Source organism: Clostridium fungisolvens (assembly GCF_014193895.1).
Taxonomy (GTDB): Bacteria; Bacillota; Clostridia; order Clostridiales; family Clostridiaceae; genus Clostridium_AR; species Clostridium_AR fungisolvens.
The window spans coordinates 4,267,683-4,325,353 of sequence record NZ_BLZR01000001.1; the positions used below are offsets into that span (position 1 = coordinate 4,267,683).

54 protein-coding genes, 8 tRNA genes, 2 riboswitches and 1 other annotated feature (1 of these 65 only partly in view) are annotated in these 57,671 nt (G+C 30.9%); of the genes, 11 read left to right on the plus strand and 51 right to left on the minus strand.

The window, feature by feature from the left end; all coding sequences use genetic code 11:
* Positions 1-201: 201 nt before the first annotated feature.
* Positions 202-915, minus strand: a complete 714-nt coding sequence (locus bsdtw1_RS18805) for a DUF3298 and DUF4163 domain-containing protein (RefSeq protein WP_183279063.1) — start codon at positions 913-915, stop codon at positions 202-204.
* A gap of 302 nt (positions 916-1,217) precedes the next feature.
* On the opposite strand from bsdtw1_RS18805, the gene bsdtw1_RS18810 reads away from it, so the two are divergent.
* Entirely contained in the window at positions 1,218-2,138 is a 921-nt protein-coding gene (locus bsdtw1_RS18810) for a polysaccharide deacetylase family protein (RefSeq protein WP_183279064.1), read from the plus strand.
* 166 nt (positions 2,139-2,304) lie between these two features.
* Positions 2,305-3,225: a polysaccharide deacetylase family protein gene (locus bsdtw1_RS18815; RefSeq protein WP_183279065.1), complete on the plus strand. Its 921-nt coding sequence runs from the start codon at positions 2,305-2,307 to the stop codon at positions 3,223-3,225.
* 97 nt (positions 3,226-3,322) lie between these two features.
* On the opposite strand, the gene rluF is transcribed toward bsdtw1_RS18815, so the two are convergent.
* Genes rluF through bsdtw1_RS18830 form a run of 3 tightly spaced genes read right to left on the minus strand, consistent with a single transcriptional unit; the run spans position 3,323 to position 5,795 of the window.
* Positions 3,323-4,102, minus strand: coding sequence for a 23S rRNA pseudouridine(2604) synthase RluF (gene rluF, locus bsdtw1_RS18820; RefSeq protein WP_183279066.1), 780 nt, complete (start codon positions 4,100-4,102; stop codon positions 3,323-3,325).
* A gap of 26 nt (positions 4,103-4,128) precedes the next feature.
* A complete protein-coding gene (locus tag bsdtw1_RS18825; protein ID WP_183279067.1) occupies positions 4,129-5,151 on the minus strand; it encodes an anti-sigma factor domain-containing protein in 1,023 nt (340 codons plus the stop codon).
* A 32-nt stretch (positions 5,152-5,183) separates the two neighbouring features.
* Positions 5,184-5,795: a class D sortase gene (locus tag bsdtw1_RS18830; protein ID WP_183279068.1), complete on the minus strand. Its 612-nt coding sequence runs from the start codon at positions 5,793-5,795 to the stop codon at positions 5,184-5,186.
* Positions 5,796-5,979: 184 nt separating this feature from the next.
* Here bsdtw1_RS18830 and bsdtw1_RS18835 point away from each other — a divergent pair, with 184 nt between their 5' ends.
* Both bsdtw1_RS18835 and ispF read left to right on the plus strand, forming a co-directional pair.
* Positions 5,980-6,156, plus strand: coding sequence for a hypothetical protein (locus tag bsdtw1_RS18835; RefSeq protein ID WP_183279069.1), 177 nt, complete (start codon positions 5,980-5,982; stop codon positions 6,154-6,156).
* Between the two features lie 252 nt (positions 6,157-6,408).
* Complete coding sequence (gene ispF, locus bsdtw1_RS18840) at positions 6,409-6,876, plus strand: 2-C-methyl-D-erythritol 2,4-cyclodiphosphate synthase (protein ID WP_183279070.1); 468 nt, start codon at positions 6,409-6,411, stop codon at positions 6,874-6,876.
* A 64-nt stretch (positions 6,877-6,940) separates the two neighbouring features.
* Here the strand turns inward: ispF and bsdtw1_RS18845 are convergent, their stop codons facing one another.
* From bsdtw1_RS18845 to bsdtw1_RS18890, 10 genes are all read right to left on the minus strand, one after another.
* Positions 6,941-7,318 carry a response regulator gene (locus tag bsdtw1_RS18845; RefSeq protein ID WP_183279071.1) on the minus strand — a complete coding sequence of 126 codons (378 nt, stop codon included), beginning with the start codon at positions 7,316-7,318 and terminating at the stop codon, positions 6,941-6,943.
* 1 nt (position 7,319) lies between these two features.
* Positions 7,320-8,354: a sensor histidine kinase gene (locus bsdtw1_RS18850; protein WP_183279072.1), complete on the minus strand. Its 1,035-nt coding sequence runs from the start codon at positions 8,352-8,354 to the stop codon at positions 7,320-7,322.
* 217 nt (positions 8,355-8,571) lie between these two features.
* The gene (locus bsdtw1_RS18855) at positions 8,572-13,569 is read right to left on the minus strand and encodes an alpha-amylase family glycosyl hydrolase (protein WP_183279073.1); all 4,998 of its coding nucleotides are present in this window, start codon (positions 13,567-13,569) and stop codon (positions 8,572-8,574) included.
* Positions 13,570-13,827: 258 nt separating this feature from the next.
* Entirely contained in the window at positions 13,828-14,181 is a 354-nt protein-coding gene (locus tag bsdtw1_RS18860) for a hypothetical protein (protein ID WP_183279074.1), read from the minus strand.
* A 536-nt stretch (positions 14,182-14,717) separates the two neighbouring features.
* Positions 14,718-14,793, minus strand: a tRNA-Lys gene (locus tag bsdtw1_RS18865).
* Between the two features lie 5 nt (positions 14,794-14,798).
* Positions 14,799-14,872: transfer RNA gene (locus tag bsdtw1_RS18870), tRNA-Gly, on the minus strand.
* Between the two features lie 65 nt (positions 14,873-14,937).
* Positions 14,938-15,012, minus strand: a tRNA-Gln gene (locus bsdtw1_RS18875).
* A 300-nt stretch (positions 15,013-15,312) separates the two neighbouring features.
* Positions 15,313-15,387, minus strand: a tRNA-Gln gene (locus tag bsdtw1_RS18880).
* A 5-nt stretch (positions 15,388-15,392) separates the two neighbouring features.
* Positions 15,393-15,469 (minus strand) — tRNA-Arg (locus tag bsdtw1_RS18885).
* A 55-nt stretch (positions 15,470-15,524) separates the two neighbouring features.
* Positions 15,525-16,199 carry a hypothetical protein gene (locus tag bsdtw1_RS18890; protein ID WP_183279075.1) on the minus strand — a complete coding sequence of 225 codons (675 nt, stop codon included), beginning with the start codon at positions 16,197-16,199 and terminating at the stop codon, positions 15,525-15,527.
* Between the two features lie 203 nt (positions 16,200-16,402).
* Between bsdtw1_RS18890 and bsdtw1_RS18895 the strand changes: the two genes are divergently transcribed.
* The gene (locus tag bsdtw1_RS18895; RefSeq protein ID WP_183279076.1) at positions 16,403-16,804 is read left to right on the plus strand and encodes an HNH endonuclease; all 402 of its coding nucleotides are present in this window, start codon (positions 16,403-16,405) and stop codon (positions 16,802-16,804) included.
* A gap of 178 nt (positions 16,805-16,982) precedes the next feature.
* Here bsdtw1_RS18895 and bsdtw1_RS18900 read toward each other — a convergent pair.
* The 3 genes from bsdtw1_RS18900 to bsdtw1_RS18910 all read right to left on the minus strand — a co-directional run bounded on the left by bsdtw1_RS18900 (position 16,983) and on the right by bsdtw1_RS18910 (position 17,284).
* Positions 16,983-17,057 (minus strand) — tRNA-Gly (locus tag bsdtw1_RS18900).
* A gap of 3 nt (positions 17,058-17,060) precedes the next feature.
* Positions 17,061-17,144 (minus strand) — tRNA-Leu (locus tag bsdtw1_RS18905).
* A gap of 65 nt (positions 17,145-17,209) precedes the next feature.
* A tRNA-Gly gene (locus tag bsdtw1_RS18910) sits at positions 17,210-17,284 on the minus strand.
* A 182-nt stretch (positions 17,285-17,466) separates the two neighbouring features.
* On the opposite strand from bsdtw1_RS18910, the gene bsdtw1_RS18915 reads away from it, so the two are divergent.
* Together bsdtw1_RS18915 and thrS are read left to right on the plus strand one after the other, a co-directional pair.
* Positions 17,467-17,730, plus strand: a complete 264-nt coding sequence (locus bsdtw1_RS18915; RefSeq protein ID WP_183279077.1) for a hypothetical protein — start codon at positions 17,467-17,469, stop codon at positions 17,728-17,730.
* 464 nt (positions 17,731-18,194) lie between these two features.
* Positions 18,195-18,401 (plus strand) — a binding site (T-box leader).
* Positions 18,402-18,548: 147 nt separating this feature from the next.
* Positions 18,549-20,486: a threonine--tRNA ligase gene (gene thrS / locus bsdtw1_RS18920; RefSeq protein WP_183279078.1), complete on the plus strand. Its 1,938-nt coding sequence runs from the start codon at positions 18,549-18,551 to the stop codon at positions 20,484-20,486.
* 133 nt (positions 20,487-20,619) lie between these two features.
* On the opposite strand, the gene bsdtw1_RS18925 is transcribed toward thrS, so the two are convergent.
* From bsdtw1_RS18925 to bsdtw1_RS18960, 9 genes are all read right to left on the minus strand, one after another.
* Positions 20,620-22,314, minus strand: a complete 1,695-nt coding sequence (locus bsdtw1_RS18925; RefSeq protein ID WP_183279079.1) for a M3 family oligoendopeptidase — start codon at positions 22,312-22,314, stop codon at positions 20,620-20,622.
* A gap of 260 nt (positions 22,315-22,574) precedes the next feature.
* Complete coding sequence (locus bsdtw1_RS18930) at positions 22,575-22,745, minus strand: hypothetical protein (RefSeq protein WP_183279080.1); 171 nt, start codon at positions 22,743-22,745, stop codon at positions 22,575-22,577.
* A 745-nt stretch (positions 22,746-23,490) separates the two neighbouring features.
* Positions 23,491-24,177: an HD-GYP domain-containing protein gene (locus bsdtw1_RS23555; RefSeq protein ID WP_244638187.1), complete on the minus strand. Its 687-nt coding sequence runs from the start codon at positions 24,175-24,177 to the stop codon at positions 23,491-23,493.
* A 32-nt stretch (positions 24,178-24,209) separates the two neighbouring features.
* The gene (locus tag bsdtw1_RS23560) at positions 24,210-24,710 is read right to left on the minus strand and encodes an HD-GYP domain-containing protein (RefSeq protein WP_244638188.1); all 501 of its coding nucleotides are present in this window, start codon (positions 24,708-24,710) and stop codon (positions 24,210-24,212) included.
* A 254-nt stretch (positions 24,711-24,964) separates the two neighbouring features.
* Positions 24,965-27,109 (minus strand): sodium-translocating pyrophosphatase, encoded by a 2,145-nt coding sequence (locus bsdtw1_RS18940; protein ID WP_443092664.1) that lies wholly within the window; start codon positions 27,107-27,109, stop codon positions 24,965-24,967.
* A gap of 680 nt (positions 27,110-27,789) precedes the next feature.
* Entirely contained in the window at positions 27,790-28,311 is a 522-nt protein-coding gene (locus tag bsdtw1_RS18945; RefSeq protein ID WP_183279082.1) for a GNAT family N-acetyltransferase, read from the minus strand.
* A 135-nt stretch (positions 28,312-28,446) separates the two neighbouring features.
* Positions 28,447-29,103: an MCP four helix bundle domain-containing protein gene (locus bsdtw1_RS18950; RefSeq protein WP_183279083.1), complete on the minus strand. Its 657-nt coding sequence runs from the start codon at positions 29,101-29,103 to the stop codon at positions 28,447-28,449.
* Between the two features lie 277 nt (positions 29,104-29,380).
* Positions 29,381-30,136, minus strand: coding sequence for an AAA family ATPase (locus tag bsdtw1_RS18955; RefSeq protein ID WP_183279084.1), 756 nt, complete (start codon positions 30,134-30,136; stop codon positions 29,381-29,383).
* Positions 30,137-30,193: 57 nt separating this feature from the next.
* Complete coding sequence (locus bsdtw1_RS18960; RefSeq protein WP_183279085.1) at positions 30,194-30,736, minus strand: phosphatase PAP2 family protein; 543 nt, start codon at positions 30,734-30,736, stop codon at positions 30,194-30,196.
* Positions 30,737-31,073: 337 nt separating this feature from the next.
* Between bsdtw1_RS18960 and bsdtw1_RS18965 the strand changes: the two genes are divergently transcribed.
* Positions 31,074-31,550, plus strand: a complete 477-nt coding sequence (locus bsdtw1_RS18965) for a chlororespiratory reduction 6 domain-containing protein (RefSeq protein ID WP_183279086.1) — start codon at positions 31,074-31,076, stop codon at positions 31,548-31,550.
* A gap of 200 nt (positions 31,551-31,750) precedes the next feature.
* On the opposite strand, the gene bsdtw1_RS18970 is transcribed toward bsdtw1_RS18965, so the two are convergent.
* Complete coding sequence (locus tag bsdtw1_RS18970) at positions 31,751-32,932, minus strand: pyridoxal phosphate-dependent aminotransferase (RefSeq protein WP_183279087.1); 1,182 nt, start codon at positions 32,930-32,932, stop codon at positions 31,751-31,753.
* Between the two features lie 283 nt (positions 32,933-33,215).
* Here bsdtw1_RS18970 and bsdtw1_RS18975 point away from each other — a divergent pair, with 283 nt between their 5' ends.
* Positions 33,216-33,746 carry a dihydrofolate reductase family protein gene (locus tag bsdtw1_RS18975; RefSeq protein ID WP_183279088.1) on the plus strand — a complete coding sequence of 177 codons (531 nt, stop codon included), beginning with the start codon at positions 33,216-33,218 and terminating at the stop codon, positions 33,744-33,746.
* Between the two features lie 116 nt (positions 33,747-33,862).
* Here bsdtw1_RS18975 and bsdtw1_RS18980 read toward each other — a convergent pair whose 3' ends face one another.
* Genes bsdtw1_RS18980 through bsdtw1_RS18990 form a run of 3 tightly spaced genes read right to left on the minus strand, consistent with a single transcriptional unit; the run spans position 33,863 to position 36,455 of the window.
* Complete coding sequence (locus tag bsdtw1_RS18980; protein ID WP_183279089.1) at positions 33,863-34,690, minus strand: MetQ/NlpA family ABC transporter substrate-binding protein; 828 nt, start codon at positions 34,688-34,690, stop codon at positions 33,863-33,865.
* Positions 34,691-34,747: 57 nt separating this feature from the next.
* Positions 34,748-35,428: a methionine ABC transporter permease gene (locus bsdtw1_RS18985; protein ID WP_183279090.1), complete on the minus strand. Its 681-nt coding sequence runs from the start codon at positions 35,426-35,428 to the stop codon at positions 34,748-34,750.
* Complete coding sequence (locus bsdtw1_RS18990) at positions 35,397-36,455, minus strand: methionine ABC transporter ATP-binding protein (protein WP_183279091.1); 1,059 nt, start codon at positions 36,453-36,455, stop codon at positions 35,397-35,399. The genes bsdtw1_RS18985 and bsdtw1_RS18990 overlap by 32 nt, the downstream gene beginning before the upstream one ends.
* Positions 36,456-36,560: 105 nt before the next feature.
* Positions 36,561-36,673, minus strand: a riboswitch (SAM riboswitch).
* Between the two features lie 498 nt (positions 36,674-37,171).
* Positions 37,172-37,284, plus strand: a riboswitch (SAM riboswitch).
* Positions 37,285-37,423: 139 nt separating this feature from the next.
* On the opposite strand from bsdtw1_RS18990, the gene bsdtw1_RS18995 reads away from it, so the two are divergent.
* Both bsdtw1_RS18995 and bsdtw1_RS19000 read left to right on the plus strand, forming a co-directional pair.
* The gene (locus tag bsdtw1_RS18995) at positions 37,424-37,885 is read left to right on the plus strand and encodes a YbaK/EbsC family protein (RefSeq protein WP_183279092.1); all 462 of its coding nucleotides are present in this window, start codon (positions 37,424-37,426) and stop codon (positions 37,883-37,885) included.
* 117 nt (positions 37,886-38,002) lie between these two features.
* On the plus strand, positions 38,003-39,199 hold the full coding sequence (locus bsdtw1_RS19000) for a M20 family metallopeptidase (protein ID WP_205245289.1): 1,197 nt from the start codon (positions 38,003-38,005) through the stop codon (positions 39,197-39,199).
* A 97-nt stretch (positions 39,200-39,296) separates the two neighbouring features.
* On the opposite strand, the gene bsdtw1_RS19005 is transcribed toward bsdtw1_RS19000, so the two are convergent.
* From bsdtw1_RS19005 to bsdtw1_RS19105, 21 genes are all read right to left on the minus strand, one after another.
* Positions 39,297-40,106, minus strand: a complete 810-nt coding sequence (locus tag bsdtw1_RS19005; RefSeq protein ID WP_183279850.1) for a class I SAM-dependent methyltransferase — start codon at positions 40,104-40,106, stop codon at positions 39,297-39,299.
* 349 nt (positions 40,107-40,455) lie between these two features.
* Positions 40,456-40,887: a hypothetical protein gene (locus bsdtw1_RS19010; RefSeq protein ID WP_183279093.1), complete on the minus strand. Its 432-nt coding sequence runs from the start codon at positions 40,885-40,887 to the stop codon at positions 40,456-40,458.
* 24 nt (positions 40,888-40,911) lie between these two features.
* Positions 40,912-41,262 carry a double zinc ribbon domain-containing protein gene (locus bsdtw1_RS19015; protein ID WP_183279094.1) on the minus strand — a complete coding sequence of 117 codons (351 nt, stop codon included), beginning with the start codon at positions 41,260-41,262 and terminating at the stop codon, positions 40,912-40,914.
* Positions 41,259-41,591, minus strand: a complete 333-nt coding sequence (locus bsdtw1_RS19020; RefSeq protein WP_183279095.1) for a hypothetical protein — start codon at positions 41,589-41,591, stop codon at positions 41,259-41,261. Before bsdtw1_RS19020 ends, bsdtw1_RS19015 begins: the two co-directional genes overlap by 4 nt.
* Positions 41,578-42,132, minus strand: coding sequence for a sigma-70 family RNA polymerase sigma factor (locus tag bsdtw1_RS19025; RefSeq protein ID WP_183279096.1), 555 nt, complete (start codon positions 42,130-42,132; stop codon positions 41,578-41,580). The genes bsdtw1_RS19020 and bsdtw1_RS19025 overlap by 14 nt, the downstream gene beginning before the upstream one ends.
* A 137-nt stretch (positions 42,133-42,269) precedes the next feature.
* Entirely contained in the window at positions 42,270-42,959 is a 690-nt protein-coding gene (locus tag bsdtw1_RS19030; RefSeq protein WP_183279097.1) for an ABC transporter ATP-binding protein, read from the minus strand.
* Positions 42,960-43,023: 64 nt separating this feature from the next.
* The gene (locus tag bsdtw1_RS19035) at positions 43,024-45,507 is read right to left on the minus strand and encodes an ABC transporter permease (RefSeq protein ID WP_183279098.1); all 2,484 of its coding nucleotides are present in this window, start codon (positions 45,505-45,507) and stop codon (positions 43,024-43,026) included.
* Between the two features lie 19 nt (positions 45,508-45,526).
* The gene (gene fabZ / locus bsdtw1_RS19040) at positions 45,527-45,976 is read right to left on the minus strand and encodes a 3-hydroxyacyl-ACP dehydratase FabZ (protein WP_183279099.1); all 450 of its coding nucleotides are present in this window, start codon (positions 45,974-45,976) and stop codon (positions 45,527-45,529) included.
* Between the two features lie 61 nt (positions 45,977-46,037).
* Positions 46,038-46,775 (minus strand): 3-oxoacyl-ACP reductase family protein, encoded by a 738-nt coding sequence (locus bsdtw1_RS19045; protein WP_183279100.1) that lies wholly within the window; start codon positions 46,773-46,775, stop codon positions 46,038-46,040.
* A gap of 41 nt (positions 46,776-46,816) precedes the next feature.
* Positions 46,817-49,285, minus strand: a complete 2,469-nt coding sequence (locus tag bsdtw1_RS19050) for a beta-ketoacyl-[acyl-carrier-protein] synthase family protein (RefSeq protein WP_183279101.1) — start codon at positions 49,283-49,285, stop codon at positions 46,817-46,819.
* A 51-nt stretch (positions 49,286-49,336) separates the two neighbouring features.
* Entirely contained in the window at positions 49,337-49,600 is a 264-nt protein-coding gene (locus bsdtw1_RS19055) for an acyl carrier protein (RefSeq protein WP_183279102.1), read from the minus strand.
* The gene (locus bsdtw1_RS19060; protein ID WP_183279103.1) at positions 49,593-50,378 is read right to left on the minus strand and encodes an N-acyl homoserine lactonase family protein; all 786 of its coding nucleotides are present in this window, start codon (positions 50,376-50,378) and stop codon (positions 49,593-49,595) included. Before bsdtw1_RS19060 ends, bsdtw1_RS19055 begins: the two co-directional genes overlap by 8 nt.
* 37 nt (positions 50,379-50,415) lie before the next feature.
* Entirely contained in the window at positions 50,416-51,561 is a 1,146-nt protein-coding gene (locus tag bsdtw1_RS19065) for a DUF4872 domain-containing protein (RefSeq protein WP_183279104.1), read from the minus strand.
* Positions 51,533-52,837 (minus strand): hypothetical protein, encoded by a 1,305-nt coding sequence (locus tag bsdtw1_RS19070; protein ID WP_183279105.1) that lies wholly within the window; start codon positions 52,835-52,837, stop codon positions 51,533-51,535. The genes bsdtw1_RS19065 and bsdtw1_RS19070 overlap by 29 nt, the downstream gene beginning before the upstream one ends.
* 348 nt (positions 52,838-53,185) lie before the next feature.
* Complete coding sequence (locus tag bsdtw1_RS19075) at positions 53,186-53,350, minus strand: hypothetical protein (RefSeq protein ID WP_183279106.1); 165 nt, start codon at positions 53,348-53,350, stop codon at positions 53,186-53,188.
* Between the two features lie 89 nt (positions 53,351-53,439).
* The gene (locus bsdtw1_RS19080; RefSeq protein ID WP_183279107.1) at positions 53,440-53,592 is read right to left on the minus strand and encodes a hypothetical protein; all 153 of its coding nucleotides are present in this window, start codon (positions 53,590-53,592) and stop codon (positions 53,440-53,442) included.
* A gap of 69 nt (positions 53,593-53,661) precedes the next feature.
* Complete coding sequence (locus tag bsdtw1_RS19085; RefSeq protein WP_183279107.1) at positions 53,662-53,814, minus strand: hypothetical protein; 153 nt, start codon at positions 53,812-53,814, stop codon at positions 53,662-53,664.
* Between the two features lie 102 nt (positions 53,815-53,916).
* Positions 53,917-54,096 (minus strand): hypothetical protein, encoded by a 180-nt coding sequence (locus bsdtw1_RS19090; protein WP_183279108.1) that lies wholly within the window; start codon positions 54,094-54,096, stop codon positions 53,917-53,919.
* Between the two features lie 80 nt (positions 54,097-54,176).
* The gene (locus tag bsdtw1_RS19095) at positions 54,177-55,559 is read right to left on the minus strand and encodes a radical SAM/SPASM domain-containing protein (protein WP_183279109.1); all 1,383 of its coding nucleotides are present in this window, start codon (positions 55,557-55,559) and stop codon (positions 54,177-54,179) included.
* Between the two features lie 62 nt (positions 55,560-55,621).
* Entirely contained in the window at positions 55,622-57,394 is a 1,773-nt protein-coding gene (gene accA, locus bsdtw1_RS19100; protein WP_183279110.1) for an acetyl-CoA carboxylase carboxyltransferase subunit alpha/beta, read from the minus strand.
* Positions 57,395-57,413: 19 nt separating this feature from the next.
* A protein-coding gene (locus bsdtw1_RS19105) for an acetyl-CoA carboxylase biotin carboxylase subunit (protein ID WP_183279111.1) crosses the window boundary here: on the minus strand, positions 57,414-57,671 show its 3' portion. Its footprint extends 1,095 nt past the window's final position; only the last 258 of its 1,353 coding nucleotides appear in the window; its start codon lies beyond the right edge, outside the window — the gene reads right to left on this strand; the stop codon is at positions 57,414-57,416.

Consider the following 57,671-nt stretch of genomic DNA (forward strand, 5'->3'; position numbering starts at 1 on the left):
TAATGGATCCCTATATAATTGCCACTGTAAAAATCAGAGTGTCTATTTAATTTCTTTTAAACTCATTAAAGCATCGGATGAATGACCATTTAATTTCCACACGGTACTTTAAAAGTGCCTTAGTTAAATTTAAATATATCAATATACACAATTTTCCTTAATATCTATTATATGATTTATATATATTGGCTTCAATAATTATTATTTAAACTTATAGAGTAATCCATCCTGAACTGCTGAAAATGGAATATGAAATTCTTTAATTCCTGAAGCATATGGCGCGATATCGTATAGTTGAAATACTATAACTATTCCATCCTTATCAATATAGAAATCTTGTTTGTTCTTAATTCCTTTGAATCCATTTTCATCTTGGAAATACTCACTTGGATTTTTAGCAATCTGTTGCCTAATAATATCATTTATTTTAGTTTGATAATCATATCCTTCTTTAAACAGTTCAAATAGTCTCAATCTTTTGCCTTGATTAAAATCATAATTATATGTATTTCTTGTAGTTAACCCGTGTGCTCCACCAGTGAACTGATAATAATCAACTACTAAACTTACAAAGTTTTTAGTGTTATAAGGTATCTTATATACTGTATCTAATGAATAAGGCCTAAAATCTATACCTTTACTTTTTGATTCTGCTTCATCCTGCTTAGCTAGTTCAACCAAATCTTTTTGCCAGTCAGCTATATCTCCCTCAACTATACCATTAAACTCTTTCACGTTACTATTATTGTTTTCAACGATAATTGGTATTTTTATATCTATTGTTCCATATGACTTAGTTTCATTTATTCTCTTTTCAGTAAACTTATAACCTTCATCAACTAAAGTCATTCCACACATCACAAAACTTAACAAAATAACTCCGATAGTTTTTGATACTTTTCTTATGTTCATCATCTTTTTATCCCTCCCTATACTTTTGATAATATTTTATCCACAACTTAAATAACTATAAGCAGTTATAAACATAAAACTCACAAAACTTTAACAACTTATCCACATGCAAATGTGGATAATGTGAATAGTTTACCATTATATGTAATATATATATTGAATAATTTTATTTTCATTAAATATAATAACTATAGTGGTTTTATTTGGACCCAAAGTAAAAAAAGATCTATATAGGCTTAATTTTGCTATATAAAATTTGAAATACAGTTTTATATTTATAAACTTCACGATAAAGGAGATTTCTTATGAATAAAAAAGATTCGTTACTATCTATAGCATGTATAATTGTTACGGCATTAATTATCTTAGTTGTATTAATTGGGCAATCATTAAGAATTGAAAAAAAGTTAGGTTTTTTGCCACAATTGAAAATTGCTCAAGAAAATGAAAATATCCCCATAAAATCTGTGATATCTAGTGATACCTATTCTATAGAAAGATGCACTTTCACTACTGAAAGTGTTCTTACTAAATTCGACGGTGCTAACCTTACTACCGCTGACATTGGTATTCCGATTTTATGCTATCATGATGTTAATCCTACTAAAGGTAATAATCTTTTGCTTAATCCTGATAAATTTAGGCAACAGATGAAATACTTAAAAGACAATGGCTATTTTACACTTACAATGGATGAGCTTTACGGATATTTAAGAGAAAATACAGCCATCCCATCAAAATCAATAGTACTAACCTTTGATGATGGCTATATAGGTAATTATACATATGCATACCCTGTACTTAAAGAATTCGGGTTTACTGCAACTATATTTATGATAAGTGAGTGTGTGGATAAGGATTCATACTTAACTTCTGGTCAAATTAAAGAGCTTTCAGAATATGGCATTGATATAGAAAGTCATACTACAGATCATTCAGATCTTACCAAGCTCAGTTTATCAAAACAGATTGATATAATGAAGGAATCAAAATATTCACTTGAAAAACTCTTAAACAAACCAATTAACTATATAGCATATCCATACGGTAAACTAAATAATAATGCTAAGGAGGCAGCTGCTGCTGCTGGATATAAAATGGCTTTTAATGTTCAAGGAACTTTAACTGATAAAAAAGATAACATATACAACTTAGATAGGTTTTACATAGGCAACAATTTTTCTATGAGCGATTTCATAAGAATAGTTACTTTGAAACGAACTTAAACTTTTCAAGTATATAAAGATGAACCATTTCGGATCGAACTGGTTCATCTTTATATAACCTCCTTCCTTTTGATATCTATTGCTAATTTGTAGAAATGCCACTTATTATGTTATAATATGGGTGTTAAATAAGCTTTAAATATTACATGTAAAAAGGATGGATGATATGAAAAAGAAGGATACCTTTTTATCTATAGCATGCATAATTCTTGCTATATCTATTATTTTTGTTGTTTTCACAGGTCAGTCAGCAAGAAAAAATATTAGCTCCTCTACTCCAGAGATAAAAATTACTGCAAAAGAAATCACTGAAGTACCAAGCACTACGGATAAGGTTGTTGCTGATACTAAAGAGACTTCAACAGATAATTCTAATAAAGATAGATTTTCAGGATTAAAGCTTACAAAAGATGACAATGGATTACCTATCTTATGCTATCATGATATAAATCCAGTTAAAGGAACAGATTTAGTTCTAGACCCTGCTAAATTCAAGGAACAAATGAAATACTTAAAAGATAATGGTTATTTTCCAATAACATTGGACGAGCTTTATGGTTATTTCAAAGAAGATAAGGGTATCCCAGAGAAATCAATAGTTATTACTTTCGATGATGGTTATGTAGGTACATATACATATGCTTTTCCTATACTAAAGGAATTTGGCTTTAAGGCTACTATATTTATGATAAGTGGTTCCATAAATAATCCGGCATATTTAAATGTTGAACAACTTAAAGAGCTTTCAAACTATGGTATAGATATACAAAACCATTTTGGTGAAGTTTCTAATACATCCAAACTTAATATAGATAAACAAATTGATATGTTAAAGAAATCAAAACAGACTCTTGAAGGATTTCTAGGTAAAACTATAAGTTATGTAGCTTTCTCATCTTCTAACTTAAGTGAAGATTCAAAAAAGGCAGCAGAACAAGTTGGATACAAAATGTCTTTTAATCTTCAAAGCAATACATTAACCTTAGCAGATAAGAAAGATAACATATATAATTTAGATAGGTTATACATAGGAAATAAGCATTCACTAAATGATTTTATTAAGATATTAAATACTAAGAAAAAATAACTCAAAATAAAATGGGCATTTAAACTTTTAACTCATGTTAATAGTAAATGCCCATTTTTTATTCTTTAGAAATTTCTAATTCAATGCGATCTGTGGATTAAGGTGTAGAGGCTTCTTCAGTTTTTACTGAATCAGAGATCAACTTATTTATGCCGTCTATCTCTTTACGGTTTAGTTCTCTCCACTGTCCAATCTTCAAGTTTCCAAGATTAATATTCATTATTCTTATTCTTTCTAGCTTTACAACCTTGTAACCAAAATACTCACACATTCTTCTGATTTGTCTATTTAGCCCTTGGGTGAGCACTATTCTAAATACATTTTTGCCTTCTCTTTTTACAACGCACTTCTTTGTTATGACTCCTAAAACAGGAACTCCTTTAGCCATATTAGTTATGAATTCATCTGTAATAGGTTTATTTACCGTTACAATATACTCTTTTTCATGGTTATTACCAGCTCTTAAAATCTTATTAACTATATCCCCATCATTAGTTAGTAAAATAAGTCCTTGTGAATCTTTATCTAACCTTCCAATAGGGAATATTCTCTTTTTATGATTCACAAAATCCACTATATTTCCTTTAATCTTTTTTTCAGTAGTACAGGTTATACCGACAGGCTTATTTAAAACTATATAGACCGCTTCGTTTTCTTTTGCAATTGGTTTTCCATCTATTAAAACTTTTTGATTTAATCCTACTTTAGTTCCAGTGGTAGCAATTTGACCATCTATAGTTACTCTTCCCTGTTCTATTAACTTATCAGCTTCCCTTCTAGAACATATACCTGTCTCGCTTATATACTTATTTATCCTTAATTCTTCTTTTTTTTCATTATGTATAACTACATTCTTCTTCTTGATGTTGCTCTTCATCTATGAAATTCCTTTCAGTACAACAGTTAGTAATCTATCTTTTTTTCGTTGCCCATATTATTTATGGTTATTTTAATTTTCTTATTATCCTTTTGTTCATTATTATCTCGTATATATTGCTCTAAGTTTTGCAAATCACCATCATCTAATTTATGCCCAGAAATAACTAGTAATATATCTTTATCTGATAACTTTTTCTGTTCATTTAGATATTTAAAAAGCTTAGTAACCCCATCATCAACATTATCATGCTGCAACTTTAAGTCATCAATCATGTTTTGATTATTGGCGTTTTGAGAGTAAGCTTCATTTATTCTACCAAATCTATTTATTTCAAATACAATCTTAGCATTTGAATTAATAACTAAAGTTGTATAATTTTCATTATATAAATAAATAGCTACTGAACTTGCAACTATAATAATAACAGCTAAAAATGCTACTATTTTGCTATAATGCTTAAAAGTTTTTCTTTCTTTTCCATCCAACTCTTGTCCTATTTTTTTATCTGAATCATTATTCTTTATTCTAATAAATTCTCCCATACTAGTTAGGATATCTGAATATCTTTTTTCATTTTTTATAGAAATCCCTGTGTACTCCATATCATTTGGAGTTAGGTTTACATTAGTTGATATACCAACTTCATTATCAGCTCTCTCTTGGATATTAATATACTCTCTAAGATTAATATAATTTGGGTTAGAAAGTAATACAATATACGAAATTAAATAATCTCTCCAATTTTCAATTATACTCTTAGAAGCACCTGTAACTCTTGAAAGCTTAGAAATCTGTATGTCTCTTTTTGAAACAATTTCTTCAAAAAGAGAATTATTCTCTACTACAAATAAAGCTATATTTAGCAAATAATTTCTTGTTTCGTATTTAGGTGTTCTATTTATAAGATTTTTATTTGTAATCCCATATAATCTTAACTCTTTAACAAATAATGAAACTTGCTTTCCGTAAGAAAAGTCAATATCTTTAACGACCTTTATCTTAGGTCTTGATGAAAATATATATTTGTCTTTACTGAATCCATCCATTTTTAATACTTCCTATAAACTTAAAGTAAAACTCATTTCTTTAAGCTTCCTTTCACAATAAGTCTCTGTTTAGCTCCAATAGTGCATGTAACCAGTGTTATTGTCTCATCCTTCGTAGGACTTAACACATCTACCTCATCTGGATTTACAATAAAACTTGTTGTTACTAAATAAGTAAATTCTTTATCCTTAGTCTTTACTATTATTTCATCGTTTTTTTCAAGCTTATTTAAGTCTTTAAAATATTCTGCATAGGTAAAGTTTCTGTGTCCTGCTAGACATAGGTTTCCTTTTTCTCCTGGTAATGCAGTGTTTTTAAAATGTCCAACTGCATATCTGAGTAAATCATCATCTGTCCCTTCTCCAACTGCAACATTTATATCAATTTTAGGTATTATAAGCAGCGCTATTGGTTTAACATTAGATTGATTATTTTTATTATCACTATTAGAATCTTTCGATGTAGTTTTATCTTCATTTGATCCTAAATTACTTTTACTATCATCATCCATTTTCTCAAAGGATGCTCTTAGTTCAGCTTGCCTTTTATGGGCAGTATATTTCATAAAAATAGTTGCACCTATCATTGTTATTCCTGATACTATTAATATAACTGCTACTATATTAATAATTTTCTTTTTCATACACTTCCCCCTACTCATTTTGAAAATTTAATCATATACTATATTATAACATAGACTTGTTCTTAATTTTAATCATATAAAAAGTCTATAGAATAAAATGACTTCGTTATTAACAGTTTTTTTCTTAATATTCATACAATTTTATGTTATAATATTATTATAAAATATGTAGTGAGGTGATACCATGAAAAATAATGTAGTATATGTTGATTTTGCCCAGAGAAAGAAAGTAATTACCTCAGAAGAGTGCAAAACATCATTCTTTAGAAAATTAGTCGTAGGATTTAAAAGGATTTTTTCTGGTAAGTCAAACTCAAGAAAATATCTAGATACTGTATATAAAGCTAATACTATTTTATAACAGGCTCTTTGTAAACGTTTATAAAACACTTGTTTATAATATTATTGTTTTTACGGATTCACATGCTATATAAGTTAATATATTTTTTATACTTTACACTATAAAACCCTTATGTTCAAAACTAACTAAAAAAATATTTATTGCTAATTAATATTCCTCAAGTGCTACTTATAAAAGTCTGAAAGCTGTCTATTACCTTAAGAATGTTTTTATGGTAGAATACTATTTGAATATGATTTTGAGGTGATAAACATGAGAATAGGCATGGGATACGATGTTCATAAGCTTGTAGAAGGAAGAGACCTTATAATGGGTGGGGTAAACATTCCATTTCACATTGGTCTATTAGGGCACTCAGATGCTGATGTACTGCTTCATGCTATTATGGATGCACTACTTGGAGCTGCTTCATTAGGTGATATTGGAAAGCACTTTCCCGATACCGATGACAAGTTTAAAGGAGCATCTAGTATAAAATTACTTTCGGAAGTAAACAAATTGCTATTAGATCATAACTATAAAATAGTTAATATAGACTCCACTGTTATTGCTCAAAGACCTAAACTTGCTCCTTTCATCTATGAAATGAGAGTAAATATTTCTTCTACTTTAGGTATTTCTATAGATCAAGTTAATGTAAAGGCAACTACTGAAGAAGGTTTGGGCTTCACGGGTAATGGGCAAGGTATATCTGCACAAGCTATATGTTTAATAGATTAATTTAAATAATAAATCACCTAACTAACAGCTTATTTTTCAAGTCTGCTAGTTAGGTGATTTATCTTTATTCAATATTTATATTTAAATATTCACAGGTATTTATAAGTAAATATTCTGGATCAAAAGGCTTTGTTATGTACAAATTCGCTCCTAGCCCTATGCCTTTATTTATCTCCTTTTCTTGTGCTTTTGCCGTTATCATAAATATTTTAATATTTTCAAGCTCTGGGGACTGCTTTATTTTCTCAACAAATTGATATCCATTCATATTAGGTAGAGTAACATCTAACAGAATTAAATCTGGTTTAATCTGCTGCACCATATATAGAGCATCCTCAGCATTATTTGCTTCACTAATCTCAATACCCTCTAGTTCTTCAAGAGTCTGTTTTATTAATAACCTTATATTATTATCATCATCTACTATCATTAACTTTTTCATATTATTCACCTTCTGTCTGATTTACAGGTATAGTAAAATAAAAAACACTTCCTCTATTTACCTCACTCTCAAGCCAAATACTGCCTCCATGCTTTTCTACAATTGCTTTGCATATGACTAGTCCAAGACCTGACCCCTGAGTCTTTTGGGAATCATTTGGAATCTGCTCAAATCTTCTAAAGATTTTTGTATAATACTGCTCTGGTATACCTGATCCAGTATCTTCAACACTTATAAGAACTTCATTTTTATTATACATTTTTGCTCTACAAATTATCTTTCCTCTTTCAGTAAACTTAATTGCATTAGATAGTAGATTAATTATAACTTGTAAAATTTTATTTTTATCCACATATACAAAGGGGATATTTTCATCGATTTCATCATTTAGTTCTAAATCCTTATTGTCTAAAAGAGAATAAGATATCAGTATACCTTTACTTATTACCTCTCTTAAATCTGTCTTCTCTACTTTCCAATCAATTTTGTCTGATCTAAGCTTTGAGAAATCCAGTAAATTATTTATAAGTGAAGTCAATCTCTCACTTTCTGATATTATAATTTCTATATTTTCGCTTATCTTATTGATACCTAAAACCGCTTTACTAATTTCGCTTTTATCACTCTGCTCATTATTATTTTCATTTGTTATAAATGGAATTATCACCTTATTAAGTCTTCTATTTATTATCTTTGCAAATCCTATAATAGATGTAAGTGGTGTTCTTAACTCATGAGATACATCTGATAACAGCTCAAACTGCTCTTCTTCACTTTTTTTATAGACTATCAATTTATTTATCGTATTTTCGTGTTCACTTATTATATTTTCAAGTTTCTTTATTTCATTCCTTTTTAAATTATAAGCTATAAACAATATAATTGTTACTACTATTAATATACTACAAAATAATATTATGCTGTATTTAAAATTCTCCATAATGTTTAGACAATAATAACATATAACTATTACAATTACCTGCATGATTATTATTAAAGATATTAATTTAAATCTGCTTATCTTGTTATTGAACATAAATACCTCCAAAGGTTTTAATAAATATCTAAAATGATTACTTTTAAAATTAATGCTCTAGATTCTTTAACAATAAATCAATATTAAGGAATTATAAGATTTAAATTTATCATCCCGACAATCTTAACTTTACTGTCTATAAATATAACGTGAAGAGGGCCTGCCTTTATGACACGCCCCCTTAACTTCATTATAATGTAATTTTAACTCATACTAGCTACTTATTCAACGGCTTTTTTCTTTTTGTTACTAATAATGACCCTGCTACAATAAATACTGTTGCAAATAATAATATTGTTATAGTTGATATACCTCCAAGTTTAGCTATTTTGCTCACTCCAGCCCCATTAGCTACACTGCCATTATTTCCTGAGTTCGCAGTTACACCATTACCTGTTGAACCACCATTATTCTGTCCATTATTTGATGAACTACCATTTCCAGTATTACCATTGTTACTATTTGCATTATTATTATTGTTATTGTTGTTACTATTTCCATTATTGTTTCCACTATTGTTATTTCCTGTATTACCACCATTATTATCAGTATTTGTGCTTTCAAGCTTTTTGTCTGTAATTAGATAGTCACTACAGTGTGTAGTCACAAAAGAAATATATCCATCTTTAACAGTACTCTTACTAATAAGATTTAGCGAACCAGTCTTGTCGATATAATAAACATATAGAGCTTTATCATTATACTCACTATCTATCTTTTGCTTTACAGTTACATCAGTTCCAAACTTACCTTCTGGAAGATTATTGTCCATTCTTAATTCAAAAGCTAATCCCAGAGAATATTTTTCTTTTATACTCTTTAAAGCATCTTGATTCTCTAAATTATCATAAGTTCTAAATACCAAACCTGTAAGTCCAGAGTTAGCAAGAATGTCATATAGCTTACTTGAGTCTTCAATAGTTATTGTAGTGTCTCCTCTTTGTATTACTGGCTTAACATTGTTCTTTGCTGCTGCGCTGAATATAGCTTTAGCTACTTCTTCAATCTGGTTTGAAACAAGCACTTCTTTGCCAGCATTAGCTTCCTTAGCTATTTCTGCTATAACATCTTTATCACTTATAGGTGCCTTAGTTTCCTTTACGATAAAGCTTGGATCATAAGCATCTTTTAATGCATCTGTATTTATTGTTATATCCTTAACTTTATCTACAAGTATTACTCCACCAACCGCTGGAACTTTAACTGTAACCTTTCCATTCTCTACTACATAGCTTTCATTTTTGTTGAGTATATTAGTTAGCTTAGTCCCATCACTTATTCCTTTAGCTTCTAAAGTTATTTCTACTACAGTTGTCTTTCTATTTGCAACCACTAAGGCTTTATTTTCTTCATTTGTTCTAGTAAATGCTATTATATCATTTAAATTAGCGTTATCTACCTCAATTGGGTTTATATCTCCTGTTCTAAGAACACTATATGCATTTCTTATATTTGCTAAAGTAGCATACCATTCTACAATATCCTTATCCCCTTTTCCCCATATCATACCTCTTCTATTATCTGGATCATCAGCACCAACAATTCCTGCTTCATCACCATAATAAATACATGGCGCTCCTGGATAAGTCATTTGTAAGAAAGGAACTAATCTTAGCTTTTGTTTAGCTAACTCTGATGCTTCACCTGCAATTCCTCTTTGACTTTTTTGCCAACCATCTAATGCAGATAAAACTCTTTGAGTATCATGAGAGTCAACTAAATTAAGCATTGCTTCAAAAGCTTCCTTTGGATATTGTTCTCTCATCTTTTCTAATTCTTTTACTGAATCTGTAGCCGAAGTTACGGTTTTATTATCATCCTTAGTTCCTTTTGCAAAATCAAGAACTGCACCTCTAAATCTATAGTTCATTACTGAATCATACATATCGCCAAGGATATATCTTGATGCATCAGTCCAAATTTCTCCTATTATGACATTGTCGCCTTCAGACTTAACTGCACCTCTGAAATTTCTCCAGGTTTCATCTGAAACTTCATTTGCAACATCTAATCTCCAGCCATTTGAACCTTGTCTTAACCATAATCTAGATATTGCATCTTGTCCATCAATTATTTCATTTGCCCAAGATTTAACTTGATATTCTGATCCATTTAACGCTTGAATAACTGGCATAGAGTCATATCCCCACCAGCCTTCGTAGCTGTAATGTTCAGTTGAAAGACCTGAATCTACCTTTTTATTCTCAACCTTGAACCAATCTTTGTAGTGAAGATCTGTTATTCCCTTTGAAGCCAAATCAGCAGTAACTTGCTTCTCAGCATCTTGCTGACTTAGATTTTGTAAATTCATTAAATCATAAACTCTTGACCAATATTGATATGCTCCTATTGGCTTATTCTTAGCCATATATTTATCATACCTATCAAAGTACACGGAATCATCAGATACATGGTTAAACACTCCGTCTAGTATTATGTGCATACCTCTTTCACTAGCTGCTTTTGTAAGGTTTGCAAAGTCTTGCATATTTCCTAGCAAAGGATCTACCTTTGAGTAGTCTGTAGTATCATATCTATGGCTGGAAATAGATTGTCCAACAGGGTTAAAATAAAGTATGTTAACCCCAAGAGCCTTAAGGTAATCAAGTTTCTTTTCTACCCCTTTAAGGTCTCCGCCGTACATTTCATTACTCCAGTTACCGTCACCTACAGTTCCCTTATAGTCAGGGTTTATCTTTGGATTTCCATTTTCATCTTTTATCACATTTCCATCTTTATCTTTTAAATATTCAAGTTCAGGATCTTCCGTTATGCTATACCAGTTTGTGTAGAATTCATATGGAGTCATTCCTCTTGAAAGCTTTTGCAAGAAATCATTATCAGTATCTCCATCAAAGAATCTGTCAGGGAATATTTGATATACAACACCATTTTTCATCCAATCTGGAGTCTTAAAATCTTTTTTATAAATATTTAAACCATACTCTAAGACTGATGATAAATCTCCAGCCTTACCTGTTCCAAAATACCCATCATCATCACTATAGGTTTTTACATCTGATCCATTGGATATAACAAAATAATAGGTGTATTGTCCTATTGTATTAAGTGTAAACTTAGCAGTCCATTTATCGTGGCTATCATCAAAGGTACCATTCTTGCTCATTTCATATTTGTTTATTCCTTCTGGCCCTTTTACAATTATCTTTGCTTCTGTTAAATCATCTTTAGCCGCCTTTAAATTGAAGGTTAATTCTTCTCCTTCTTTTGCTGCACCAAATGGCATTTTATAATCTGAACTTTTAGAATCAAACGAAACTTCATTTTCATTAATCTTCACTGTAGCTGCATCATTAAAAATTGTCTCAGTTATTGGATCAAAGTTTATTGATACTAGCTTATCTTCTGAAAGTTCTATAGGATTAACCTTATAAGTTTTATCACCACATTCTATTACTAATTGATCATGAATTCCCTTTTTCAAACTTAGTTCAGCTGAATAAATTCCTTTATAATCATTATCCTCAAGCTTAACTTTTTCAGAAAGTTCAGGACCAGTTATAAAGGCATCCACCATTGTATAACTTGTCGAATCAACCACAAAGTGACTGTCATCGTTATAGTAAAATGTAACATCTCCAGCCTTTGAAACAACAAGTGGAATGTTAGCGCCATCTTTTACAGCCTTCTGTCCATAATTTTCAGTCCAGCTCCCCATGGCTATCTTATATTCATAACTTCCAGATGGAACATCTTTTAAAGTAAGTTTATACTTTCCATCTCCTACATATTCCATTGCAGTTTTATCTGATCCGGCAGTCCATGCTGATTCTCCTGCAACAGTTTGAATAGTACCTGCTATAACTACTTTTCTACCTGAAAAACCTGCAAACTTATATATAGAGTTACCATCCTTTTGATCTTGTACTGATGGATCCGTTATCCAATTGCCATCAACTATAAATTTATATTGGATTTCCTTTGCAACATCACCAACTCTAACTGAAGTTGACCATATTCCATCAGCATCTTTAACCATCTTAATTTTATTATTCTGCCAATTTGTTATATCTCCAGCCAAATAAACTTCCTTGGCATTTAAGTCTTTATATAAAAACTTCACAGTACCATTATCATTTAAAACTGGCCCACTTAATTCTACTGGTGGCTTAGGAACACTTTTGAGTCCTAATAATTCAGCTACTTTTGTATAGTCATTTATAGAATCATAAACAGTTTTGTTCCTTTCATCAGCAACAAAGACTACCTGTTTTCCACCACTTGGTATTGTTATTTTTACATTTGGTCCTGATGGAATTCCTCCGTCATCCCAAGAATAGTTATTAAGTATCTTATACTCAAAATCACCACCACTGGCAAAATATCCTGAATATACAAACAATCCTGTATTATTTAATGGATATAGCTCCCAGCCCTTTTCATCAGTTTTCCAATCAATAGATTGTCCACTCTGTCTTATAGTTCCAATCAGTGATGGACTTTTTAAATATTCTGGCACAGCTATATCGTTGCTTGCATATCCTTGTAAATAATCTGCAAAAATAGTTATTTTATTAGTTCCTTTTGGTATGATTACCTTTACATTATCTCCGTTATTTCCAACCTCTCCATTACCCCATGCACCATTAAAAGCCACTTTATATTGGAGCTCGTAATCATTTGCTTTAGCAGAATCTTTTATTTGAAAAGTTTTACTATAGATTCCACCACCAATATAATCAAGCTTAAAATTATCATCTGCAGGGTTCCAAGACTTACCACCATCTAATAGATTGTCTATGTTACCTGTTAGTATAGCTTTTGTTTTAAACTGATCTGCATTATTTATAGAATCATATAATTTCTTCTGTTTATAATCTAATCTAAAATATACCTTTGTATCAATGTCTAAGTTTAATTTTATATTGTCACCACTCTTAATTCCGTCTTTGCCATAATTCTCATCAAAAGATTTATTCATGGCAACTTTATATTCATAACTTCCTGCTTTTAGGTCTAATGAAGTTTCATATATACCATTTTTATATTCTTTCATAAGACCTTTCAAATTAGATGGATTCCACTGATCTGATTTCTCAGCAAAAAAATCTCCCACAATGGTTGCCATGGCATCAGCTTGTAAAACAACTTCATCTTCTGCCATAACAGGCTTCACATAAATATTACTAAACAAAGTAATAAATAATGTTAGGCAAGCGAATAAACTCAGAGCTTTGTAATACTTTTTTCTCATATTCATCCCCCTTATACTTTCATGCAATCGATTGCATGTCAATGCGAAACCGTTTGCACTGTAATTATATTATACATGTTCATAATAATATTTCATTTGTGAATTCATATGAATTATTTAAATACTTTTTATATGAAATTCCATATTATGTAATTATAGCTTTCTCTTTACATAAAAATACCACTTTGTAGTTAAATAGTTAAAACCATCACGGATTAACTTGACTACAAAGTGGTCCATATTTAAATTTGACTAAAATTAGAAGGTTTCTAGTTGATCTTTTCTATTAGCTTGCTTATCCTTAATATTGTTGAGGTCTTTTGTTGACATATTTTCTCCATTATTCTTTATGTATCCTGCAGCATTTATCATGTTATCGATTATATTTTGCTGCTCATCTTCTTTATAATTGTCTCCATATACAATTTTGTCCTTTAGGGTGTCTATTTCTCTTTTTCTCGCATCTTGTATCTCTTCAGCATGTTTCATTTGCTCAGAGGATATTATATCTTGATTTTGCTCTATATGTCTTTCTGTTCTTGTATACTTTTCAACAGTATCTACTATCTGATTTATTCTATTTTCTACTTCTTGTTTTCTTCCATCATTCATAATTATTACCTCCTTAAAAACTTTTTGACCTAAACGTGGTAAAGCTTATAGTACTAATAATTTAATGATATGTTTTGAAATATTTCTAAAATTAAGTGATTTTTCGTAAGCTTATTAAATCACCAAATTATAGATAAACTACTTCCTATTGAAACTTATCAAAATAAAGATTCGTAGAAACATCGAAATATTTATTTTGACTCTAAGGTTTGAAGTACTTTATCTGTTCAATTGAAATGGTTCAATTATATTTTGCACCTAAGTAGTCTAATAATACTTATAAATAAATTCATAGTTTATTTATTTTAACCTTCTTAAGAATGGCTAACCATTATTTGTTTTAATTAATCATATAATTAAACCTTTAATGAAACTTAAAATTAGCGAAGCTATAAAACAAAAAACATCTACCATTTTCGTAAAGGCAGATGTGCAAAAAAGCTCACTGGAGAAGGTTTCTTAAACATTTTTTTATTTAAATTTGTTTTAAATATTTTTTAAAACAAAAAAAATCATAATCGAATGATTATGATTTTTGGTGCACCATCAGGGACTCGAACCCGGGGCACCCTGATTAAGAGTCAGGTGCTCTACCAACTGAGCTAATGGTGCTTATTTGGAGCGGGTAGTGGGAGTCGAACCCACCTTTTCAGCTTGGAAGGCTGGAGTATTACCGATATACGATACCCGCACATTAAATTCTATAAATATTATAAATCAATTCCAAACTACTTGTCAACATTTTTTTTAATAACTTGGCTGGGGTGGTAGGATTCGAACCTACGACTGGCGGAGTCAGAGTCCGCTACCTTACCGCTTGGCGACACCCCAATGTCAACATTTTAATTTTATCACTAGATCGATTATTTGTAAATATATACATATATAAAAATTATCTTAAATCTTTATATCTTAGAGAATAAAAAATTCGCTAAAGTGATTTTCTTTAGTAAATTTTTTTGTGCGTCTGCCTTTTCTTAAGCGTATGTGAAGAATCTTACAGGCGACATATTTTTCTTTTTTTATTCTTTAACTTATACTATATCATAAGTATGTTCTCATAATTATCCACAGATATATTTGATGCATAAATATCTAAAGAATAAAAAAAACAGCACGTATAACGTGCTTTGGCTGGGATGGCAGGATTCGAACCTACGGATAATGGAGTCAAAGTCCATTGCCTTACCGCTTGGCGACATCCCAAAATATGGTGCGTCTTAAGGGATTCGAACCCCTGGCCCACGCCTTAGAAGGGCGTTGCTCTATCCAGCTGAGCTAAAGACGCATTTCAAACAAAATATATTTTAATATATCTTTTATAATATGTCAATAGTTATATTTTAGACTATCTCTGTCAAATCCCTTGTTAAAGTTAACTTTAGTTTTTCTCCACTAACTGGATTTTTATGAACCTGCTTACATAGTTCTATCCACTTCTCTTCACTCATTCCTATCTTCTTCTCAAAGGCATCTTCACTATCAGTTTGTAGGTTAGTATTTATAATAAATTGACCTAACTCAGATGCAGATGAAAATACCTTCATATATAAGAATGTATCTATGTCTCCTAACCAACTCATATTGAACTCTCTAGAAAACTTTTTTAACTCTTTCATAACTTTATCGCTTGGAACATCCCACAATGATTTTATAAACGCTATTTGTTTTTTCATTACAGCCGCCTCTGATTGACTTAACTTTCCGTCCTTCAATCCCTCTGATATAATCTTTTCAGCATTCAATTGAGAGAATTCTGCTATATTTTTATATTTTCCTTCTATCCATTTATAAAATGCTTCTGGAAGTAAGCAATATTGTATATATCCTAATAACATTTTAGCCTTAGGTATTGGTGTCCAAACACTTTGTATTCCAGACTTTCTTGTAAAAATTACGTAATGCATATATACTGTTTTTTCTGTTATAGGTTCATTTTCGAATATTCTAGATTTTAAAGTTTTATTATTTCTTACTAGTTTATCCCAATAATCTATAGAGTTATAAGTTACTATCATTTAACCACTTCCTCTCTAAATATGTAAACCTTTTCTATTTAATTATATTTCATATTATTTTATAATGCAATGTAAAAAACCACTTGCTTTAGATTTAACATTTCCAGTTATGTTATAGGAATCCAACTTTTCAACATTTATATGCTTGATTGTACCAATAGTTCATGATATTTTATAATTATAAAATATTCAGGAGGAATCATATGTACCGATGCGAGATCTGTGGAAAATCAGCAGATATTCATCATATTGTTTATAAGAGTGAAGGCGGACTTGATATAAGGCTAAATTATAAATATTTATGCCACAGCCACCATCGTGGCAAAGATGGCCCCCATAGAAATAATGCAGTCAATTTAAAATATAAAGTTGAATTACAGGATAAACTCCAAACCATTTTATTTAAAGAACATTATACTTTTATTGATTTATTAAAGATATTAGATATAAACAACAATTCTTTAAAAAAGCTAGTAAGAAATATAAAACTGTTTAAAGAAGGTTATAAGTCTAAAGATATTATTTTTCAAATAATGGGCCAAAAATCGTACACTAGTGAAATGATAGAGGATTTTATATTGGAAAAAATACTTTCTAATTACTAATATTATATTCACTACTACCTCATTGTTTGTATATAAATATAAAAATATATTAAAATAGTCAAAATCATAAAGCTTCTTATGATTTTGACTATTTTAATATTAGCACAAACACTTTTATTCTATAAATAGAATTATAATTTTCTAAATAAAAAAAGCAGCTTTCTAGCTGCTTTTTATTTGGAGCGGAAGACGGGACTCGAACCCGCGACCTTCACCTTGGCAAGGTGACACTCTACCATTGAGTCACTTCCGCAAGTGGTGCAGATGAAGGGAGTCGAACCCCCACGCCGTAGGCGCTAGATCCTAAGTCTAGTGCGTCTGCCAATTCCGCCACATCTGCATTGCTCACAAAAAATATTATACACTATTTAGAAATAAAATCAATAGTTTTTTATATTATTTTTTTGGAGCGGCAAACGGGATTTGAACCCGCAGCCTTCACCTTGGGAAGGTGACACTCTGCCGTTGAGTTATTACCGCTCATAATTTATAGTAACATTTTACCATATTAATCATACATTGTAAATATATAGTGACATTTTTGCTATTTAGTAAGTTAAAACATCAATGATTTTTTAACTTGTCATTTTTTTTAAATTAGTTATATTACCTAATTATTATTAATATAATTCATAAGAAATAATATTTGGAGGAACTATCCCATGAAAAACTTAGATGAAATCTTATTAGAAGAGGTAAAAAGGGCACTTACTGAACTATACAATGACTATTCAGAAATAACTACAATTGGAATTATAGAAAAGATTACAGGTTCCCCATATACACCCTCCTATAGTACAAACAATATTGGGCTCACAAGTTTTATAAGCAATTATGAGAATGAACTAGGCTTGGAATTTCTAAATTACGAAAGCTCTTATTGTAATGAATATAACTCACAAACTGCAGTATGGAGATTTAAATAAATAGCACTATTACATTTCTTCTATGTTGTTCTATTATATACTTCACAACTCTAAATTATGATATTTACAAAAAAGTTTACATAATCAAACTAGGTTATGCAAATATTATAATTTAGGTTTACAGTGTCTCCTACCGCCCTAAATCTCTTTAAGTTAAGAAAGAAGAACACATTGAAAACTTTGTATAGTTTTTAATTAGGACTTATTTAAAGATGAAACACTTCAATCCGAAATCTATTTTCACCCCCCCTCTGGTTTCTGAGCGGAGAGTTTGAAAACATAAATTTAATTATGAAGTGGTTCATCTATAAAGAGTTCTTATATCGAAACTTAATTTATACTTGTTCTAAAATCCTGGCTTCTGAGGATTTTCGGGCATGTATAAATTAATAGTTGAGTTAGGAACTCTATAAATACTTGACATTAAAATAAAATAAACTTATAATTTATAAAAAATAGCTAAGTTTAATTCTATGAAGAGAAGAGTAAGCTTTGGTACATTTGCAGAGAGAAAATACATTTGCTGTGAGTATTTTTATATGGAATTAGCTGAAAACTAACTCTGAGTGACTTTAATAAAGTCCGTGAAAATCGCGTTAAGATTACTAAAGTGACTTGTTTTTCAAGTAATTTGGGTGGAACCACGGGAATGATATTCTCCCGTCCCTTGATATAGGGACGGGAGTTTTTTATTTTGTCTAAAAACTGTCCTTTTCAAGTTTAATTTATATTTAAATGTACTTCTATCTGTTTTCCACGGAATATGAGTTTAAACTTAGGACTATTATATAAATTTTATTATGAAGGGAGATTCACAAATGGTAAAAATAACTCTTAAAGATGGATCAGTTAAAGAATTTGAAGCTGGTTTATCCGTTTATGAAATTGCTAAAGGCATTAGTGAAGGACTTGCGAGAGTAGCTTGTTGTGGCATCGTTAACGACAAGGTGGTTGATTTAAGATTTAAGGTTGATGCTGATTGTAACTTGAGCATTTGTACTTTTGATTCACAAGAAGGTAAGGATGCATTTAGACATACAACATCTCACATATTAGCATATGCGGTTAAAAGACTGTTTCCAGAAACTAAATTGGCTATAGGTCCTTCTATAGCTAGCGGTTTCTATTATGACTTTGATAAAGAAAGTTCTTTTTCAGCAGCTGATTTAAACAAACTAGAAGATGAAATGAAAAAGATCATAAAGGAAGACGCTCCAATTGAAAGATTTGAACTTCCAAGACAAGAAGCTTTAAAGCTTATGGAAGAAAAAAATGAATCTTATAAAGTAGAATTAATTAATGATCTTCCAGAAGATGAGGTTATATCCTTCTATAAGATTGGTGACTTCACTGATTTATGTGCTGGCCCACACTTAATGTCTTTAAAGCCAATAAAAGCTTTTAAACTTCTTAGAAGTGCAGGTGCTTATTGGAGAGGAAACGAAAAGAACAAGATGCTTACAAGAATATATGGTACTTCCTTCCCCAAAAAATCAGAACTAGATGAACATTTAGAAGCATTAGAAGAAGCTAAGAAAAGAGACCATAACAAATTAGGTAGAGAGTTAAGTTTATTTACTACTGATGAAAATGTAGGTCAAGGTCTTCCTCTATTAATGCCTAAGGGTGCTAAGGTTATTCAAGTACTTCAAAGATGGATAGAAGATGAAGAAGAAAGAAGAGGTTACCTTCTTACAAAAACTCCTCTTATGGCTAAGAGTGATTTATATAAAATATCTGGTCACTGGCAACATTATAAAGATGGAATGTTTGTTTTAGGCGATGAGGAACATGACAGTGAAGTATTTGGTTTAAGACCAATGACTTGTCCATTCCAATTTTCAATATATAATTCAGATCAACACAGCTATAGAGATCTTCCTCTTAGATACGCAGAAACTTCTACTCTATTTAGAAATGAAGCTTCTGGAGAAATGCATGGACTTACAAGAGTTAGACAATTTACTTTGGCAGATGGTCATATTGTATGTACTCCAGAGCAAGTTGAGCAAGAGTTTAAAGACGTAGTTGATTTAATAAAGTACGTTATGACTACATTAGGAATTCAAGATGATATTTCCTATAGATTCTCAAAATGGGATCCTAATGATAAAGAAAAATATATAAACAATCCTGAAGCTTGGGAAAATACTCAAAACCTAATGAGAGAAATTCTTAATCATTTAGAAATTGATTACGTTGAAGCTGATGGTGAAGCAGCTTTCTATGGACCAAAGCTTGACATTCAAGCTAGAAATGTTCACGGAAAAGAAGATACTATAATAACAGTACAAATCGACTTTGCTCTAGCTGAAAGATTCAACATGACTTATATAGATAAGAATGGAGAAAAGAAACTTCCTTATGTAATCCATAGAAGTTCAATTGGTTGCTACGAAAGAACTCTAGCAATGCTTATTGAAAAATACGCAGGTGCCCTACCAACATGGTTAGCTCCAGTTCAAGCTAAAGTACTTCCTATATCTGATAAGTATAATGATTATGCAGAATCTGTTGTTAAAGCATTGAGACTTAAAGGTATAAGAGTTGAGGGTGACTACAGAGCTGAAAAAATTGGTTACAAGATAAGAGAAGCTTCTGTTGAAAAAACTCCATATATTTTAATAGTTGGAGAAAAGGAAGTAGAAAACAATTCAGTATCTGTTAGAAGCAGAAAAGCTGGCGATGAAGGTTCACTAGAATTAGCTGGATTTATCGAAAGATTAGTTAACGAAAACGCTACTAAAGAACATTAAAAAATAGAACTCCTTATGGGAGTTCTATTTTTTTTATTCAATATCTATACATTCTATTGCCAGAAATTATATAGACCACTACTTTATAATTTATATTTTTGTAGCAACCCCTTATTTTATATCTTTTATAATATTAAAGTTTCTTATCATCTACTGAATCAAGCCACTGCTCTATGGAAGTTATTATTGAACTTACACAACCATCTTCAAATGGAGATTTCAAGTTTGCATAACTAACTAGTTCCAAGAATGATTTTGTTCCCCCAACTCTACAAAGCTCTACATAGTCTTTCCATGCCTCTTCCCTATTTTCATTAGCTCTTTTCCAAAATTGAAGTGCACAGATTTGAGCTAAAGTATAATCTATATAATAGAAAGGAGAGGTAAATATGTGAGATTGTTGGAACCACCATCCCCCTCTTTCTAAGAAATCACAACCGTCGTAATTTTTATGTGGTAGGTATTTCTTTTCTATTTCTCTCCAAGCTGTCTTTCTCTCTGCTGGAGTTATGTCAGGATTTTCATAAACAAAGTGTTGGAATTCATCAACAGTAACTCCATAAGGTATAAACTTTATAGCACTTCCTAAATGTATAAACTTATATTTGTCTGTATCTTCTTTGAAGAATAAATTCATCCATGGCCAAGTAAAAAACTCCATACTCATAGAGTGAATCTCACAGCTTTCATAAGTAGGAAAATTACACTCAGGTATCTCTATCCATCTAGATGAATATACTTGAAATGCATGCCCTGCTTCGTGAGTCAATACATCCACATCTCCTGATGTTCCATTAAAGTTAGAAAATATAAATGGAGACTTGTAATCTGGTATATAAGTACAATATCCACCGCCTGCTTTGCCCTTTTTAGTAACTAAATCCAATAATTCTCCATCCACCATAAAATCAAAGAACTCTTTAGTTTCTGATGATAATTCCGAATACATTTTTACACCATTAGCTACTATCCACTCTGGATCACCTTTTGGTATTGCGTTTCCACTTAAAAATTCGAATTTTTCATCATAATAGCTTAACTCATCTAAACCTAGCCTTTTAGTTTGCCTTTCATAAAGCTTTGATGCTGCTGGAACAATATAATCCTGGACTTGCTTTCTAAAATTAGAAACCATTTGTGGATTATAGTCACTCCTCATCATTCTTACATATCCTAATTCTACAAAGTTTTTAAATCCCAATTTTCTTGCTATTTTCGTTCTTACCTTTACAAGATCATCATATATTCTATCTATCTCGGCTTCATGGTGTATGAAATAATCATATTTAGCCTGAGAAGCTTCTTTTCTAACTTCTCTATCCTTACTCTGTATAAAAGGTACTAATCCTGAAAGATTTTTTTCTTCTCCTTTAAACTGAATCTTTGCAGAAGCAATCAACTTGGTATATTCTGACGCTAGCTTATTTTCTAGTTGCAGATCCTCAATGACCTCTGTTGAAAATGCTTTCAAAGCAAACTCAGCTAAAGTAAAAAATTGTTTACCCAGCTTTTCCTCAAGTCTATGTCTAAACTTAGAATTAACTAATTCTTTATAAAATATTGAATTCAATTCCTCGTATAGCGGAGAGTATTCATCCCAATAATTTTGTTCATCATCATAATATTGATCTTGTGTGTCAATTGTATGTCTTATATTTGTTAATGTACTCATGGTTTGAATATGATTTCTAAGTTCATTTATGTTTTTTATGCAATCATATTGTTCCTCTGAACTACTTGAGTCTCTTAATGTAGCTATATGAGAATTAAATAATTCTTTAACTTCCTCATAATTAGGTCTCTCATACTTAAATTCCTTGAATTTCATTATTAATGCCCCCTGTATTAATAAATTACTTTTATACTAAAAATAAAAGTATATTTTTAACATTATTGCTAACATTATACCATAAAAGTGATTATAAACAAATTTTAACAATAAAAATACTTTTATTAATTTGTACGTATGCCTCTTTCTGATATTATATGTGACACTTTCTCGTCATAGACTTCAATAGGTATAGAATAAAAAATCTATAACTGTTCATTAAAGCAAAAAACCTTCTTATGGTAAGAAGGCTTTATAGTTTAGCTGGTATGCTCTTTATTGACAACAATATCTTTATGAGGAATGTTCATTTCTATGTATAATTTATCGTCCTCTTCCAAGTTACATTCTGTATTAGTAATATTGGCAATTAAATTATTGTAATATCTTTCTCTATACTTCTTACTAAAAAGATATTTAAAAAGCCACATATCATATCTCCCCTATCTTCTAGGAATATTATGGATTTATTTTGCATTAATTTTCTACTTTTTATACCTATATAATATAAATTACCGATCCAATAAAAAAAATTGCTGGAGCAACCTTCTTCAGCGAGCTTTTTTAACGCATCTGCCTTTCCGAATGAATATGAGGAAAATTTGGCAGGCGAATAAGTTTTATTTTTTACTGTATAGCCATAAGAAACTTATAAAAGCATTAAAATATCTAAGTTTAGCTACCTTGAAAATTTTATAATTTCTTATACAGGAACAAAAAATTCACTAAAACGATCTTCTTTAGTGATTTTTTTGCGCATCTGCCTTTTCTGAACGTATGTGAAGAAATTTTGGCAGGCGACATATTCTTCTTTTTTTATTCTTTATCTTATATTGTTTCCTAAGTCTATTCGCATAATTATCTACAAATATAATTGAGTGATAAATTCCTAAAGAATAAAAAAAAGTGATAGAATTATCTATCACACATGAAAGGGAAAAGTAAGGTTTTATATATATTATTATGATTATTAAGAAATAACATAATTAATTTTTTATAAAACAAAAGCGCTTCTACTCTAATCGTAAAAGCGCCTTTGCTCTATGTTTAAATTATAATACTTTCACAAACTTTGTCAATATATTTTTTCATTTTTTTATATTATAGTTTTGAATATTGCCTCTTTATCAACAAATCAAACTTATAAGTATTACATTCCTAACTGTTTAACAAAACTTATATATGTACATTTGAAAAGAAAACATCTATATCCTTACATATATTACTATCTACAAATCCATTCTTACACATATCATTTAATATATCCATTGCTTCTGTATGGCTTAATGATCGTCTATATGGTCTTTCTTCTGTAAGTGCCTGATAAATATCAAGGCATCCCATTAGTCTTGAATTAAAATCTAATTGTTTATGACTTTTTCCAAAAGGGTACCCCAATCCATTAAGCTTTTCATGATGATTAGCTGCCCATTCTGCAATATCTTCAAAACCAGTTATCTGCTCTAGAGCAATTCTAGTATAATAAGTATGTTCTTTAATAACTGAAAATTCTTCTTCACTTAACGAACCAGTACTATCTAATATATCATTTGGAACAGCTAACTTACCTAAATCATGTAAATCAGCTGCTATTATCAACTTAAATCTTTCTTCATCACTGTAGTCATAAAATCGAGCCATAACATCAACCTTTTCAGAAAGCTCTTTAGAGTGCTGTTGAGTATATTGTGATTTAGAATCAATTATTCTTGAAAGCACCTGAGTTATAGATCTTATCTGTTCAAAAGAAATATCAACCGAATACTTAGGTTGTACTTTCTGTAAGGCTACTGCTATAAAATTATCTTTTAAATCAATCCAAAAACTAGTATGGCTAGCTACCCTTAAGAAAGCTTCTACCAATTCTGCTGAATAATGTGTGTTTTCTTTACTTTTTATAAAATCCTGTATTTTTTTCTGATTTTAAAATCACTAGTTCTCAAATCAAAATTTAATTCTATCTCATCTGCCATTGAAATTATTTGAGACATCTTAGGTATATCTTCACCTTTAATATTAAAGTAGCCTGTTCCATCATATCTTTCATGATGATATTTAATGACATTGGTAACATCAGTAAGGAAAGGATACATACTTATACTATTTTCACCAATACTACAATGAGCCACCGTATCTTCAGCATTCTTAAGAGTATACTCACTTTCTGCATTAATCTTTTTAACTAATCCTCTTTCTACTGCACCAATATCATGAAGCATACCTAAAGCTACGATATCGTGGAGTTCTTTAAAACTTAACCCAAGCTCTTTGGCTATTTTTAATGATATGTAAGCAGTTCTCTTTCCGTGGTTTGAAGTCACTCCTGATAGGTCCATTTCTATAAAATCTAACGCAAAAGATACTGCTGTTAGAAATTCATTCATATAAAATAGCATTTATTATATTTCTCCTTTGTAAATTATTTTACTAATCTATCCTTAAAGTTATCCATATCTAAGTGTTCAAAAATTTGTACTTATTATTGATATTCTTAGTATTTATATATGTAATTACATTTTATCACTGAAATATATTTATTAGACTCTCTAGTCATTTCTCCTACTATTTTAATACAAATAAATCTTTAAAGCAAAAAAGGAAACAGTTCCTTTAAAGAAACCATTTCCTAATATAAAGTATTGAGATGCCACTATCTAAATAAAGCTACAAATACTAAAGTTATTGTACTTATAAGCTTAATCAAAACATGAAGTGATGGACCTGCAGTATCCTTAAATGGATCTCCAACAGTATCACCTACAACCCCAGCTTTATGTGCTTCAGAACCCTTTCCACCCATGTTTCCAAGTTCAATATATTTCTTTGCATTATCCCAAGCTCCACCACTGTTGTTTAAGAATAATGCCATTACAACTCCTGCTATTGTACTTATCATTAAAAATCCTGCAGCTGCTTCTTTTCCTAAAAGCACGCCTACTAATATAGGAACTGCTATTACTATGATACCTGGAACTATCATTTCTTTTAAAGCACCTTTGGTAACTATATCAACGCAGCTAGCATAGTCAGGTTTTGCTGTTCCTTCCATGATTCCAGGGATTTCTTTGAACTGTCTTCTTACTTCTACAATTATATATTGAGCAGCTCTTCCAACCGCTCTTATAGCTGTTGAACTAAATAAGAATACAAGCATAACACCTATAAAGGCTGCAATAAACACCTCTGGTTTACCTATATCTACGCTAAACCAAGAATCTAACGGCTTACCTAATATCTTCTTAACTTCATCAAGATAAGCTGAGAATAAAAGGAAAGTTGCAAGTGCAGCTGATCCAACTGCATATCCTTTTGTTAATGCCTTAGTAGTATTACCACAAGCATCTAGTCTATCAGTTATAGTTCTTACTTTTTCAGGTGCACCAGACATTTCTGCTATTCCACCTGCATTATCAGTTATAGGACCAAAAGTATCCATTGCTAATACGAACGCACAAGTTGAAAGCATTCCCATTGTAGCTATGGCAGTTCCATAAAGTCCTGAATTAGCTATTCCCCCAAGAGCTGACTCCCCTAATTTATATGACACAAAAATCGCAACTGAAATAAGTAGTACTGGTAAAGTAGTTGATTCCATACCTATAGAAATTCCAGTAATTATATTAGTAGCTGGCCCAGTTTCACAAGATTTTGCAATCTCTTGAACAGGTCTATGATCACAAGAAGTATAGTAGTTAGTTAAAACTACAAATGCATATCCTAGTGCTATACCAGTTACAGCACAACCATAAAGCAACCAATAATTTATTTCATTACCGTTAGGAAGGGTTCCTCCTAGCATGTACTTAACATTAAATATTAAAAGGATTAATACTATAATTGTAGTTATACCATAACCCTTATTTAATTCAATCATAGGATCTTTACTTTCATCCTTAATGTTTACAAAGAATACACCAACTATGGATGCTAAAATTCCTAATGCTCTTGCTACAAGTGGGAACAAAATCCCCTTAACTCCAAACACAGGATATAATGCAACACCAAGTATCATAGCTCCAATATTTTCAGCTGCAGTAGATTCAAATAGATCTGCTCCTCTTCCTGCACAGTCACCAACATTATCTCCAACCAAGTCAGCTATAACTGCAGGGTTTCTTGGATCATCTTCTGGTATCCCAGCTTCAACTTTTCCAACTAAATCTGCTCCAACATCAGCAGCTTTAGTATATATTCCGCCACCTAATTGAGCAAATAATGCTACAAGAGACGCACCAAAACCAAACCCAACAATTAATGATGGGGCTTCTTTTATTAGAACATCGTCTCCAGATGCACCGCCAAATATTAAGAATAATGTTGATACCCCTAAAAGTGATAAAGATGTAACTGCAAGACCTGTTATAGTACCACCTCTAAAAGCTATTTGCAATGCTTTATTTAAGCCTTTTCTAGCCCCTTCAGCAGTTCTTACATTACAGTTAACTGTCATGTACATTCCAATATATCCTGATATAGCTGAGCAGAACGCTCCTGTAACAAATGCGATTCCAGTATGCCATGCGATACTAAATGCATCTACGCCTTCTTTAGATTTGTTAGCAAGATAATCTGAACCTGTGATTATTACTAAAACAATTAATGCAATTAGAGTTATGGTCTTATACTGTCTTTTTAAGAAAGCCATAGCTCCTTCTCTTATTGCTTCTGAAATTTCCTGCATCTTTTCATTACCCTTATCCTGCTTGAATATGTATTTTGCAAGATAAAGTATTACCAAAGCTGAAATTAGGACAACCCCATAAATTATGCCAAAATAAACTGTCACAAATAACATCTCCCTCATAATAGTATTATTAACCTATGATAGCGTACTAACATTACAATTATCTTAAGATGATTGTAACTCTTCATATGTTTATAATAGTAAGTATAAATTCATATGTTTGTACAACAAATACTTTTGATCAAAGAGATTTTTATTGAATTCAAGTGACCTTTAATACATATATAATGCGGTTATTAGATATACTATCAATAAAAACATTTAGCTTTTTCGTTGCAATATCACCTACTTTGCATAAGTTTATATTAATTTTTTTGTAGCTATAATTATTATTACTTGTCCCACATTAACAATATTCATACTACGTATGAATTATTGTAATATTAACGATATGAACCTTATATTAATTAAAATATAAAGCCAAATCACCTCCACATTATATACCCTTTAGAATATTTTGGCAATTTTCAAAATATTCTAATATTCTTTAATTTAAGCCATAATAGTCAAAATCAGCCATTCTATGTTAATTAAAGTGCTGTTTTTTTGAAAATGTTTACTTTTACAATATTTTACTTAACTTTCATGTTATTGTTTCATCATTTTAATAGCTGCACCTAGTATCCATGCCAATTTTGTATAAAATAACAAAAATAAAAATAGCAATAAATTTTCAAAAATTTATTGCTATCTATAATAGATGTTAATTAAAGATTTAGATCTATCAGTCATTACTTTCTAAAAGCAGCCATAACTATTTCATCATAGTATTTTCCTTCTTTAAATAACTCATCCTTAAGAACGCCCTCAACTACAAATCCACACTTCTCATAACTCTTTTGAGCTCTTTTGTTAAAAGAAAAAACGGCAAGCTTAACTTTGTTTATATTCATATTGTTAAATATAAAATCCAGAAGCACTTTCATGGCATCAGTACCATATCCCTTACCCCAGTAATCCTTGTCTCCAATCATGATACCAACTGTAGCCGTACGAGCTAGCCAGTTAACCTTCTGAATACCGCAGCCACCTATATATTTCTTTGTTTGTATATCTTCAATGGCAAAGTTATATCCCCCTGTGTCTGTGCTCTTTTGCGATTTCACCCATTCCTCTTCTTCCCATGAAGTCATAGGAAATGGAATTCCTGTTACTAGCAGTTTTTTTAGTTCACTATCATTTACCATTTCTACTGCTCTAGGTATATCTTCTTCTTTATAAGCTCTTAGGCATACCTTTTCACCATAATACATAACCCTCGTCCCCCTTTTATTTAAAGCTATTATGAAAGAAAAAAACATTACTGACTAAATACGTATCACTTAACCCCTATAGCTTTTAACTTAAATGTTAAAAATTAGTATATCATTTTCAAATCAGATTGTCATCTATTTGCTAATACTTAGCACAATTCTTCTCCCCATTAATATGGATGCAACCAATCCAACGATAGTTACAGAAATCGTTGCATATAAATAATTATTAAATAAAATGTTACTAGCGGTATCTGCTTTTAAAGAGCTAGTACTTAAATCATCAATTATTTGTTTTATCGTATCCTCCACACCAACGCTCATCGGAGTAACATCTTGTACAAAATAAGAATCAGCTTTTTCATAGTCATTATTTTTTATTGAATTTATTGCCTTTTCAACATCATTAGAATAAAGTTCTATATCCATTTTTAGTACTTCAACTAATTTGTTCTCTTCTACGCCATTTGTTAAACTTTCATATTTTTCAAACTGCTTATTGTTCAAATCCAGTAGATTTCTTATATCTTCTTCTAAGTATACATCATTCTCAATCTTATTCTTTTGATACACAAGTTTAAAAAGATCTATTTTTATGTTAGAAAAATTATTCTGTATATTACTTATAGTGTTTAAAGTTTCAAATTTGTCCTCAAATAAAACTTTCGAATTATTCTTTAACACATACATTCCTCTAATACCAACGATATCAACTGTTAATATAAACAACACCCCAAATATAAATGGTATTAATAATTGTTTTTCAACTTTTGAATTTTTAAGCTTCTTCATGGTGATTCCTCCGATTTTATGTATAAATTTATGTATTGATTTTAAAGCAAAAACAGTTTATATTTTAACACATTTTACTTTATTAACCAGATTATTAATATAATATACTTTTAATGATCTTGGCTCTGTATTACTCATATTGCAATATTTCTTCACTTTTTTACTTCTTCACCTAATTTTTTCAGCACTTTATTTATAAACTAAGATATTTTCCTAACGGAATGAAAAATGCAAAACAACTCTTAAGTATTAACTAATACCTAAGAGTTGCTATATTCTAATCATAATTTTCTTCAATTAATATTTTCAGCATCTTTGATGGATTATTTAAAAATGCTTTCGTTATACTATAGTGCTCTGTTTCATCATATCTAACTTCTTTAATACTATCACTTATTTCATAAATTATCGAATCTGGGTAACTCATAAGAATAGGTGAATGCGTTGCTATAATGAACTGCGAATTTTCTTCTAAAAGACTATGCATCCTTGCAATCATAGAAAGCTGTCTAGCTGGAGATAAAGCCGCTTCTGGTTCGTCTAAAATATACAAACCACGACCCTTAAATCTATTCATAAAAACTGAGAAAAAGGATTCTCCATGTGATTGCTTATGAAGGGATTTACCCCCATAGGACTTAAAAATGCCTGGTGCATCTTTTTCTAATTCCTCTACATTTGTAGCTAGATTATAAAAGCTCTCTGACCTTAAAAAGAAACCATCTTGTGGCTTTTTAACACCTTTTATAAGCTTAATATTCTCATATAATTCTGAATGTGTATCACTAGTTGAGAAATTAAAATTTATAGTTCCTCCCTCGGGATTAAAGCCATATGCCGCTGCAATCGCTTCTAAAATTGTAGATTTGCCCGATCCATTCTCACCTACAAAAAAAGTTACTTTGGGGTGAAAATCTAATCTTTCTATGCTTCTCACAGCTTTCACGCAGTATGGGTATTCTTCAAAAGAATCAATTTTATCCTTCTTTAATTCCATACTTCTTAGATACTGATTTATCTGTGATAAATTCATATACTATACTTAGCTATATCTTCATTTTAGCTAAGCACTACTCCCTTCTATACATATTTATATTCTTTCTTTATTTATATATTTATTAAATATATAAATAGTTAATAAACAACTTAGACTTCCTAAAACTATCCCACCCAATACATCTGAAGGATAATGAACATATAAATACAACCTAGAAAAAGCTATCAATGCAGCAAGAAGATAAAATGCTACCCTATACTTTCTAAAGCAATAAGATAGTATTCCCGCTGCTGCAAATGACGCTGTTGTATGCCCCGATGGGAAAGAATAAGAATTAGGTTTTTTAATCAATAATTCCATCCCCGGAACATGAGTAAAAGGTCTTGCACGCTGAACTATATTTTTTATTATCATTTCTCCAAATAGTGCACCAAGCAATATAGCCATCAGAAGCATAAAGCCTGATTTTCTATACTTTTTGCTAACAATTAACCCCAAGGCTATTGCTATCCATATGATGCCCCCGTCCCCTAAATCAGTCAAAGAAATCATTAGCTTATCTAACCAAAGTGAGTGCAGGTTATTACTTATGAAATCCAAGATTGAATTATCTATACCGTATATTGCTGAAATCATCATATCACCTACTTTATAACTTTTGTTCTTACTCAATCTCAATTATATATACTTAAAATTAATATAACCTTAAATATCTCTTTCTACCTATGCATGCTTAACTTACTAACACATATTACAAAGAATCAATTATGTATTATATTATCATATAATTAAAATTTTTTATCTTAATTTTTCATAAACTAATCATAATTTGTGTTTGAACGTACATTTTTATAAGTCTGGAGTATTGCATATTATATTATAAATACTATAATAGATATAACAAAATTTAAAATATGGATATTATTATAATGTAAGTTACATTTTAGAGATTTTATTAAACAAGGAGGGACTAATGATCAATTATTCAGATGATAGAAAATTACATCTAATGATACTAAATAAAAGTTATATCGAAGCTTTAGACTTGCAAGAAATAGATAAGATGTTAAATGTTTTTAAACGGCATGGGATAAAAAAATATAGAAACAACATAGTTTTTCAAATTGACGGCTACAATGATGATCCACGAGAAATATTTGAAATCCCCGAAATTAAAGCTTTTTTTAAAAAAGTATTTGATAAATATCCTTATATGCTATATTTCTTAAGTAATATAAATTCAAATGATGCATGGGTACTAGCTTGCTTATGCAATAAACATCAAACCTGCAGTATAGTTGGAAAGAGAAATATTGATTTGAAGATGCAATTTGATAACAATCTATTATCTCAGATACTAAATCAAACCGTAGCATATATGATGCAAATACATGAAAGTTCAAAAAGTATTTTGAAGTTGAGAGTAAGACTTGCTTCTATGTTGTTATAAAATTAGGCGCTGTTAAAACACCATGTTGAAATTGATTGTTTAATCATCCCACGCTTTAAAGAGCTACTAGAATCAATATGAATAAAGCCATGCATAAGGAGGATTTACATCACTATTTATGCATGGCTTCCGTATTATTTTGGACTTTTATACATTATATAGCAGCCCTTTTTTATTCTTTAGAGGAATTTATAACTCAATTATTTAAACTCTTCTACTAGCTTTTCAAAAGCTTGAATCGAATTTTCTATCATATCAAACTTAACACAATAGGACATTCTGAAATATCCCGGGCATCCGAAGCCGCTTCCTGGTACAAGGAGTAAATTATATTTCATAGCTCTTTTCACAAACTCTACATCATCTTCAATTAGTGCCTTAGGAAATAGATAAAAAGCTCCTTGCGGTTTTACGCATTCAAAACCTAAGGAAGTAATCTTTTCATATAGAAAATCTCTTCTCTTTTCATACTCACCTATATCAACTTTTGCTTTTAATGAATCCGCTATAACCTTTTGGAATAAAGCAGGCGCATTTACAAAACCTAGGGTTCTATTACAAAAACTTAGTGCTCCTATTAGTAAATCTATCTGTTCTATCTTACTACTAGCTGCTATATACCCTATTCTCTCTCCTGCAAGACCTAATGATTTACTAAAAGAATTTACTATTATGGCATTTTTAAATATTGATAATAGACTAGGAATTTTTATATTTTCATAAACTATTTCCTTGTAAGGTTCATCTGAAATCACAAATATAGTTATTCCATATTCCTTTTCTTTTGCTTCTATTATTGATGCAATTTTATTAAGCGTAGCTTCACTATAAACTACCCCAGTTGGATTATTAGGGTTATTTATAATAATAGCTTTTGTTTTGTTATTTATGCTCTTTTCAAAAGCTTCAATATTAGGTTCAAAAGTCTTAGTGTCAGGTGGTACTACTACAGTTTTTCCACCATTATTGTCAGCATAAAAATTATATTCCACAAAATATGGAGCGAAGACAATAACTTCTTCTTCTGGATTCAATATAGACTTCAATACAACATTCAATCCTCCAGCAGCCCCTACAGTCATTACAATATTATTATATGAAAGCTCTACTCCACTTTCTTCTTGTAAAAGTTTAGCAACCTTCTCTCTTACATCTACATAACCTGCATTACTCATATATCTATGGATTCCTTTTTCCTCCCCTAGAATATGCTTTTTAAGTGAATCTGTAACTTCCTTTGGTGGTTCTGCATAAGGATTACCTATACTATAATCATATACTTTATCTGCCCCATGAATTTTAGCTAGTCTTTCTCCTTCTTCAAACATCAATCTTATCCAAGACGAATTACTTAAATTATTTATTACTTTTTCTGAAAACACCAAAATGCCCCCTTTTCTTACTGTATCAAATTACTTTTAACATCTATTATACTACTTTATACTTTGATTTTATAGGTAAAGTAATTCTCACAGTAAAATCCTTTTATATTTTTTAAAAGAAAGGCTTGAAAATATCAATTCAATTAAGAAATAGTCCATTAATATTTTAATAGATAATTAATAGCTGCAGTTGGAACACTATTGCTATAATAAGATAAAAACTATTATGAAAATATAGTTTATTAATAAAGTACTCTGAAAAATATAAAGGAGTGAAGTAATTATGGATAATAAAAGTAAAGTATACACATATATTGCAACCAGTCTGGATGGGTACATAGCTACACCTGAGGATAGTTTAGAATGGTTATTCAAAGTAGAAGGAGAAGGTGATAATGGTTACTCCGAATTCTATGAAACCATAGATACTATTATCATGGGTAGAAAAACTTATGATTGGTTAATTGCAAACGAAAAAGACAATTTTCCTTATAAGAATAAACCTTGTTACGTATTTTCTAACACTTTAATAGGAAAAAATGAAAATGTTCAATTTATAAATGAAGATGTAGTTTCTTTCACTAATAAGCTTAAGATTTCTGATGGAGGAAATATATGGGTAGTAGGTGGCGGCGATTTATTGCATTACTTTATAAAAGAAAGATTAGTTGACGAATTTATAATTACCGTTGCTCCTACTATAATTGGAAAAGGCATTCCCTTATTTAAAGAAATTGATTTTGAGTTAGAACTACGACTAAAAAACATTAGAAGATTTAATCAATTTGCTGAGCTACATTATGAGCTAAAGTAAAACTTCTTATAAACATTAAAGAAGAGGGATTATATCCCTCTTCTTTCACCCTCTATAAATCTCTATCTATTATTATTTACCCTCTAAATGAACATAATTGAAAGTTTGGCTTATAATTAAAATACTGGTATAGATGAACCCTTTGTTGTTTCTTCTATAACTTTCTTGGTTTCGTCAGTTTGATATACTTCCACAAGCTTCTTTAGAAGTGCACTATCCTTATCTTTTGTTCTTACAGCTATAAGATTAAAATAATTTTTTGCACTCTCTTTCTTAGTATCCTCTATATAAATGGAATCCTTTAATGGAGCATATCCTGCATCAACAGCTACTCCATTATTTATAACCGCTATATCAACATCCTCAATGGATCTTGGAATTTGCGTTGCAACTAGTTCTGTTATATTAAGCTTTTTAGTGTTTTCAACAATATCCTTCAATGTTGGCTTAATCCCTGTGCCATCTTTAAGCTTGATTAAACCTGCATCCTGTAATAATAAAAGCGCTCTTCCTTCATTAGTGGCATCGTTAGGAATTGCTACCTTTGCTCCATCCTTCAAAGTTTTTATGTCTTTAATTTTCTTTGAATATATCCCCATTGGAGCTAAAACAGTATAACCTATGGACGTTAAATCTAAGTTATGATCTTTTTTAAATTGATCAAAATAGGCTATAGTTTGAAATGCATTTGCATCAATATCTCCATCGTTTAGAGCTTGATTGGGTCTTACATAGTCACTAAAGGTCACAATCTCTAACTGTATATTTTCTTTCGCTAACCTCTCCTTTACATTGTCCCATACTCTGTGATCATCTCCTGTGACCCCAAGTTTTATAACTTCTTTCTTCTTTTCTCCAGAAGCTGATTTTGCTCCACATCCTGCTAATGCTGTGGCTCCAATTGTTAATGCTATTGCTATTGCCCCTAATCTTTTTATATTCATAATAAAATGCCCCCTATTTCTATATTTTTATTCATTGACTCTCTCTATTTTTATATATTAATGCTTTAACCTGCTTAATAAAAGCTCCCCAAGACTCTGTATCCCATTAACTAAAACTAAAAGAATAATTATTGTCGCTACCATGATATCAGTTTTGAAATATTGATAACCATATCTTATAGCAAAATCTCCAAGTCCTCCCCCTCCAACAGTTCCAGCCACTGCTGAAAAACCTATTAAGCTTACTGTAGTTATTGTGAGTGCATAAACTATTCCTGGCAGTCCTTCTTTTAGAAAAATTCTATATACTATCTCAAAAGCACTTGAGCCCATAGCTTGTGCAGCTTCTATTACTCCACTATCAATATCTAAAAGTGCTGATTCTATCTGTCTTGCCACAAAAGGTACAGACCCCAAAACTAGCGGAACTATCGCTCCTTTAAGACCAATTGTTGTTCCAACTAAAAACCGTGTTAATGGTATAATAGCTGCCAAAAGTATAACAAATGGTATAGACCTAAATATATTTATTATTTTTCCTAAAAGACTGTATACAACTTTATTTTCAAGTATATTTCCTGGTCTTGTCACCACTAGAGTGACGCCTACAGGAAGTCCTATTGCTGTAGATATAGTTCCCGCGATAAGAACCATAAGCAAGGTCTCACCTAGAGCCTTTATCATATCTGGAAATAATTCTATTACATTAGGCATAAGATTCTGTAAGACTTGAAGCATCTCGTATCACCTCCACGTGCACATTTTTCTCCTCTAAATATTCAAAGGCAGTTCTAATACCTTCTCTTGCACCATTTAGTTTTACAATCAAATTCCCTATTGGAACTTGCTGAATAATCTCTATATTTCCAAAAAGTATACTTGCATCTACTTTAAACTTTCTAGAAAGTTTTGATATGAAGGCCTGACCTGTATTCTGTCCTACAAAAGATATCTTAGCTATGATTTCTTCCTCTGTAAGCTCTCCAATAAAAGAGTTGCTATTTAAAAGTTCGTAGATTTTATCATATTTAAAAATTGTTGAGATAAAATTTTTCGTCATATTTGCCTTTGGTTCAGAGAATATCTGCACTAAGCTTCCCGCTTCAACAACTTCTCCTTTATCCATTACTGCTACCTCATGACATATTTCCTTAACTACTTCCATCTGATGAGTTATTAAGACTATAGTAAGTGCTAATTTTTCATTTATTTCTTTTAGCAGTGACAGTATCGAGTGTGTTGTTTCAGGATCAAGAGCTGAAGTAGCTTCATCACATAAAAGTACCTGTGGATCATTTGCAAGTGCTCTCGCTATTGCCACTCTTTGTTTTTGACCTCCACTTAACTGGGACGGATATGCTTTTACCTTATCACTCAAACCAACTAAATTTAGTAAGCTTTCAACCTTTTCTTTTATCCGCTCTCTACTTAGCCCCTTCCCTTTCAACGGATATGCCACATTTTCAAAAACATCTCTACTTCTCATAAGGTTGAAGTGTTGAAATATCATACCTATCTTTTCTCTACTTTTCCTAAGCTCTTTTGGTGATAGTTTCGTTAACTCCTTATCATTAACAATAACTTCACCACTAGTAGGCTTTTCAAGTAAATTTATACATCTAATCAAAGTACTCTTTCCTGCTCCGCTATAACCAATGATTCCAACAATCTTGCCAGGTTCAACATACAGGTTTACATTCTTTACAGCTTCTACTTTGCCATCTTTGGAGTGATAAGTCTTTGATACATTCTTTAACAAAATCATTTTATTTCCCCCTTTACTAAAAAGTAGATAAAAAAATCCTCCTTCCAATAAGGAAAGAGGACCTGGTAAATAACCCACATATGGGTAACTCACAAGTATAATCTTTCCTTATCTTTCAGACACATAAGTCTGCAGGAATTAGCACCTTGCGAGCAAATGAACACACGCCGGTTGCTGAAACTTCATCGGGCCAGTCCCTCAGTTTCTCTAGATAAGGTTCATATTAATTTTTTATAACTTCGGCTTGAAACCAATTATAGTTATGTTTTTTTTAACTGTCAATACCAAATTTTAGGAATTTTTATAAAGAAATTACGTAATTTTTTTATCCTAAAACTTTAAATAAATATATATTATATATTTATTTATATTTCAAAAATCTTTCATAAAAATTTTATTTCAATCATATTTAAACCTAATTTAGACTTATACATTTCTACATTCACTACTCTAATCTAGCCATTAATCAAATTAGACTTTACTTTAAACTATCCAAATTTGTATATTATAATTTCTTGCTTATCTTTAATATGCATATTCTAAAAAAAATGATTAATTCATAAAAATAATATTTTCTTAGTAATTCAATAAGTTTAGTATTTTATCTTGACATGGAAAATTTTTGCGTTTATAATTCTATTTAAATTAAACTTGTCATTCATGATAAAGTTGAATTTAAACAAAATATACAAATCAATATTGATTAAACAGTAAATACCTTATCAAGAGAGACGGAGGGAATGGCCCTAAGATGTCTCAGCAACCAACATGTTTCATTTGCATGCACGGTGCTAAATCCAACAGGAGTTTTATTTCTGAAAGATGGGGAAGATATTAGTTAAAATATAGGCCTTTATAGGCATGCATTTTAAATCTTCTTCCATTGATGGATGAAGATTTTTTTGTTTTTATAGATTCATATAAACTATAAACACTTGCTGTTTAACTAAATAAGCCGAGGTGTAAAAATGAGTATTGAAAGTGTACGAAATTATTTTTTAACAAATGGTTTGGAAGATCCGGTTTTCGAACTGGAATCCAGTGGGGCTACTGTGGAACTTGCTGCAAAAACTTTAGGTATTGATTCTCAGTATATTGCAAAAACCCTAGCCTTTAAACTTAAAGACAGGGATATTCTCGTTGTAACTCGAGGAGACGCAAAAATAGATAATAAAAAGTATAAGCACCATTTTAATCTTAAGGCCAAAATGTTGAATCATGATGAAGTTCTTGAAGTAACAGGCCATCCAGTTGGCGGGGTTTGTCCTTTTGGTCTAAAAAACAAACTAGATATATACTTAGATATTTCTATAAAAGACTTCGAACATGTGTATCCAGCAGCCGGTGCACACAATGTAGCACTAAAGATAACTCCTAGCGATATAGAGAAACTTACTAAAGCATTATGGATTGATGTATGCCAAGTTTAAAAGTAAAACTTATAAATATAAAAATGGTACTAAAGATTTTTAACTTCAACTACTAAGTTATGAAACTCTATAATTAGAGTTTATGGGGCAATATTTTATAAAAAGGGGGAAATTAAATTGAGCAATAAATTAAATTTATTAGAATTAAAAGTTATAGATGAAATAGAAAAAAGTAAAAACAAGTATATAGACATAAGCCATAGTATCCACCATAAACCTGAGGTTGGAAACAAAGAATTTTTTGCCTCTGCCTTACTCTCTGATACTTTGGCTAAAGAAGGTTTTGAGATCGAGACTGGTGTTGCAGACCATAAAACCGCTTTCATCGCTAGAAAAAAATCTCCTAAAAAAGGCCCAATTATTGCTTTTTTAGCTGAATATGATGCACTTCCTGGGTTAGGTCACGCTTGTGGGCATAATATAATTGGTACTCTAAGTACAGCCTCTGCAATAGCATTATCAAAAGTTTTGGATGAACTTGGGGGAGAGATAAGAGTTTTAGGAACCCCTGCCGAAGAAGGCGGAGAAAACGGAAGCGCTAAAGGTAGTTTTGTAAATCACGGTTTACTAGCAGATGTAGATGCTAGTTTAATAATCCATCCAGGCAATAAAAATCACCCAACCAGCCCTTCTCTTGCTGTTGATCCACTAGATTTCGAGTTTATAGGGAAGCCCGCTCACGCAGCAGCTTCTCCACATGAAGGCATAAATGCTCTAGATGCTGTAATAGCACTTTTTAATGGAATAAATGCATTAAGACAACATGTTACACCAGATGTACGAATTCACGGAATAATAACTCATGGAGGAGATGCTCCTAATATAATTCCTGAATATGCTAAAGCTAGATTCTTTATACGTGCCGCCACAAGAAAAACTTGCGATGAAGTGACTGAAAAAATAAAGAATATAGCACAAGGAGCTGCTTTAGCTACGGGTGCTAAAGTCAATATAGTTGCTTTTCAAAATAAAGTCGACAATATCCTCATCAATAAAACTTTCGATGAGTTATTTATAAATAAAGCTGCTCTACTTGGATTACAAGTATCAACTGAGCAAAACAAAGGTTTTGGCTCCACAGATGTTGGAAACATAAGCCATGTTGTACCAACTATACATCCCCATGTGAAAATAGGACCTGAAACTTTAGTTGGCCATACCGTAGATTTCAGAGAAGCTGCTGTATCCGAAGAAGGTGATTACGGTCTTATAGTAGGTGCCAAAACTTTAGCCATAACAGCACTTTCCTTATTTACGAATGAAGAAAACTTAAAAGCTATTAAAGAAGACTTTCTAAGAAATAAGGAAATTTAGCATAAAAATAAGATGAAATGATTGCACAGATATTTAACTTATAGAGTTGATCCCTCCATATTTAAACATTCTACTATCATTTCATCTTTTTTATTTTCTATAAGCTTTTCTCAGCAACGATAGTAAAAGTCTTAGGAATTCCCTTATCAAAAACTTCTGAAGATAAATTAGGTTCTTCTTCTAAACTTTTAATAACTAGACCTGAAGCAGCAACACTTGTTACTATTTCTCCAAGAGTCCATCTACGAAGAAATACTTTCTTAGGTTCGTCATTCTCTGAATATTTATGATAAGATACATCCTTTTCTTCTAAGGAAGTATCAAAATAATCACCAGTTACCTTGTGCTTTCGTACCTTTGCTGTAGAGCCTCTAGAACTTATGAGCTTAGTAGATATAGGATGAAAATCTCTTATTAAAGCGATACCTTTCTTATCAATAAGCTCATATATTACGTTCATAAATGGAGCTAGATCTGTAAAATAGTGTAGTATTCCCATTTCAGCAAATACAATATCATAATTAGATGACAACTGTTCTTTAGGCAGCTTTAATACATCAGATACTATATACTCTATTTTTACTCCTGCTGCTTTTGCAAGATCCAAAGCATAACTCTTATTCCCCTCCGAGAAATCAACTACAGTAACTTGTGCTCCAAGCAAGGCTAATGCAACAGCCTTATTACCATTGGACCCCATCAGGTTCATTATCTTCTTTCCTCTTACGTCGCCAAATTTACTATGAAGTATAGAAAGTAAGCCTTCAGGATTTTTACTTATCCTCTCTGCAGCTTCTTCTGGTGTTCCAAATCTATTCACCCATGCATTATAGGTTTCTTTATTCCATATCTCTTCGTTACTATCTATAACAACTTTATTTTCACTATTTAAGTTATTAAAATTCATTACTTCTGATGTATCTAACTTTTCTTCCAATTTGAAATCCTCCAAATTCTCTAAACAAATAATTTCTTATCAGATTATATCATCTATTTTAAGTATTTACTAAGAATTTATTATGTATAACGTATTAATGTATACTAAAGGGTTCCTTTATAGAAATTTAATTTATACTTATTCGAAAATCATGCACCAATACCTTGTAGACATATATAAATTAATAATTAAAGTTGGAACCCTAAAAAGGGTTCCTATGCCGAACCTTAATTTATACTTATTCGATAATCGCGACATCTTGTGATTATCAGGAATGTATAAATTAATTGTTGATCTAGGAACCCCATTTACTAAAATCTTATTTCCATGATAAATTGAACTGCCCCTTGGTTTTATCTCCTATAACTTGTATATGACAAGTCCCTTTTGACTTTGCAGTGTACTTAAATACTCCACTGTTATCTTCAATAAGATTTTTAACTTCTTTATCTTCTTCATTTATAAATACAATTTTTAAACTTCCTTCTTTCACTTCTGATGAATAATTGATAGTTAATTCCTCACCATCTTTTACTTTTATTCCTTTAGTTATGTGTCCATTTAAATAACTGTAACTCTTATTCCAAGAACTAAGAGTTGAATTTTCAATAGCGCCTTTCTCACTAAAACTATCAGCATAGAACTTACCACTAAATATACCCTTTATTACAATTGTAACACCTACTGATACTACTATTACTACGGCTATAAGTATTATCCATATAGCTTTATACTTTTTAAAAATCTCCATGTCCATTTCCTCCTACTATTAAAGTTAATTACTTACATATTTAGTCTTACATTTAGGACAGTAATTCCAACTTTCCTTCATGGTACTACCACAACTGCTGCAAACTTTGCCTACATCAGTTCCACAGTTTGTACAAATAGATACACCTTTTTCTAAAAGCAAGCCGCAAGACGTACATCTTTCTTCACGCCCTCTCGTAAGCATTAAATATACTATTAATGAAACAGGCATGCTGAATAGTGCTAAAATAGCCCAGCTCAATGCAAATTTTTCACTTCTATTTCTTGCATCTAGATATATCCATAATGACTGCCCACTCCAAAGTAAAAGAAATGTAAATATCCCGATAAAGATAGCAAGTTCTCCTAGACTCATGAAATCATTCCTCCCTTAATTCTTTTTTGTAACTTAGGCAACATTGTCAATGGTATCAAAAGTGAAGAAAAGCTATTTATAACTACCCACACAATAATATTCATTCTTAACAATATGTTAAACTGAATTATAAGAGCGCACATAACTGCTCCGCCGTATAAAAGGTCTGAAATAATAAGTTTCTTTTTTTTCTCTTTTTCTTGTGTTTCATTAATTAATTCAGTCACATTAAGCTGCTTAATTAAACCTAGTTCTTCTAATGAATTATCATCTAACAATCTATTTTCATCTAATTTAACTTCATTAAAAAATACTTTATTCTCTTTCATAAATAGCTCCCTCCTTTAACTTAAAAATATTCTTCAATCCTTTGGCAGTGTTGTGTAACCTTGATTTTACAGTACCTTCTGCGCATCCCATTATGTTGCTTATCTCTTCTAAGCTATAGCCATAGTAATGTTTTAGTATAAACGTTACTCTTTTTTCATAGCTTAAGGATTGTAATTCCTTTAAGACTTCTTCAACCTGCATCTTTGCCTGTATTTTATCTTCAATCTCTGATCCAGTACTTATATATGATTTCTCATTTAGTTCATCAAATTTAATTTTCTTTTGTCTTTTATAATTGTTTCTATATATATTCAATGCTATCTTTATAAGCCATGTGGAAAATTTACTTTCACCTCTATATGACTTTATGTTTATAATTGCCTTCATAAGTGTTTCTTGTAGTAAATCCTCAGAGAGATAAATATCCCCAGTAAGCTTAATTATGAATCCATTGAGTGTCTTGTAGTTATTCTCAATTAATGTACTAAGTGCTTGTTTATCTCCACACTTAGCTCTGATTAAAACATCCTGCTCCTCCAAAATTTTATCCCTCCTGCTTCATTCATTAAATAAGACAACTTAATGTAAAAAAAGTTCATTACTTTAAATATTTTCCTTAAATAATTATAACTCATATACAAAAGGCCTGTCTCATTTAAGATACAGACCTTTTAAAATTATGCACTTAACATATCTCTTTCAATCTTTCCGTCCTTCAGCTGTAATATTCTACCTCCAAAAGCTGCTGCTTCTTCAGAGTGAGTTACCTGTATTATAGTCTTAGACATCTCACTATTGATGGTCTTAAATAATTCCATTATTTCTGTCCCTGATTTTGAATCCAAATTACCAATAGGCTCATCTGCTAGTATAATATTAGGATTAAACAATACAGCCCTTGCTATAGCTACTCTTTGCTGCTGGCCCCCTGAGAGCTCTCTAGGCGTATATTTTCTCTTTGATCTCAAACCAACAATTTCTAATATGTCATCAAGCTCTTTCTTGAATTTCTTTGGCTTCTGACCATCTAATAGTAGAGGTAGAAGTATGTTATCTTCAACACTTAGGTTTTGTACTAAATTATAAAATTGAAATACAAATCCAATTTCCTTCCTTCTCATTACGCTCTTATCTTTTTCTTTCATATTAATATAGCTTTTTTCACCTATTTTTATATCTCCACTAGACGGATTATCAAGCCCTCCTAATAAATATAGCAATGTTGACTTGCCACAGCCAGATGGTCCCATAATAGATAAGAACTCTCCTTTATCTACAGAAAAGCTTAGGTCAGTTAAGATATCAACTGATTCCCGTGCAACCGTAAAAGATTTATATAAATTACTTACCTCAATTAATTTTGCCATAAAAAAATTCCTTCCTAATTTAAAATATTATAAGATTGAATCTGTTAGAATTATATATATCACTCTACTCATATTTTAGTTCACTTATCAGCTGAAGCTTCTTGCTTCTAAACACCGATGATAATGAAGCAATTACCATTATGATTAATACGACTACTGATATTATAGCCATCAAATTAATAGGGTATTGCAATGTCAAATCTAGTGTTAAAAACTTAAAAACATCCCCCATGAGCACATTTATCCCTACCGATGTTATTAATGCAACTACTATACTAAGCAGAGCTTGAAAAATACTCTCTAATAGAATTACTACTCCTCTTCCTGCAGTAGTTAAACCTATAGAACTAATAACAGCCATCTCTCTTTTGCGTTGGATAAAGCTTATAGATATATTACTCATTACTCCAAACACTGCAATAATGATAGTCATATATGAGAATATAGATAAGATGTTAACGACTTGAGCATTATTCTGCTCATTATTTAGAATATTTTCATCCTTAGTAAATACAGTTGTATCTAGTCCTCTTAACTTATTTGTTAGAATCTTTTTTGCTTCCTCTTGTGAGGAGTTAGTTGTTACAAAATATTGTGTAGGATACTTAATATTAAAATGCTTTAACGCTGCCTTTTCTGAAATAAGGTTATAGTTACCATTCTGCATCATTTTAGCATTATATATTGATAAAACTTTAAATTTCTCATCCTTATTATTTAAAGTAAGAGTTATTGTATCTCCAGCATTTATGCCGTATCTTAATGCCATTTGCCTTGATAAAACAATCCCATCATCATCGTCTTCAAGAGCATCAAGCTGTTTATCCTTATCATCAAATGAGAGATAGTTCTCAAAAGTTTTAAATTTATTGGGATTTACATAAAACACGTATATCTTTTTTGAGTTATCTCCCGCTAAATTAGTAGCTATGATTCCTGTTTCATTTATATCTTTTATTCCATCATAGCTATTAATAATTTGATTTACCGCTTTTGAATTATTAGAGTTTACACTTATAGAAATATCATATTTCGATCCATTATAAGCACCTCTAACTACATCAACAAGTGATATTTTTAAAGAATTTATCATTACAATTGAAACAATAGATATTATCAATAATCTTATGTTATTAATCAGCACTCTAGAAGTCCTCACATTGTTAAGCGATAGCATGGTTAAACCACTCATATTTCTAAAAGCATTAACTATAGGATAAAGCACTGTATCTACAAACTTTGGAAGTATCAATAAAACTCCAACTAAAGCAAATAAAATACTAATTACTGCTCCAAAATAATTTATATACTTTCCTATCATATGAAAAGCAACTGCGACGATTAGAAGCAGTACACCTAATATAAACCCTTTGTTTGACGGCTTATTTGATGTGGCTAAGGTATTTAAAATTATATCTTTAACAGATAATTTTCTTATCGATACTATAGGCAAAATTGAGGAAATCATAGATAACACTACAGCAAATATAAATCCTATTAAGACGTAAGGTACATAAAGTCTAAAATCAGCCTTTACACCAAAAGCCTTCAATGGATTGCTATAATAACATATCAGATATGCTATTCCTTCTCCCCAAAAAACACCTATTCCGCCTCCTAAAATACCATAACTAAAGCTCTCAAGCATCAATATCTTAATCACTCCACCTTTAGTAGCGCCTTGGCTAAGAAAGGTTCCAATTGTAGGTAGTTTTTCTGCTATTATTAGTTTAAATGAACTATAGATAATGAATATCGTCATGATTAATACAATTCCAAGCATAAAGAATAGCGGCATCTTTAAAGAGTTTAATTGGCCTTCTATCATCACTTCATCATATACAGGTGATGCTACTATTTTTTCACCTTCATGAGCTTTATTAAAATTGTTTATCCATCCATTTATGTCTTTGCTATCTACAGAAGCAAACATAATACTTATTTTGTTCTCTGACGAATATATTTTTGATACATTCTCTATTGGGGTGATTAATGTAAATTTATTTCCTATATCATTAGAAAATAAAGCACTATTATCAGTTATTGCTGCTATTTTATAAGCCTCTTCTTTCCCTAAAATATTAAGCTTTATCTCATCTCCAACTTTGACTTTTAACAAATCACTTGTTTTCTGAGATACAATTAATTTTTTTCCTTCAAAAGGCTCCAAATTACTTTTATCTAGTAGCTTTAACGAACTGAAATTTGTGAAATCAGATAAACTGGTTCCTATAAGGTCAAACTCATTTTCGGTATCTCCTACATATCCGCCTATAGTTAATGCCTTAAAACTTTTGCTAATATCTTTATTATTTATACCTTTTGCGTCAAATAATGGTTCTTCTAGAGTATTATCAGCATTAATTTGAACATTAAATTCACCATAATTTCCTCTGACATATTGAGACATTGTATTAACCAAACTTTTTATAGAGCTTAAAGAAGCAATTAGAAGTGCTGCACTTAATGCTATAGATATTAAAAGAAGAATAGCTCTTCCTTTTTTCTCTACAATAGATTTAAATATATATTTACTAAAAATAGACATACCTGTACTCCTTCATCTATTATCTTTTATTAACTTTATCCTTTTCTGCTAATGCGAAAGATAATATCCCCGTAGCTATTCTTTCATCATCACATCGAATCTCTACATTAAACTTTGCAAATATTTTAGTCTTGTTAATAACATTAACGTTTATTATCAGTGAATCGCCTGGCACCACTGCCTTGATAAACTTCATCATTTCAATCTTTAATAGCAGTGGTACTAAGTCTACTTCAACATTTGAAATTTCAGAAGCTAGCGCTATTGCGCATAACTGTGCAGCTGCTTCAGTTATTAATACTCCAGGCATTATTGGCATCCCCGGAAAGTGCCCCTGAAAATAATCTTCATTTATAGTAACATTCTTCTTTCCTTTAGCTGATATTCCCGGATTTATCTCCAATATTCTATCAATCATTAGAAAAGGTGGCCTATGCTTAATTAACTTGCAAATCTCTTGAGTATCCATTAATAAAAGCTCCATTTCAAAATTTATTTAAAATAACTTTTTATCTTACTGCATTCTTATTCTAAATACTTAAACCTCCATCTATTACGAATGTCTGTCCAGTTATATAACTTCCTCTTCCTTCGCATAAGAAACTAACCAACTCAGCCACCTCTTCTGCTTCACCAAATCTTCCCAAAGGTATCATATCAAGATATTCTTTTTTCTTATCTTCAGATAAACTACTGATCATATCTGTATTTATGAACCCAGGCGCAATAGAGTTAACGCATATGCCAAACTGAGATAATTCCTTTGCTAACACTGCAGTCATTGAGTTAATTGCGCCCTTGGTAGCACTATAAACAGATTGTCCTGCTAATGCCTTTCTAGACGATACCGATGATATATTCACTATACATCCTTTTTTATTCTTAAACATTTTTAATGCAGCTTGCTTACAACAATAAAAATAGCTCTTTATATTAATATCCATTGACCTGTTCAAAGAATCTTCACTTAGCATCATAATAAAGGAGTCCTCCACTATTCCAACATTGTTTACCAATATATCAACTCTCCCGAAATGCTTCATCGCTTGACTAAATAAACCTACAACTTCTTTATTTATTGATATATCCGCTTTAACAGCAATTGCTTCCACTCCAAATTCTCTTATGATATCTATAACTTCCAGAGCCTTTTTTTCACTCTTATTATAATTAACAACAACATTCATGCCTCTTTGTGCTAATTTTATCGCACAAGCTCTCCCAATACCTCTTGAGGCTCCAGTAACAACAGCTGTTTTCCTATCCATATTTGTTTCTCCCTATATCAAAATACTCTGCTATTGATTATCTATAAATTGGCATTTTTTAATATTACTGCACTAAATCCTCCTCCGAATGAAAAACTTGTGACAAGTACATATCTATAAAAGCCATTCTCTTTTTCGTTTATATTTATAGTCATATCATCAATATTTATATCTGTATCAATTTTTTTTCTTGTTATAGGAGTCTGTCCATGATATAACATTAATGCGGCATGAGCTATCTGCAATGCACTAGTTGCAGCTCTTCCTTCACCAACCATATTCTTTACTGTGTGTATATTCATATGATTTAATTTTTCTTTAAATATGTTTTTATAACACCTTAGTTCCATCTTATCTATAATTGATGATCCATTAGCAAAGCCAACTATTGCATCTATTACATTCAAAGCAATTCCTGCATTTTCACATGCTTTTATTATTGCTTTTTCTAATCCTTTACCATCCAAAGATATTCTTCCAGGTTTGCAAGGACTATTAGTTATGCCATATCCAACTATTTCAGCATATAAGGTAGCTCCTCTCTTAAGTGCATTTTCCTTTGTTTCTAATAGGAGAGAGGTGCTACCTTCTCCAACAATAAATTCATTACCCTTAAATCCATATACTAATTCATCTGGTTCTTCTCCAATATATAGACTGTTTAATTTATCATATAGTAAATGAATAGTATCACTATATTCATCTACACCTGAAATTAGCATATACTTACTTCTGTTAAGCTTCAAAAGATCATAACCATAACATAAACTATCCATACCAGATGAAACACCATTAACTATAGTTGCGGTATATCCTTTTATCTTACTCATTATAGAAAGATATCCTGCTGCTGCATTATATACAGTATTAGGGAAGGAAAGCGCACTCCCACCTTTTATACCATTACTATTAATACTTTTAATAAAAGCCCCTATTTCTGCTGCAGGACCATCTGAAGTTCCAACAATTAACCCAATCTCTTTTTCTATATCTTTATTAATTTCAAGGCCTGCATTCTTAAGTGCATTAACCCCTGAAATTAGAAGCAGCTTTGATAACCTATCCAATTTCCTCATAAATCCTGGCTTTATTCCGAATTCACTAAAATTGTCCACCTTTACATCTGCGATAAAACTGCTCTTAAAATCGCTATCACTATCAATTATTGTAAAACCTTTCTTACCAGCCATTGAATTGCTCCAATATTCATTAATCCCTACACCAATCGGAGTCATACAATCCATTCCAGTTATATACACTTTCTCATCATCATAAGCTCTTCTATTTACAACTTTTTCTATTGATTTAGAAAATATTACGCTGGCATTATTTCCTCCAAAAGCAAAAGAATTTGACATAACAATATTTAAATTCTTTTCCTGATTTCTATTTGGAACAAAATCAAATTCATTCTCAACCTCTTCATCAAAATTTATAGTAGGAGGTATTTTACTCGTATTTAATGCTTTAATTGAAATAATAGCTTCTATTGCACTTGCTGCACCTAAACAATGTCCTATCATTGATTTAGTTGAACTAATCTTTATATGATTTTTACTTTCATAAAATATCTCTTTGATTGATGTAAGCTCTGCAGCATCATTTAAAGGAGTACCTGTCCCATGTGCATTAAGATAATCTATATCCTTTGAATGAATTCCAGCCTCAGCAATTGCTGATTTAATTGCAAATATTTGTGATTCTCCATCAGGCTTTGGAGCAGTTATATGATAGGAGTCTCCTGTTACGCTATAACCTGCAATTTTGCAGTAAATTCTAGCTTTTCTCTCTAAAGCATGCTCAAGAGATTCAATAATAAGTACTCCCGCGCCTTCTCCCAGTGATATTCCCTGGCTTCTACTAAAAGGTGAACAATTATTTTTGTCTAGAGCTTGTAAGGCATGAAATCCTGCAAACGGTAATGAAGCAAAAGCATCAGTTCCTCCTACAATCACCACATCAGCTTGACCTCTTTTTATCAAGTCACAAGCATAAGCTATGCTAATATTTCCTGCCGCACATGCATTGGAAATATTAGAAACCACACCTTCTGCACCAACAAATAGTGCAACATTCCTTGCTATACAATTTACCGGAATTCTTAAGATATCATTAGGATTTTCTCTTACATTATTATCTGAGTGGTCTCTTTCAAATTTCTCTGCACTTAGCGCTCCACCAGTACAACTGCCTATAGATACAGATATTCTTTCTTTATTCTCTTCGTCTAAGATAAGATTAGAATCTTTTATAGCTTCATTCACTGCTTCAATTACTAGTATTGATGTTCTATCCATGACTCTTGTATATCTTTTAGGCATCTTAAAGGTACACTTAAACGCCTCGGCGGTTGCACCAATTTTAGCATAAGCATTAGTAGTATCAATTCCTTTTACATTCTTTATTCCACTTACGCCATTTACAGCATTATCCCATACTTCCTCTAAGTTGTTGCCTATTGAACAGTTAACTCCTAATCCTGTTACTACACATATCTTCTCATTGTCCATATGTTCACCCCTTTAGAAATACCATTCGTTTCATTACTTTTCTTCTTTAAATTACGCTGTTTCTATTGATCTTAAAATTATTTCGCTTAAAGTTCGTATGTTCTTAAAATATTCTCTATGCTCACTAGTTAAAGAAACACCATATTCATCATCAATAGCAGCAACTATCTCCAAAGAATCTACAGAATCTAGACCTAGATCTGAATTAAAAAGCTCTTCTTCATAATCTATGTCCTCAGCATTCATAGGCAATCTTAAATTTGTGACTAATATCTCCCTTAATCTATCAGCTATTTTTTGTTCTTTTTCATTCATTTTTTATTCCTCCAAACTTATATTTTATTAATTCACTTGTTATTAACTCAATATTTTCATCATTATATTTATTAAAATTAATATCATGATTGTAAAAAAACTTTATTTTCTTATCTGCATAAATTTTTATTATATTCTCAATAAATGCTACTGCATCATTATTTGCTGTAATCCCAAGGCCACCAAAAAGCTTCAATTTTTGTGTTTTATCATCAAAGTAACATGAATCTCCAAGAAATATTGCAACGTTGTATCCAGATTCAATTACTAATATTTGATGACCAGCAGTATGTCCTTTAGCCTTGAATAATCTAGCAGAATTATCTTCAAATATAGAATACCCATCCTCAATCTGTTGGCACAATTGTAGATTTATTGCTTTAATATATGAAGGGTTTCTTGAATTATTTTTTAATGCAGTTAATTCGTCCTTTTGTATAAGAAATTTACTTTTTATAAACTTTCTGTTATTACCACAATGATCAAAATGAAGATGAGAATTTATAACATAATCTATATCCCCGCAATCTATACCAATAAGTTTAAGTTGCTGAGTAAATTTATAATCTTGTCCCACTTCTATAGTTACGAATTTGTTCAATACCCCAATATCATCAATTCCATCTTGTGATAATCCTGTATCAAAAAGAATATTCTTATTTTTAAGTCTTATTAAATATGATAGTACTGGATAGCGCTGAATTTCCTTATATTCTGGAAACCAGTGAAATTTACTTTTCATATTTATGTAACCAGTATTTATTGAAAATATCTCCACATATGCTCTTCCCTTCACTCCTAAGAAAATCTTTCTCCTATATGAGTAAGCTTCTCAATTTCACAAATGCCTCTTGTTCTAAATCTGCTATCTTATACAGCTTTTTCGATAAAGTACTTAGTAAAACATCCTGGTTATTCTCAACTTTTATTAGATTTGATAGCTTTCTAGTAAAATCTCTCCACTCTGTAGCAATTTCATCAAACTGTTTTCCAAAACCTTCAAGCTCAGAAATGTTTAAAAAATGTGATATATACTCTAAACTTTCAGCAAACTCACCACGAAAACACGTGTTGCTTCCTTTAAGTAATGAGGCTCTAAGGACATAAGCTCTTATACTGCAGAACTTTCTTACTAGATCATTCTTTCCTTTTTCCTTTTGCTGTTTTACGTATTCCTCAAACTCTGAAATATCATTACCTAAGCTTTTTATTGCTTCTACTCCTCTACATTTAACCTTTGAACCATCATCAAATTCAACATCACTCCCTGAGTACTCAGATAGCATCCTATCACAAATATCTATCAAAGCATCTTTTATCAATCGCTCTTCATTATCCTTGATTTTTCGCATATTTTCCTCATTGAATTTAAATTCGTATAAAGTTTTGTTTGGAGAAAACAAATAATTTTCCTTACATATAGCAAATATAAAATCATCTAGTTCATACTCTGAAATACCAACTTCTTTATCAATATCATTACATATGAAATATACAGACTGTTTTTCATCATCATACCCAGCGATTACTCCTGCAGATGGAAAGTTGATATCAAGGATAGAATCAGAATTTTTAGAAGAAACTCCTAGCTGTATCTCAGTAAGAGCCTTGGGGTCATAAGCTGATATCAGAGGTATGTCTCTGTCTACATAATTCTTTATTTTATTCCATAGAGCTTCTTTATTTTCCACTGTATATTTATCTATATCTACCTTAAGACTTATAGCCATTTCCTCTTCTACAGAAAATGGTGTTGCTCCACATACCCAAAAGCTAATACCATTAGTATTTTTCGGAGTAGCGTGCCCGTACATAAAATCAATACCTTTTCCTAGAATGAATGCACTATAGGACTCTGTTGAAATACCATAATGTCGTAGAACTTCTCTCAAAGAAGTTATTCTGCAATCATATACCTCTTTTTTAGGTATCTTACTGTACGTACTTATTATTCTTTTCATTTTTTGCTCCCCACCTTTTTAAAATCATGTTTTTTAAGGATACTATGACTCTGGAAATGAATGAATAAGTCATTTTTATAAAAAATAATACGGAGATAGCATACATTGTATTGTTATAAAGCCATCTTATTACTTCATAAACGGTACTTTTTAAACCTAAATTCATATTTATTAAAACCATACTATAGAATTCTTTTGCTTTTACGACACAGCTAAACAGTAGGTTTGTAGTAAAATACGCCACAAATACTACAAAACACATGGAAAAACCGATATATATGTAAAAAAGAAGTTTTTCTTTTTTTCTCATACTATTTATAAATCCATCAAGCAATCTATCAATCCTAATATCGTTTCTTCTAAGCACCTTTTTGTTAAAATAAGCTTTCATAATATCATGAAGATTTGGAACACCTATAAAATCAGAAAATATCCAATATCCGTCTAACTTTATAAATGGATTTATATTGTAAAAATTATTTATACATAAGATACACACAGCTGTATATATATAGTTATTCTTAGTCGCTAGACTTATCAACAGCAACACTGCTATCATAATTGCTTGAAAATACATTCCGCCTATATCCACAACTACTCTTTGCTTTCTATTTAGTGCCCAAATTGAACTTACATCTGAGTAGTATACAGGTATCATATAATATATACCGATACCAATATCTCCTGGCTTGACGTTATAATACATAGATGCAGAAGCATGTCCCAGTTCGTGAAATAAAGTTACAACAGTGGATATTACGAACATACAAATAATACCTTTAGTTCCTGTTGAGAAGATGTTATTTATTCCAGAAGAACTCATAGATACAGCTAATATGTATAGCTGGCTTATAATAGCTAATGGTCCTAGTATTAGTGCAACCTTCTTTGTATAGAAAAAACATAAAAAAGAAAACTTCTGCACGATATGAGACTTCAAAATATTTACTCTAAACCATAAGCTTTTATCTTTTTTAAGTTCTTCCTCTGAATGACTATCATCATCACTATTTATTAACTTATTAGGTATTAAGGTTTTTTCTATTATGGTTGTTATATCTTCTTGCTTTATCATGATACTTGCCTTTGAGTTTACACTTTCAGTTATCTCGGTAATGTTTTTCTTACCGTCAATATTATTCAATATTTCATAAATAATATAAGATACAACCCATTGTTTTTTTCCTAATCTTATAAGATATTTTTGCTTTTCACTGGAGGAATCAAACAGCTCTACTGACATCTTTGGATTTTTCACAGGTACTAATATCTCCATGTATAACCTCCTAAAATACCATAACGAATTATATAGAATAATATTTTTATATAATTCACAATAATTGTTTAGCTTAGTATAATTTTTGTATATAATTAATATATAAATATGGGAAGTCCAATAATTAAGCATCTATGCTTAATATATAAATTAATAAAAAACTATTTTCCGCAATACACACAAAGTAATTTTGGCTGTCACTACTGTGTACTTGCATCCTAGCTTAATAATTTTCACTAATTAAGCATTAATTAATAATTATTAATTTAAAATTTATTGGCACTTCCCATAAACTTAGTTATTCTACTAAGCTATATTTGAATATTTTCAATGCATTTATGGTTATTCTTAAATTCCTATATAACCTAAACATGCAACTGCAAGACAAAACCCTATCTTACCAAAGCATGCATTAGCTGTGCACCACCAGCCAAATTCAGTTCTTTCCTCTAATTCCATGACCATTAACTCTTCATCAATAATGTTGACTTCTGAATTTAGTGATTTTATCAAAATTCTCATAACTCCTTTTTTGCTAATTTATTTTAAGAACAAAAATATCTATCTATTAAAATGATTTAATTAGTTATTACTACATATTATTAGCATGCACCTATGCATCCATTTGCTCCACATGGGCTGAAATTAGCTGCACATGGTCCAAATTCTACTCTTTCTGTTAAATCCTCAAATAGTGTATCTAACTCTTGATCTAATTCTAAGTTTTCATTTAATGATACTATTTTGTTTTCCATTTATTACTCCCTCCTCCCATAAGTTTGTTCTATTGAAATATGGTTTAACTTAACTGTAAGTTTATAGAATTAACATGCACCTATGCATCCATTTGCTCCACATGGGCTGAAGTTAGCTGCACATGGTCCAAATTCTACTCTTTCAGTCAAATCTTCAAATAATGTATCTAATTCTTGATCTAATTCTAAATTTTCGTTTAATGAAACTATTTTATTTTCCATTTATAACTCTCCCTTTTCTATTAACAATAATTTATTTTTGATAACTAGATTTTTAATAATTAATATAAGAACTCTGTACGAACAACTTGTACATTTTAAGAACTAGCAATTTTTGATGCATGGTGTAACTGGAGTAACAGCTATGCATGAATCTATAGCGCATGGGCTATAATTATAAACACAGCCTGCAAGTTCTACTCTTTCAGTTAGATCTTCAAAAAGCATATCGATATCCTTGTCGATTGTTATACTTTCATTTAAAGAAACTACCTTATTTGTCACTTTATCACCTCCAAAATAATTAAATCAAAATAGATATTTTTGTTAGCTTAACATAGTTAAACAGTTTATTTATATTATTTTTAGGCATTAACTTCCTGCAAACAATATTTTTTATATAAACTTGGAACTACCTCATAAAAAATTGTTTTAAAGTCTTCACAATATGGTGTATAGTGATTGCCATTTACTACATTAGCATGAGCTCCACAACCACCACCGCAGAACAATGCAAATTCACAATTGCTACACTTTTCAATAGCGCCGCAAGTTCTGTTCTGCCAATAATCACAACGTTCACCCAAATCAAATCTATTTTCTTCAGTATTTACCTTGCCTATTACTTCCTTTTGATCACCTAGAACATCCCAGCAGGAATATATGTCGCCATATGGATCAACAGTATACATTCCTGAGACTGCACCACAGTAACCTGAACGCATCGGAGCATAACCTTTTCCTAGAAGCATTTGTTTAAATGATTCGCTTAAATGACTATACATAGTATTAAACTGGAATTTTTCTACATCACCAAAGCTATTAGCAAGTTGATTCATAATCTCAATATCAGCAGTTACATCAGTTTCCTTCTCATAACATCTATGAGTGGCTTTAAAATAGTAATTAAAATTAGGTCTTCCAAGCCACCCCTTTTCCTTATATAGTTCAAGTAGCTTCTCTATCGAATCAAAATTTTTCTTATTTACATTTGTTCTAAGTGAAACCTTAACACCTTTATCTAACGCTAATGTAATGTTATCGCATATAGTATCATATGTTGGTTGCTTACCAACAAGGTATCTTCTTGAATTATGAGTAGATGCTAATCCATCTAGAGTTACTTGTATAGCCTCTATCTTAGATGGTCCTAACAAGTCCTCATAGGCATCCAAACTGTATCCATTAGTAACAGCAAAAACTTGTGCTCCTAATTCGTTACTTTTTCCAATAATATATTTCACTATTTCATAATTTGATCTTAGTAAAGGTTCTCCGCCAAATAATGATATTTTATCAACTCTCTTATTTAGTCTTTTATACTCTTCTAATTGCTTAAATGTTGCATCAATTATAGAATTATCAAGTTTAGCGTTTAGCCAGTCCTTTCCCTTTTCTATCAACTTTTGTTCAAAACAATATTCGCATCTAAAGTTGCAATTGTACGTTGGAACAAAAGTCACATGTATAGAATTTTTAGTCTTAGACTGAATTGTGCTAGATATCCTTTTTAATATCTCTTTTTCTTGTAAATGATTTTTATCAGTTATATAACCTCTTTTTATTAAAGCTGCTTTAACATCATCTGATAGCATGTCCAATATAGTTTCATTGCTTTTTGCTTCCCTAAGCAACTCGTAAGTTCTTCTATCAACGACATCAAATGCTCCTGTGATTCCTTGTACCAAGATGAATTCTTGCTCCCTATCAACTATCGGTACATAAATATTGTAGTTACTTACTCTCATAACTTCACCCCTATTAATATTTTTTATATTATAATTGCACCTGTATAAGTGCATATAAAATTTTATATTGTTAAATCTTCATATATCCCTTGTCCTCTGAATCTGTCGTATCGCCTGTCTACAAGTGTTTCTACATCTATATCTATTAGCTCAATCAATTTATTGTATAATTTAACTTTTACCATATTATAAAATTCTTCTTCGTATCTTGATTTATTACCATCAAACTCTGGCAAAACTTCATCTATTATATTCAATTTCAGAAGTTCTTTTGAAGTTAGCTTTAGATATTCACAACATTGTTCAATTCTCGGTTCTCCCTTAAAAAGTATTGAGTTGCATCCCTCTGGGGATATGACTGAATATATAGAATTCTCTAACATGAATATCCAATCCGCAACTCCTATAGCTAAGGCTCCTCCACTACCTCCTTCACCTGACACAATAGAGATAATAGGAACCTTAAGATCTGAAAAAGTTCTTATACTATTAGCTATAGCGTATGCCTGTCCCATTTTCTCTGCATGAAAGTCGCAGCTAGCTCCTGGAGTATCTATAAAACATATAACTGGTAATCTGAACTTTTCGGCTAGTTTTGTAATTCTAACCACTTTCCTATAACCTTCAGGTTTAGTCATCCCAAAGTTTCTGAGCATATTTTCTTCTAAAACTTTCCCCTTGGCATTAAGGATAACCGTAACCGCCATATTATTTAGTTTCCCTATTCCTGTTATAATGGCTTGATCATCAGCTGAAATCCTATCTCCTTTTAGCTCAATAAAACCATCTAAAACACTACTTATATACTGCTGAAAATTAGGTCTATCATTACTTCTTGCCAACTTAACCTTATCCCATGCACTTCTTTCACTATATTTGTAATAGGCACTGTTTATTGCTTTATTCACAGCTCTTATATCATAGTTATTTATGCCTGACCATTTCATGTTAGTTCCGCAATATAAGTCAAAAATATTTGATAGTTTATCTCTCAAATCTTTTCTCTCACATATAAAGTCAATATGACCATTTTCTAAATGAAACTCTGAGATTTGAAAATCTTGAACTTCATCTCTATTTAATGCATTTTTAACAACTCTTTTTCCAGCAAAACCTATTGTGGAGTTAGGTTCTGAGATAACTATATCTGCTATTGAAGCAAAGCTTGCAAGAACGCCACCAGTAGTTGGGTCAGTCAAAATACTTATGTATAACAACCCTTTTTTACTATGTCTTTCTATAGCTGAAACTACTTTTGCCATTTGATACAGTGAAATCATGCCTTCCTGCATTCTAGCTCCTCCCGATGCAGAAAATATGACTATAGGTTTATTCACTTTAGTAGCTTCCTCTATCATTCTTGTAAGTTTTTCACCAACTACTGACCCCATACTTCCCATAACAAATCTGTAGTCCATTATTCCAAAGTATACCTCTCTACCTTTTATATTACCTTTCCCAGTTGTTACAGCTTCCTTAATCTCCAGTGATTCTTTTAGTTTTTTTAACTTTTCATTGTAATTAGGGAAATCTAAGGGATTACAGCTTACTAAATTTTCATCTAAATACACTATTGAGTCTTTATCAAATATTAAATTAACTCTTTCAGTAGAATTAAATCTAAAATGATATGCGCAATGTCTACATACTTTCATATCATCTATGAGTTGCTTATTAGTCAGCATCCCATTGCAGCTTGGACATTTAACTATCAACTCTTTATCCTTAGTTTGCAATGTTGCCAAAACTTCTTTTTCTACTTCAAAATCTATGTTTACGTTCTCTTTTTCAAAAAGCAACTTCCTTTTACCAATCCTACTAAGCCATTCTCCCACTAAATCTCACCTCCTATGATTAAAAACTTTCATATATTATTTCACTTAGAGTAGCTGTATTATATTCGTTCATAATAAACTTTCTGCTATTTAAGATCTTTAGTAAAAATTCTATATTAGTGTCTACACCTTCGATAATAAACTCACAAAGTGCTCTTTTCATCTTTCTTATTGCTTCATGTCTATCCCTGCCGTACACAATTAATTTTGCAATATTGGAATCATATATAGGCTCTAGCTTCATTCCTACATATAGCGCTGTATCAACTCTAACTCC

What these genes read in the sequence shown, in the direction of transcription:
- fabZ (WP_183279099.1), bottom strand. Translation starts at nt 45,976, where the DNA reads ATGGATACTCAAGAGATTTGCAAGTTAATTAAGCATAGGCCACCTTTT.
- bsdtw1_RS18955 (WP_183279084.1), bottom strand. Translation starts at nt 30,136, where the DNA reads ATGAATTTATCACAGATAAATCAGTATCTAAGAAGTATGGAATTAAAG.
- bsdtw1_RS18980 (WP_183279089.1), bottom strand. Translation starts at nt 34,690, where the DNA reads ATGAATATAAAAAGATTAGGGGCAATAGCAATAGCATTAACAATTGGA.
- bsdtw1_RS18915 (WP_183279077.1), top strand. Translation starts at nt 17,467, where the DNA reads ATGAAAAACTTAGATGAAATCTTATTAGAAGAGGTAAAAAGGGCACTT.
- bsdtw1_RS19085 (WP_183279107.1), bottom strand. Translation starts at nt 53,814, where the DNA reads ATGGAAAATAAAATAGTTTCATTAAACGAAAATTTAGAATTAGATCAA.
- bsdtw1_RS18890 (WP_183279075.1), bottom strand. Translation starts at nt 16,199, where the DNA reads ATGATAGTAACTTATAACTCTATAGATTATTGGGATAAACTAGTAAGA.
- bsdtw1_RS18830 (WP_183279068.1), bottom strand. Translation starts at nt 5,795, where the DNA reads ATGAAAAAGAAAATTATTAATATAGTAGCAGTTATATTAATAGTATCA.
- bsdtw1_RS19080 (WP_183279107.1), bottom strand. Translation starts at nt 53,592, where the DNA reads ATGGAAAACAAAATAGTATCATTAAATGAAAACTTAGAATTAGATCAA.
- bsdtw1_RS18835 (WP_183279069.1), top strand. Translation starts at nt 5,980, where the DNA reads ATGAAAAATAATGTAGTATATGTTGATTTTGCCCAGAGAAAGAAAGTA.
- bsdtw1_RS18815 (WP_183279065.1), top strand. Translation starts at nt 2,305, where the DNA reads ATGAAAAAGAAGGATACCTTTTTATCTATAGCATGCATAATTCTTGCT.
- bsdtw1_RS18985 (WP_183279090.1), bottom strand. Translation starts at nt 35,428, where the DNA reads ATGCTTCAAGTCTTACAGAATCTTATGCCTAATGTAATAGAATTATTT.
- bsdtw1_RS19015 (WP_183279094.1), bottom strand. Translation starts at nt 41,262, where the DNA reads ATGAGTCTAGGAGAACTTGCTATCTTTATCGGGATATTTACATTTCTT.
- bsdtw1_RS18965 (WP_183279086.1), top strand. Translation starts at nt 31,074, where the DNA reads ATGATCAATTATTCAGATGATAGAAAATTACATCTAATGATACTAAAT.
- bsdtw1_RS18895 (WP_183279076.1), top strand. Translation starts at nt 16,403, where the DNA reads ATGTACCGATGCGAGATCTGTGGAAAATCAGCAGATATTCATCATATT.
- bsdtw1_RS19050 (WP_183279101.1), bottom strand. Translation starts at nt 49,285, where the DNA reads ATGGACAATGAGAAGATATGTGTAGTAACAGGATTAGGAGTTAACTGT.
- bsdtw1_RS18825 (WP_183279067.1), bottom strand. Translation starts at nt 5,151, where the DNA reads ATGGATGGATTCAGTAAAGACAAATATATATTTTCATCAAGACCTAAG.
- bsdtw1_RS19070 (WP_183279105.1), bottom strand. Translation starts at nt 52,837, where the DNA reads ATGGAGATATTAGTACCTGTGAAAAATCCAAAGATGTCAGTAGAGCTG.
- bsdtw1_RS19030 (WP_183279097.1), bottom strand. Translation starts at nt 42,959, where the DNA reads ATGGCAAAATTAATTGAGGTAAGTAATTTATATAAATCTTTTACGGTT.
- rluF (WP_183279066.1), bottom strand. Translation starts at nt 4,102, where the DNA reads ATGAAGAGCAACATCAAGAAGAAGAATGTAGTTATACATAATGAAAAA.
- bsdtw1_RS19045 (WP_183279100.1), bottom strand. Translation starts at nt 46,775, where the DNA reads ATGGATAGGAAAACAGCTGTTGTTACTGGAGCCTCAAGAGGTATTGGG.
- thrS (WP_183279078.1), top strand. Translation starts at nt 18,549, where the DNA reads ATGGTAAAAATAACTCTTAAAGATGGATCAGTTAAAGAATTTGAAGCT.
- bsdtw1_RS19095 (WP_183279109.1), bottom strand. Translation starts at nt 55,559, where the DNA reads ATGAGAGTAAGTAACTACAATATTTATGTACCGATAGTTGATAGGGAG.
- bsdtw1_RS18805 (WP_183279063.1), bottom strand. Translation starts at nt 915, where the DNA reads ATGATGAACATAAGAAAAGTATCAAAAACTATCGGAGTTATTTTGTTA.
- bsdtw1_RS18990 (WP_183279091.1), bottom strand. Translation starts at nt 36,455, where the DNA reads ATGATTTTGTTAAAGAATGTATCAAAGACTTATCACTCCAAAGATGGC.
- bsdtw1_RS18930 (WP_183279080.1), bottom strand. Translation starts at nt 22,745, where the DNA reads ATGTGGCTTTTTAAATATCTTTTTAGTAAGAAGTATAGAGAAAGATAT.
- bsdtw1_RS18960 (WP_183279085.1), bottom strand. Translation starts at nt 30,736, where the DNA reads ATGATTTCAGCAATATACGGTATAGATAATTCAATCTTGGATTTCATA.
- bsdtw1_RS18850 (WP_183279072.1), bottom strand. Translation starts at nt 8,354, where the DNA reads ATGTTCAATAACAAGATAAGCAGATTTAAATTAATATCTTTAATAATA.
- bsdtw1_RS19010 (WP_183279093.1), bottom strand. Translation starts at nt 40,887, where the DNA reads ATGGAGATTTTTAAAAAGTATAAAGCTATATGGATAATACTTATAGCC.
- bsdtw1_RS18975 (WP_183279088.1), top strand. Translation starts at nt 33,216, where the DNA reads ATGGATAATAAAAGTAAAGTATACACATATATTGCAACCAGTCTGGAT.
- bsdtw1_RS19005 (WP_183279850.1), bottom strand. Translation starts at nt 40,106, where the DNA reads ATGAATTTTAATAACTTAAATAGTGAAAATAAAGTTGTTATAGATAGT.
- bsdtw1_RS19020 (WP_183279095.1), bottom strand. Translation starts at nt 41,591, where the DNA reads ATGAAAGAGAATAAAGTATTTTTTAATGAAGTTAAATTAGATGAAAAT.
- bsdtw1_RS23560 (WP_244638188.1), bottom strand. Translation starts at nt 24,710, where the DNA reads ATGCTATTTTATATGAATGAATTTCTAACAGCAGTATCTTTTGCGTTA.
- bsdtw1_RS19035 (WP_183279098.1), bottom strand. Translation starts at nt 45,507, where the DNA reads ATGTCTATTTTTAGTAAATATATATTTAAATCTATTGTAGAGAAAAAA.
- bsdtw1_RS18995 (WP_183279092.1), top strand. Translation starts at nt 37,424, where the DNA reads ATGAGTATTGAAAGTGTACGAAATTATTTTTTAACAAATGGTTTGGAA.
- bsdtw1_RS18810 (WP_183279064.1), top strand. Translation starts at nt 1,218, where the DNA reads ATGAATAAAAAAGATTCGTTACTATCTATAGCATGTATAATTGTTACG.
- bsdtw1_RS18950 (WP_183279083.1), bottom strand. Translation starts at nt 29,103, where the DNA reads ATGAAGAAGCTTAAAAATTCAAAAGTTGAAAAACAATTATTAATACCA.
- bsdtw1_RS18925 (WP_183279079.1), bottom strand. Translation starts at nt 22,314, where the DNA reads ATGAAATTCAAGGAATTTAAGTATGAGAGACCTAATTATGAGGAAGTT.
- bsdtw1_RS18860 (WP_183279074.1), bottom strand. Translation starts at nt 14,181, where the DNA reads ATGAATGATGGAAGAAAACAAGAAGTAGAAAATAGAATAAATCAGATA.
- bsdtw1_RS19055 (WP_183279102.1), bottom strand. Translation starts at nt 49,600, where the DNA reads ATGAATGAAAAAGAACAAAAAATAGCTGATAGATTAAGGGAGATATTA.
- ispF (WP_183279070.1), top strand. Translation starts at nt 6,409, where the DNA reads ATGAGAATAGGCATGGGATACGATGTTCATAAGCTTGTAGAAGGAAGA.
- bsdtw1_RS18940 (WP_443092664.1), bottom strand. Translation starts at nt 27,109, where the DNA reads ATGTTATTTGTGACAGTTTATTTTGGCATAATTTATGGGGTTGTCCTA.
- bsdtw1_RS18845 (WP_183279071.1), bottom strand. Translation starts at nt 7,318, where the DNA reads ATGAAAAAGTTAATGATAGTAGATGATGATAATAATATAAGGTTATTA.
- bsdtw1_RS18945 (WP_183279082.1), bottom strand. Translation starts at nt 28,311, where the DNA reads ATGTATTATGGTGAAAAGGTATGCCTAAGAGCTTATAAAGAAGAAGAT.
- bsdtw1_RS19065 (WP_183279104.1), bottom strand. Translation starts at nt 51,561, where the DNA reads ATGAAAAGAATAATAAGTACGTACAGTAAGATACCTAAAAAAGAGGTA.
- bsdtw1_RS18855 (WP_183279073.1), bottom strand. Translation starts at nt 13,569, where the DNA reads ATGAGAAAAAAGTATTACAAAGCTCTGAGTTTATTCGCTTGCCTAACA.